This window comes from Corallococcus aberystwythensis (assembly GCF_003612165.1).
GTDB classification, from domain to species: Bacteria; Myxococcota; Myxococcia; order Myxococcales; family Myxococcaceae; genus Corallococcus; species Corallococcus aberystwythensis.
In genome coordinates this window covers 1-42,942 of the sequence record NZ_RAWK01000052.1, presented here as the reverse complement: position 1 = coordinate 42,942, position 42,942 = coordinate 1, and the positions used below count along the sequence as shown (strand labels likewise).

The following is a 42,942-nucleotide window of genomic DNA, read 5'->3' as shown; positions in this document are numbered from 1 at the left end:
GTGTGAAGGCTGGTACAAGGGCGCGTTCTCCCGAGGCGCCCCGTGCCTCCGTCCCCCCGAGGCTCCGATGGATTTCTCCGCGCTCGCGCTGTCGCCCCCGCTGCTCCAGGTGCTGGAGGAACTGGAGTTCAAGACCGCCACCCCCATCCAGGCGCAGAGCATCCCGGTGCTGTTGCAGGGAAAGGACCTGGTGGGCCAGGCGCGCACGGGCAGCGGCAAGACGGCGGCGTTCGCGCTGCCCATCCTGCAGAAGGTGAAGCTCACGCAGGACCGGCACCTCCAGGCGCTGGTGCTCTGCCCCACGCGCGAATTGTGCGCGCAGGTTGCGGGAGAGATTCGCCGGCTGGCGCGGAGGATGCCGGGCGTGCAGGTGCTGGCGCTCGCGGGAGGGTCGCCCATCCGGCCGCAGGTGGAGGCGCTGGAGAAGGGCGTGCACATTGGCGTGGGGACGCCCGGCCGCATCATCGACCTGCTGGACCGCGAGGTGCTGGACACGCGGCACCTGGCCACGGTGGTGCTGGATGAAGCGGACCGGATGCTGGACATGGGCTTCCGGGAGGACATGGAGCGGGTGCTGGGCGCGACGCCCGCGAAGCGGCAGACGGTGCTCTTCTCCGCGACGTTCCCGGACGACATCGAGAAGCTGAGCCGCGCGTTCCAGAAGGACCCCGTGCGGGTGTCGCTGGCGCAGGAAGAGGCCGCGCCGGACATCCAGCAGGTGGCGTACGCGTGCACGCCGGAGGAGAAGCAGGCGCTGCTGTTGCGGCTCCTGCGCCAGCACCAGCCGGCCTCCGCCATCGTGTTCTGCAACTTCAAGGCGGTGGTGGTGGAGTTGACGCGAGCGCTGGTGCAGGCGGGCGTGAGCGCGGACGGCTTGCAGGGGGACCTGGAGCAGTTCGACCGGGACCGGGTGATGGCGAAGTTCCGCAATCACAGCACGCGCGTGCTGGTGGCCACGGACGTCGCCGGCCGGGGCATCGACGTGGAGGCGCTGGACGCGGTGGTGAACTACGAACTGCCGCAGCAGCCAGAAGCGTACGTGCACCGCATCGGACGCACGGGGCGCGCGGGCCGGCGCGGGCTGGCGCTGTCACTGGTGACGCGTTCGGACAGCCGCAAGGTGGACGACATCGAAGGCACCACGGGCGTGAAGCTGGAGAAGGGGGACGTGGACGCGCTGGTGCCGGAGAACGTGCCGGGCGTGTCGCTCATCTCCGGCTGGGAGACGCTGTCCATCTCCGCGGGGCGCAAGGACAAGATGCGGCCCGGAGACATCCTGGGCGCGCTCACCGGTGAAGCGGGCGGCCTCAAGGCAGAGGACGTGGGCAAGATTGAGATCCACGACCACCACGCCTTCGTCGCCGTCTCCAAGCGCGTGGTGAAGGTGGCGTTCCAGCGGCTGAGCGAAGGCCGCATCAAGGGCCGCAAGCACCGCATTGAACGGGTGCGGTAGGGAACGGCCAATTACCCCGGCGCGCTCTTGCGCTCCGTCGCCACCGGTGCCGAGGGGTGCTTCGCCAGCGCCTCCATGATCTGCTCCGCCTTCCAGCCTGGATCCAGCATGGGGCAGAAGTAGCCCGGCCCCGCGCGCTCGCGCACTGCCCAGGCGAAGAAGTCCCTTGCCAGGGTGTGGACCTCTTCCGGGAGGAAGAGCGCCGCGACGTCGTACTCCGTGAAGCGCATGAGGCCTGGGACGCGCCACTCGCGCTCCCAGTCGAAGCGGTAGCTGTAGGGCGCGTTGTGCGCGTCCCCCTGGATGTCCACGAAGGGCGTCACCGCCCAGACGGGCTCGTTCCGCGGCTCCTTCGCCGACAGGGCCTGATCCAACTGGTGCTTCATCGCCAGGTGCGCCGGGGAGCCGTATTGCACGTACCAGACGGGGCCTCCGCCCTGCGACAGGATGAAGCTCTTGCGGAAGGCGATGCCGTACAGGCTCCGGCGCTGCACCAGCCTCGCGAGCTGATCCAACGGAATCTCGCTGAAGCACACCGAACGGTGCCGGTCCGCCACCACCGCCTCCCGCCGCGCGATGCCAAACCCCTCCGCGCCCGGGATGAGCGTGCGCGCTCCCAGGATGCTCATCATGTTCTGGTAGGCGTCGTGGTACGGGGGCCCGGGCTTCGTGAAGTGCACCACGAAGTCCGACATGTCCCGCCACTGCGCATTCGCCTGGTACCCGAGCATCGCCTCGCGAGTCTCCCGGCCCGGTCACCCCTTCGCAACACAACGTGCCGGGTAGTCCCCAGGCCTGCCCGCTCTCCTGACGTGCGGAGGCGTCAGGGCAGGCGGACGGGCGCTGGCTCCCTCGGCCGCGACAGGCGCATCAACGCCAGCCCCGCCAGCACCGCCACCGAGGCCACCGCCGCCTCCCGCGCGCTCGCGCCAAACGCCACCAGCGTCAGTCCCAGCACCAGCGTGGGCACCGCGAGCAGCGCGTGCACAGGCCGCAGGTTCCGCTCCCGCCGCAGGGCCAGCACCGCGAGCGCCGCCGCCGTGACACCGAATTGCATCAGCACCGCGATGGCGGAGAGCGCGAAGAGCTCCGACAGGTCCCCCAGGTTCACGAACCCCAGCACCAGCCCCCACGTCACCGCGAGCGCCCGCATGGGCACGCCCGACGCGGACATGCGCTCCAGCCCGAACAGCGAACGCTCTCCGGAGGCCAGCGCGGACAGGTAGCGCGGCGTCGTCACCATCATCCCCACGCAGATGCCCAGCGCGGACACGCTGGTGCCCGCGCCCACCAGCCGCTCCAACCCCGCGCCACCCCAGACCCCCGCCGCCTGCGCCAGGGGCGCCGCCGCCCGCGCCAGGTCCGGCAGCGCCGCCACGCACGCCCACACGAGCCCCACGTACAGCAGCATCGCCAGCAGCAGCGACCCCACCGTCGCCATGGGCACCGTGCGCTCCGACGTCCGCACCTGTCCGGCGATGACCGGGACGATTTCGAAGCCCTGGTAGGCGAACATCACCGTCAGGCCCGCCTTCAGCCAGGACGCCCCCGTGGCGGGCAGCGGCGGCGGCACCTGTCCGGCGGGCAGGAAGAAGAACGCGGCCAGCAGCGCCGCCAGCGGCACCAGCTTGAGCACCGTGAGCGCCGTCCATGTCTTGGCCGACACGCGGATGCCCGAGGCCACCAGCGCCGCCAGCCCCGTCACCAGCGCGGAGGCCAGCAGCCGCTCGCCCACGGGCCCGCCCAGGCCCACCGACGGCGCCACCGCGCGCGCCAGGCCCGCCATCACCGCGGACGTGCTCAGGAAGGCGCTGACGTAGGCCACCCAGCCGACGAGGAACGACACGCGCTCGCCGAACGCCGCGCGCGCGAACACCACGGGCCCTCCATCCGAGTCGAACCGCCGGCCGAGCACCGCGAACGCGAACGCCACCGGCACCAGCGCCAGCCCCGTCAGCGCGAAGGCCCACACCGCGCCCAGGCCGGGCGCCTGCGCCGCGACCTCCGCGGGCGCGAAGAAGATGCCGACGCCCACGATGCCGTTGACGCCCAGGGCCAGCAGTTGGAGGGGCCCGATGGTGCGCTCGGGCGCGACGCCGGAGGGAAGGGTGGACACGGCAGGGACTTCACTACACCCGAGCCCCGCGTGCACGCTCTCAGGGCTGGGAGAGCAGCACGCTCAGCGCCGCCATGCGCCCGGACGCGGACTCCTGCTCCAACGGCTTGGGGATGGCGAGGAACACGTCGTTCTCCCGCTGGTCGCCGCAGGCGCGCGTCCCCCGGTAGTGCTTGCGGTCGCGCTCGATGATGAGGTTGTAGCCGCACGGCCCCACCGACCCCGTCAGCGCATCTGGACTGAGCGTCAGCGACGAGGGCTGGCCCGCGAAGGTGCCCATCATCTCCACCACCTCCGGGCGCTCGCGCACGGTGAGGTCCACGGGCTTCTGGTCCACGGTGCCCTGGATGCGCTGGTCCGACAGCTTCAGGTCCACGGGCCGCTCGAAGGCCTGTCCTTGCAGCGCGCTGTCCGTCATCCGGAGCTTCACCTCCGGACCCTGGAGACCCTGCGCGTCAACGCTCGCACGCACGGTCGTCCCGGGCGTCCGCAGCTCCACGGTGTCGTTCTTCTTCGCCACGGCGGATCCGCCCGCGAGCAGGGCGGCAACGGTGAGGATGCGTGCGATTCTCATGCCCCAAAGCTGGGGCATCCGGCCGCGCGCCACCAGGGTCACACTCCGGCTGCTCGGCGGGCAGCACGCGGCGGCCTTCGTGATATCCGTGCGTGCGTGTCCCGCACGCGCCTGCTGGCCCTCCTCGTCGCACTCGTCGCCATCGTGGTCGCCGTCTGGCAGCGCTCCCAGGCGGTGGAACGGCTGGGCCAGGACTTCGACGAGGCGACCTACCTGCCCATCGCCTTCACCTACGCACGGATGCTCGATGAAGGGCGCTGGGGCGACATCGGCAAGCTGCGCGAGAACTTCGAGCACCCGCCGCTGGTGAAGCTGCTCTTCGCCGGGACCGTGCGCGCGACGGGCGCTTCCGAGCCGGATTGGTCGGATGTCCCCATGGGCCGGCCCATCCCGGACGCCGCGCGCCCCACGTTCCGCGCGACGCGGAGCCTGTCCGCGGTGGCCGGCGTGCTCCAGGTGGGGCTCGTCGCCTTCGTGGATCCGCTGGGCGCGCTCCTGCTCGCGTGGGACCCGTACCACACGAAGTACACGTCCCAGGCGTACCTGGAGGCCGTGCCGGGGCTGTTCGCGGTGCTCGCGCTGCTGGCCTTCGAACGGGCCCGCCGTCAGGGCTTCGCGCCGGGATGGACGGCGGTGTCCGGCGCGCTGCTGGGGCTGGCGGCGGCGGGGAAGTATCCGTATGGCCTGGTGGGCGGGCTCACGTTCCTGCCCTTCCTGGTGGCGGGCGCACGCACGCGGTGGCGTCCCTGGGCCGCCATCGTCGTGTCCACGGCGGCGGTGTTCCTCCTCGCGAACCCCGCGCTGTGGTCGTCGCCGTTCGCGTCGCTGTGGGAGTCCATCACCTTCCACTGGGACTATTCACACAACGAGCATGTGCGCCGCAGCGCGCTGCCCTGGTACCAGCCGCTCGTGTTCCTCACGGACACGTGGCTGTCGGGCTCCGACCCGGGCATCTACCTGACGCACTTCAACGCGCGAGCCCTGCTGGCGCTGGCGGTGCTGGGCCTGCCCCGGACGTGGCGCGAGCGGCCCGTGTGGGCGGTGGCCGCCGTCGTGGGGCTGGTGTTCCTGCTGCTGTGGAACACCAAGTGGCCGCAGTACCTGCTGCTCGTCCTGCCCGCGCTGTGCGTCTGCGCGGGCGGCGGTGTGCGGACCCTGGCCCATGGAGCCCTGCGGCTCTTGCGCAAGGTCCAGGGCTCGCGCGTCAGCGCAGGTGCGTGAAGACGCACGGGTCGGCGGGCAGGTCCAGGTCGCAGGTGGGCATCAGGCACGTCACCTTCGCGCGCCGGGGCAGGGGCACCCAGCCCGAGCGCAGCAGCAGACAGGCCTCGGTGCCCGGCCCCCGCAGCATCCCCGCGCAGGCCACGCCCCGGCGCTCCATGTCCTGCATGGCCACCTGGAGCAGCCGCTGCCGGTCCGCGGCGGACACGGAGGCGTGGAAGGCCATCAGGTCCACGACCTCCGCGGTGAGCTCCCCCACGCCCGTCATCAACAGGCTGTGTGAGCTCACCAGCCCGCGCACCTCGCCGTCCTGCTCCAGCACGAAGGTGCGCGGCACGTCCCGGTACTGGAGCTGCGCCGCCAGTTGCTCCGTCGTGTACGTGTAGCCCAGCGTCACCGGGCGCAGCATGTCGTGGACCAGCGCCGTGCAGCGGCCCAGGTCCGAGGGCTGGTAGGGGCGGATGCCTTCGCGGTCCGCCTCCCGGAAGCGGTGACGCAGGAAGGGATGCGCCAGCGTGAACAGCCTCCGCTCGTTGTCCGTGAAGGACCAGCGGGCGAGCGCACGCGCGTCAAAGGCATACATCCACATCCCCAGCCCGCCGAAGAGGCGTGTGTTCCACGTCCGCCGCCAGAAGCCCGGCGGGCGGGGCTCCGTGGTCGTGAAGCCCAGGGTGAGGCGCGCCGCCCGGTCCTGGTGGCGCCGCAGCAGCTCCTGCGCGAGCTTCGCGCCAATGCCCTGTCCACGATGGGAGTTCGTGACGGTGGCCCGCAGTCCGTAGCTGCCGTCCACTTCCAGGCGTCCCAGGCGCAGCTTCGCCGGCTCCGCGAAGAGGGTGCCCACCAGGTGCTTTCCCTCGTACGCCGCCAGCAGGTAGTCGCGCGGCGCCTGCCCGCCCCGGAACAGCCGCCAGTCGCAGAAGCGCGGGTCCCAGACGGGGAGCGGCGCCGTCTTGCCGTAGGTGGACTGCCAGACGCGGTTGAGGAACCAGGAGGCCTCGGAGGCGTCACCCTCGAAGGTGCGCACCTCAATCATGGCCTGCCCCCGGGGACGGGATGCCGGAGCGCCCGGGGGTAGCGTGCCGCATTCGCCATGCGCTTGCTTTCATGGCGAGAAGGTAGGGAGGGGGAGCGTGCTGGAAAGCGGCCGCCGTGGAAGGCTCCGCCCTGGCTGTCATTGCCGCGTCAAAGCCAGCCCTTCCGCGTGCGGTGGGCTACAGGCACCGCGCTGACAGGGAGGGGGAGTGTCCGCGGCCCGCCGTCCCACGCCTGCTCAAGGGGGCGGTGCGAGGGCGAAGTCCGCGTACACCGCGCCGTGGTCGGAGCCGCCGTAGCCGCCGGTGGACTCGCGGGCCACGCGGAAGGAGCCCGGCACGTAGGTGCCGCCGCCGCCGGGCGCGAGGTACAGGTGGTCGATGGCCTGACCCCGGCCGGAATAGAAATACGTCCACGTCTCGGCGTCTGGCCGGTCCCTGGCGACACGCAAGAGGGACTCGTCCAGGGCGTTGATGGGGTCCGAGCCGGGGACGTCGTTGAGGTCTCCGCCAAGCACCACCAGCGCGTTGGGGAACTCCTTCGCGGAGTCGAGGAGGATCAACCGCGAGGCAGTGGCCTCCGCGAAGCGGCGGCCCGGATCGTCGTCCACCTTGGAGCGGAAGTGCGCGGCGAAGACGATGACCCGCGTGCCGTCCACGTCCAGGTGGACCTCCAGCAGATCACGCGAGAAGCGGGTGGCGGAGCCATCCGGCCTGTAGATGTATTGGCTGCGGTGGCTGCGCGTCTCGATGATGGGGCGGCGGGAGATGACCGCCACGTCCACCGACGCCGCGGAGTAGGTCTCCCCGAGCTTCGAATATTCGAACTGCGGAACGCGGCCCAGGAGCCCGTTCAGCGACTCCTGCGTCTCCACCTCTTCCAGCAGCACGATGTCCGCGTTGAGCGCGGTGATGGCCCGGCCCAGCTGGCCCACCTGCGCCGTGAACTCCGCCTCAGTGGGCAGTTCCTCGTAGTTGGACCCGCCGCAGGCGCCCGTAGCGCAGACGGTGTCGAAGAGGCGGTGCACGTTGAACGCGGCGATGCGCACGTGCGCGCCGGACAGGTCCGGTGATCCGCTGTCGGGCTGCGGGCAGTTGCCTTGGACGCAGGACCCGGCGTCCGGAACCGACTGGGTTCGCGGCGACTGGCCATCACAGCCCGCGAAGGCGAGCGCCAGGCCCCACAGGGCGAGGTTCGAGCGGAGACGGAAGCGGAAGGGGGGCCGCGACGAGGGTGACATCGGGGCGGCAACCTAACACCGCGCCTCCTCATGGGCCGTCTGAACTGGCCCGAGTCTTCCAGCGACGCGGCGCGGCTCACCCCTTTGGACCGGGTGCGGACTCCGGGTACCGGCGAGGTGGACCCGGGGTGGAGCGACTCCCCCTCGTGAGGCCGGAAACGGGCGCGGTGAGATGTCATGCCACCTGGGTCCGGACCGATGCGGCACGCTTTTCGACCGCTCACGGCAAGGACTCCGCTCCAGCCCCCGGCGGTGCCGACCGGCCATGGGAGGGCCGGCGCCGTTCGGCGTGGCTTCGCGACCGCTCGCCCCCGAGGTCTCCGGCCGTGCCGGCAGGCGTGTGCATCCTGCCTCCATGCCGGGCGCGTACGCCCGCGAGGTGCCGACGCCATGAACCCGTCCGTTCCCATGTCTCCCCTGCCTTCTTCCCCTGAACCCTCCGCCACGGTCCCGGGCTGGCCACCGCTGCCGTGGGTGCGTGCCCCGCGCAAGACGCTGGCGGCGTCGCTGGCCCTGGGGGTGTTCGCGGAGGTCCTGCTCGACAGGGCGAGCTGGGGGCTGGGCTTCCCGCTGGTGGTGGCGGCCCTGGTGGGCGCGCTGGCGTGGCTGGGCGGACGTGAAGGCTGGCAGCGCGCGCGGCCCAATGCGTGGCTGCTGGCGCCGCTGGGACTGGTCAGCGTCTTCGTGGCGGTGCGGGACAGCTCCTGGCTGCTGGTGCTCAACGTGCTGACCGCGGCCGTGCTCCTGATGCTGCTGGCGCACTTCTGGGCCGCGGGGCGGGTGGAGCGGCTGGGGCTCACCGGCTATGTCTCCGTCTTCTTCAGCTCCGCCGCGCGGATCCTCATCTACCCGCCGACGCTCGCGCGGGACGGAGTGGACCTGCGCGGCCTCAAGACCCACTCGCGCCTGCTGGGCGCGCTGTCGCGGGGGCTGCTGCTGACGCTGCCGGTGCTGCTCGTGTTCGGGCTGCTGCTCGGGTCCGCGGACGGGGTGTTCTCCTCCACCCTGGGGCGCCTGCTGTCATTCGACCTGGACCTGGGCACGGTGGTGTCGCGCGGCATCGGCGTGGCGTTCAGCGCGTGTGTCGCGGCGGGCGTGCTGGGCCACGCGCTGCGCCGCCGCGCCACGAAGGAGCTGGGCGACGCGGAGGTGGCCTCCGCCACGCCGCGCCTGGGTTTCATCGAGGCCCTCATGCTCATCTTCGCCGTGAACGCGCTGTTCTTCGTCTTCGCGGCCTTCCAGGTGGCGTACCTCTTCATCGGTGACGCGTCGTCCCCGGTGCCCGGCTACTCCTTCGCGGAGTACGCGCGGCAGGGCTTCTTCGAACTGGTGGTCGTCTCCGCGCTGACCCTGGCGCTGGTGATGGCCCTGACGCGCTGGACGCGGCGCGAGACGCGCGTGGCGCAGACGGTCTTCCGCGCGGGCACGTCGCTGATGGTGGTGCTGACGCTGATCATCCTCGCGTCGGCCATGCGGCGCCTGGCGCTGTATGAGGACGCGTTCGGCTACACGCTGCTGCGCCTGTACACGCATGTCTTCATGGGGGCGCTGGGCGCGGCGCTGGCCTGGCGCGCGGTGACGCTGTGGTGGAAGCCGGAGCGCTTCGCGGTGGGCGCGTTCATCACGGCGCTGGCCTCGGTCCTCGTGCTCAACTTCCTCAACCCGGAGGACTTCATCGTCCGTCGCAACCTGGAGCAGGCCGCGCACACCCACTCGTTGGACGTCCGAATGTTGACCTACCTCTCCGCGGACTCGGTGCCCGCGCTGGTTGACGGGGTCTCCTCGCTCGGAGAGGTCTCTGCTGGGTCCGTGACGGACCTGCTGGAGGAGCACCAGGACCGGCTGTCCCAGCGGGAGACGGTGCCGGAGTGGAACCTCTCCCGGCTGCTCGCCCGCCGCGCGCTGCTGCGGACGGGGGCCTGGAGTGCGCCCGTGAATCCGTGAGGCACCCTGGCTAGATTGCGGCGCCATGAGCGAAGTCGCCGGACGCCGTGTCTCCTCCCTGCCTCCCATTCCCGCGGTCCTCATCGCCGTGGTGAGCGTGCAGGGAGGCGCCGCGCTCGCGAAGGGGCTCTTCCCCGTGCTGGGCGCGGTGGGGGCCGCGGGCCTTCGGCTGGTGCTCGCGTCGGTGATGCTGCTGGCCTACTTCCGTCCGCCGCTGCTGCGCTACACGCGGGCACAGTGGGCGGCCGTCGTGCCGTATGGCGTGGCGCTGGGCGTGATGAACCTCACGTACTACCTGGCCATCGCGCGCATCCCGCTGGGGCTCGCGGTGACGCTGGAGTTCGTGGGTCCGTTCGTGCTCGCGGTGGTGGGTTCGCGCAAGGCCTTGGACTTCGTCTGGGTGCTCTTCGCGGCGATGGGCATCGTGTTGATTACTCCCTGGACGGCGCAGCCCGGCGGGTTGGATCCGCTGGGCGTGGTGCTGGCGCTGACGGCGGGGGCGTGCTGGGCGCTCTACATCCTGATGGGCGGAAGGCTGTCGCGCCGCGTGCCAGAAGGGGAGGGCGTGGCGGCGGGCATGGTGGTGGCCATGCTGACGGTGCTGCCCTTCATGTTGCGCGAGGGCCACCTGGAGCGGATGACGCCGGGCCTCTTCGCGGCGGGCCTGGGCGTGGCGCTGCTGTCCAGCGCGTTGCCGTACACGCTGGAGATGATGGCGCTGGGCCAGCTCTCCAGCCGCACCTTCGGCATCCTGATGAGCCTGGAGCCCGGCGTGGCCACGGTGGTGGGCTGGCTGTTCCTGCGCGAGCACCTCACACCCCTGCAATGGCTGGCGGTCGCGCTGGTGAGCGTCGCGTCCGCGGGGGCGACGCTGACGGCGAAGCGGCCCGCTCCGCCGGTGGAGGCGTGAGGTGGTAGCGTTTCGCGGATGCGATTGTCCGCCGCTTTGAAGCAGCGATGCTCCGGGATGCTCGGCACGGCCAGCGTCCTGTTCGCCTCCCCGGCCTGGGCGCAGGGGGCCGATGACCCCCGGGGGGTGGTTTTCGGCCTGGGGGCCGCCTTCGTGGGCTTGTCTCTGGTCGCAGGGGGAGTGTTGCTCTTCCTCACCGTCACCAAGCGTGAACGCCCGTACGTCCCGCTCCTGGAGGTTGTGTCGGGCCTGGGGAAGGTGGTGCTGGGGGCCTGGTTCCTCAGTCTGTCCTGGGCGCCCAGAAATGATGCAATCATCTACGGACTCATTGGCGGGATCTTCATCCTCAGCGGCATCGGCGAAATCATCGTGGCGGGGTTGAGGCGGCGTGCCAGCCGGAATGGGCATGCATCGCAAAGGGCTGCTCAAGACTGACGGATGGGCGCTGTTCAGAAGTCGTGGACCACCAGGTCGAACCGGCAGTGTCGCGCCAGCAGGTCCAACAGGTCATCCAGCGGCGCGTTCAGGCGGCGCCGGTAGAGGTCCAACCCGATGAGGGATTGATCCACCTTCCATGCGTCGTTGGCGTCGAGCATGGGCCGCAGCCGGCCCGCCAGCCACGAGCGGGTCCACGCGCCTTCGGTCCGGGCCAGGATGGGACGCCGGTCCCTCACGACGAACTCGACCCACAGGTGCCCCGATGTCTCGAGCGTGGAGCGGAAGCCCTTGGGCAGGAAGCTGTAGGTCTTCTCGCGCCAGCCTTCGGGATGCCGCGCCATCGTGGGCGTCAGGCAGACGAACTCCACCTCCGGCCACGCGATGAAGACCGGCTTCGCGAGCAGCGGGCGCAAGGTGACGCCCGGCTCGTCGAAGTCCACACGGAGCGGGAGGCTCCAGTGCGTGAGCGCTCCCGGCATCAGGGCAGCGAGTCCAGCGCCGCGAGCAGCCGCCCCACGTCCTCCGCCGTGTTGTAGTGCAGCAGTGACGCGCGCACCGCGCCGTCGGGCATCAGCCCCAGCGCCTGCGCCGCCATCGTCGCGTAGTAGTGCCCCGCCGCGACGCCCACGCCCTGTTCCGCCAGGTGCTCGGCCACGGCGCGCGGTGCCAGGCCCGTCACGTTGAAACAGAACGTGGCCACGCGTCCGGCGGATGTCTTCGGTCCATAGAGCTGCACGCGCGGGTGCCGGGACAGCTGCTCCAGCGCGGCCTCCAGCAGCGGCTGCTCCAGTTGCGCGATGCGCTGGAAGGCCCGCGCCAATCCCTCACGTCCCGGCTGACCACCGCCCAGCACGTCGCGCAGGTAGCGCAGCGAGCCCAGCCAGCCCGCCCAGCCTTCGTGGTTCGCCGTGCCCGGCTCGAACTTCTGCGGACCGTCATCCGGCATGAACCACAGCTTGTCCGCCGGCAGCCCCGCCAGCAGCTCGCGCCGCACGAACAGACAGCCCAGGTGCGGACCGAAGACCTTGTACGGCGAGAACACCGCGAAGTCCGCGCCCCACGCGCGCACGTCCGGCAGATGGTGCGGACCGGAGTGCACCGCGTCCACGAACAGCCACGCGCCCACGCTGTGCGCCACCTCCGCCGCCGCGGCCACGTCCGGCGTCGCGCCCACGGAGTTCGCCGCCGCAGACACCGCCACCAGCCGCGTGCGCGGCGTGATGAGCTTCTTCAACTCCGAGGCCTCCAGCCGGCCCTCCGGCCAGCTCGCGCGCCAGGTCGTCACCTTCACGCCCTGCGCCTCCAGCGCGCGCCACGGGGCCGCGTTGGATTCGTGCTCCAGCTCGGAGATGACCACCTCGTCGCCCGCCTGGAAGAGGCGTGAGACGGCCCGGCCCACCTGGAAGGTGAGCGCGGTGGCGCTGGGGCCGAGCATCACTTCATCCGCCCGGCAGTTGAGGAACTCCGCCGTCTCCTCGCGCGCCCGGACCTTGAGCGCGGTGGCCACGCGGGAGGCGGGGTAGGGCTGGCCCACGTTGCAGCTTCCGCCCGTGAGGAACTGATGGATGGCGTCGATGCAGTGCGTGGGCACCTGCGCCCCCGCCGCGTTGTCCAGGTAGCTGAAGCCGGACCGCAGCGCGGGGAAGTGCTCGGCGAAGGGGGAGGGCATGGGCGCGAAGCATAGCCCTCCGCCCCTGCCCGGGAACTACGGCGTGCCGAAGTCCTGCGTCCAGTAGGCCTTGTAGGTGCTGGACGGCGCGTTGAAGTAACCGATGCCCGTCTGCTTCAGCGCCCCGTTCATGATGTTGTTGCAGTGGCCGGTGCTGTTCATCCACCCCGTCACCACCGCCGCCGCGGTGCCGTAGCCCGCGGCGATGTTCTCCGCCGCCGTCCGGTAGCTGTAGCCCGCGGACGCCATGCGCTGCCACGGCGTGGTGCCGGTGGAGCCCGTGTGGCTGAAGAAGTTGTTCGTGCCCATGTCCTTGGAGTGCTTGCGTGCCGCGCAGCGCAGCTTCGTGTCCAGCGTGAGCGCGCCCACCGCCGGCTTCGCCACGCCGCCACAGGTGGCGCCCGCGGCGCGGCGCTGGTTGATGAGCGTGAGCACGTCGTTCTCGAACTGCACCCAGGCCGGATCCCACGTCGTCACGTCGTCGCAGTACGCGGCGCTCGCGCTCAGGCCGTCGCCAGCGGTCTCCGTCTGGACGGGCGGCACGATGACGCCTTCCCCCTGCGGCGTGGGCGCCTCCTCGCCTCCACAGCCACCCAGCAGGGCAGCGGCGCTCAGCAACGTCAGACACAGCGAACGGGACGAGGGCTTCATGGACAGACCTTTCACCGGCGGGGGCCGGCCAGGGGGAGGGGTTCAACGAAATGCATCTTTATCCAGGGTTTCTGGTTTCTGCCATGGACGCCCCGTGCATTGTGATTGGCTGCCAAGAGAGCAGGGTTGTGTCAGCAGTGTTGGTGACGGAAAGTTCCTGCATCGTGAAGACTCCTTCCGCTGTGCCTGCCACTCGTTCCGTGGTGCTGGACACCAACGTGGTGCTGGATGTGTTCGTCTTTGATGACGCGTTCACCCGGCCGTTGAAGCAGGCGCTGCGTTCGGGCGCGCTGACGGCGTGGGCGGACCGGCACACGCTGAAGGAGCTGGCGCTGGTGCTCGCCTATCCCTCGTTCAAGTTGGCGGCGGAGGCGCAGCACGCGGTGCGCGACGCATACGGTGCGCTCGTGCGGGTCGCGGAGGGAGAAGGGACCCCGGTGGAGCTGCCGCCGTGCCGCGACCGGGATGATCAGAAGTTCCTCGCACTGACCGCGCGCGTGGGGGCCACCTGGTTGGTCAGCAAGGACAAGCGCGTGTTGTCCATGGGCGGTGGACGGCGGCTGCCGTTCGACGTGCTCACTCCGCGCCGTGCCTCGCAGATGCTGGAGGCGGAAGGCTTCACGCAGAGCGTTTGAGACAGGCATGAAGCAGGCAGGCAGGGGTGCGCACGCGCAGTCAAAATCGCGCTCCGTGCTTGGTGGCCCGTGCATCTCGGGTCATCCTGCGGCCCGGTGCGTTCCTCACTCCTGATCCTCCTGTTCTGCGCTGGCTGCGCCGCGCGTGTCGTCACCCCCGTCCCGGCACCCGCTCCGGCTCCGGTCCAGGCCTCGCCCGCGACGCCGCCCGTGGAGACGCCGCCCGCGCAGGCCGCGGCTCCGGCCCCGGGTGGGTCCCAGGCCACGTCTCCGGTGACCGCGTCCGGCGCCCCCGTCGCGATGCCGTCCCCGGCGGAGGTGGCCGCTGTCGTCACCGACGCCGCTGTGCGGGAGAATCCCTGCCCCGTGGACGCGGAAGAAGAGGACGACGAGGCCACCGCGGCCACCGACGACGAAGGCGTGAGCGAGGAAGGGGAGATGCAGGCGCCGCTCGCGCCCGCCGCCCCCGCGGGACCGCTGTACACTGCCGACCTGTCCGACGAGGCGCTCACCGAGGCGTGGAAGAAGGACCCCGCCACGCTGGGCTCCATGTCCATCGGCTTCGTGGAGAGCGGCCGGCAGCTCAACAGCGTGCGCGTGCCGGATGACAAGGATTGGCTCGTGGTGTCGCCGGAGATTGCCTACGGCACGCAGGAGACGGTGGACTACGTGGTCGCCGCCATCCGCGCCGTTCGCGCGCAGTACCCGAGCGTGCCCCCGCTGCGCGTCAACCGCCTGTCCACCAAGGACGGCGGCTACCTGCGCCCGCACAAGAGCCACCAGAACGGCCGCGACGTGGACTTCGGCTTCTACTACCCGACCGCGGAGCCGGTGCGTGAGCGCGAGCGGGAGCGCTACATCGACGTGGCCATGAACTGGGCGCTGGTGCGCTCGCTGGTGGTGAACACCGACGTGCAGATGATCCTCGTGGACAAGCGCGTGCAGAAGGTCCTGTACGACTACGCGCTCTCCATCGGAGAGGACAAGGTGTGGCTGGATTCGCTGTTCAACGCGGGCTTCAACTCGCTCATCAAGCACGCGCGCCGGCACCGCGACCACTTCCACGTGCGCTTCTTCAACGGCCGCGCGCAGGAGCTGGGCCGCCGCGTGGCGCCGCTGCTGGCGCTGCAGCCGGACCAGAACCTCATGATGTACAAGGTGCGCAACGGGGACACGCTGGGCGGCATCGCGATGCGCCACAACTCCAGCGTGGTGGCCATCAAGAAGGCCAACCGGATGCGCAACACGTTCCTGAGCATCGGCCGGCGGCTGGTGATTCCGCTGAAGGGGCCGTGCACGCACTGCCCCATCCCCCCGCCGGTGCAGCTGCCGCAGCGCCGGATGCCTCCGCAGGCGCCGGCCCCCGCTTTGGTGAACACGGACCCCGCGGCTTCGGGCAAGCTGCCCAACCCGTGTACACCCGCCGCGCCGGCACCGACGCCGGTGGCCGTTCCCACGGGTGCTCCGTCCGGTCTGTCGACCGCGCGCTGAAAGGCCTCTGCTTCCATGGCAACTCCGCACATCTCCGCGTCCCCCGGTGACTTCGCCGAAGTGGTCCTCATGCCGGGCGACCCCCTCCGCGCGCGCTACATCTCCGAGCGCTTCCTGGAGAACGCGCGCCCCGTCACGTCGGTGCGCAACATGCTGGGCTTCACCGGCACCTTCCGGGGCAAGCGGCTGTCGGTGATGGGGCACGGCATGGGCGTGCCTTCCATCTCCATCTACGCGACGGAGCTGGTGAAGACCTACGGCGCCAAGGTGCTCATCCGCGTGGGCAGCTGCGGCGCGCTGCGCACGGACGTGAAGCTGCGCGACGTCATCGTGGCCATGGGCGCGGGCACGGACTCCAACGTGAACCGCATGCGCGCCATGGGGCACGACTTCCCGGCGGTGGCGGACTTCACGCTGGCCCGGCGCGCGGTGGAGGCGGCGGAGAAGCGCAACAAGCCGGTGCGCGTGGGCAACGTCTTCACCTCCGACCTGTTCTACCACCCGCAGGAAGCGCTCAACGCAACGCTGGCGAAGATGGGCATCCTGGCGGTGGAGATGGAGATCGCCGGCCTGTACGGCGTGGCGGCGGAGTTCGGCGCGCGGGCGCTGGCGCTGCTCACGGTGTCGGACCACATCCTCACCGGCGAGCACCTGTCGCCGGAGGACCGGCAGACGACGTTCGACGAGATGATCGAACTCGCGTTCGACGTCGCCGCTTCCGAGGCGTGAGGACCTGAGCGCATGGCCTTGCCTCCCCGCAGGGGCCCGGGTTCCCCGCTGGCGCGCAAGGCCGCGCAGCGCACGCCGGGCCACCACTACAACGCGAGCTTCCTGTCCTCGGCGGACCGCACGGAGATATTGACGTGGCTGGGCACGCTGCACCCGCTGTGGGAGGAGCGCTATTCGAAGCACTTCCCGCCGCCGGAGGGGCAGCAGCAGCGCCGGTTGCTGCGGCCGGTGTACTGGCTGGGCAACTGGCAGTTCGCGTGTCTGGACTACTACCGGCCGCCAAAGGGCGTGAAGGACCGCTGCGTGAAGGCGGAGCCGTTCCCCGCGGTGCTGGAGCGGCAGATCGTGAAGGTGGAGGCCCTGGCGCGGCGGATGTTCCGGGGACCGGACATGCCGCAGGGCTGGCACCTCAACACGTGCCTGGTGAACTTCTACGGCAGCCGGTTGGAGGATGGCCGCTGGGTGGACACCGCGCGGGTGGGTGAGCACAAGGACTTCGAGCCGGGCCCGGTGGCGTCGCTGTCCCTGGGCGAGCGCGCGCTCATCCAGTTCGTCACGTCCACGCGGCCTGGTGAGCGCGACGCGGTGGTGCTGGAGCAGTGGCTGGATGACGGGGCGTTGCAGCTCTTCGGTGGGGCGCAGTGGAAGGAGCAGACGTTCCACCGCGTGCAGCGGGTGGACACGCGCGCGGGCCACGTGATGCCGCCGGAGCTGCCGGACTTCCGCACGCGGCGCATCAACCTGACGTTCCGCTACGTGCCGGACGCGCACGTGACGCCGTTCGCGGCGCTGAGCGCGGAGGCCCGCGAGGACGTGCGCCCGTACATGGCGAAGCTCGCGAAAGGCAGCCGGTTCTTCCGGGAAGAGCTGGCGCGCGAAGTGCCGGTGACGGCGGAGTAGGGCGCGCCCGCGGCAGTGCGGTCGTCCAAACCTGTCCGACTGTCGGACCGGTTTGTGCGGCCCGGCTCGGACGGGGCGGGACCCCCAGGCATGGCGGCTGACGCGGCGGGTCAGCCCCCGGCGACCAGCGTGGTCTCAACTGGTCCGACTGTCGGACCCGTTCGTGCGGCTCGGCTGGAGACGAGGCCTCAGGCACGGCGGCTGACGCAACGGGTCAGCCCCCGGGGACCCGCAGTGGTCTCAACTGGTCCGACAGTCGGACCAGTTCGTGCGGCTCGGCTGGGGGAGGTTCCAGGCACGGCGGCTGACGCGGCGGGTCAGCCCCCGGGGGACCCGCAGTGGTCTCAACTGGTCCGACAGTCGGACCAGTTCGTGCGGCTCGGCTGGGGGAAGCTCCAGGCACGGCGGCTGACGCAGTTGGTCCGCCAAATCGGGACGCGGGCCTCAAACTGGTCCGACAGTCGGACCAGGTCGAGCGGTGCGCCGCGGACGGGAGCCCCTTCCGTGAACCTAGGAGGAGCCCGTCTCAGGGTTCGAGGACGAGGCCGCGGGCGGACGGCCCACGTAGCTCACCTGGGGCGCGGAACCCCGGGACGGACGTCCCGAGCCGCGCTCCGGGCCCTGACGGGGCATCCGAGGGCCGTTGTTGGGCAGGTTGCCGCGCGCCTCTCGGGGGCCCGGGCCCCGGCCATTCTGGCGCGGCTCGCCGTCCTGCGGGGGGGCGCCGTCCTGGAAGGAGCCGTTGTTGCGCGGAGGCCGCCCGTTCATCCGGGGGCCGCCGTTGCGCGGCTGTCCATTCGCGCGGGACTCCTCGGGCGGTTGCGCCGGCGTGCCGTTCATCCCGGCCTCGTCATGTCCGTGCCGCGCCGGGGCTTCCTCCGCCCGGTCGCCGCCGTTCCGGCGGAGCTGCCCGTTCATGCGCGAGTCGTCCTGACGGGGCCCGTCGTTCTGCTGTGGCCGGCCATTCGCGCGCCACTCGGTGCGCGGCGCCCGGCCGTTCTGACGCGGCGACTGCGCGTCCGGGCCGGACTCACCGCCAGCCGGCTGCCCGTTCAGGTCCTGCTCACCACCGCGAGGCTGGCCACCCTGGCGCGGTTGGCCATTCAGGCCCTGCTCACCACCGCGAGGCTGACTACCCTGGCGTGGCTGGCCATTCAGGCCCTGCTCACCACCACGCGGCTGGCCATTCTGGCGCGGCTGCCTGTTCAGGCCCTGCTCGCCGTCGCGGGACTGGCCGTTCTGCCGCGGCTGCCCGTTCAGGCCCTGCTCGCCGCCACGGGACTGGCCGTTCATGCGCGGCCCGTTCTGCCGCTGCGGTGCCTGGCCATTCTCGCCGTGCTGCTGGCCGTTCATGCGTGGCTGCTCGTTCAGGCCCTGCTCGCCACCAGGGGGCGGACCGTTCCGCCTCTGCTGACCATTTTGCCGCTGGGGCTGACCGTTCTGCCGTTGCTGGCTGTTCTCGCCGTGCGGCTGAGCGTTCTCACCGTTCGGCTGGCCGTTCATGCGCGGCTCGCCGTTGGGCGAACGCGGCGGACGTCCATCACGGCGCGGTTCATTGCGCGGATTGCCGTTGCGAGGCCCGCCCTGCTGCGGCCGGCCGTTCGTGCGCGCATCGGCCTGCGCCGCCGGAGGATTCGCTGCCGCCTGCGCCGGAGCAGCGTTGCGCGGCGCCCCCTGCTGCGGACGCCCGGGGTTGCCGTTGGGCCGGTTGTTGTTGCCACCGCCCTGCGCCGGACGCGCTCCCGCGTTCTGCTGCGGCCCCGCGTTCCCGGGCCGGGGCGCATTGCCGGTGCGCGGCGGCGGCTTGCCACCGAACCCACCACCCCTCCGGCGACCATCGCGCGGGCTCGACGTGACGACGGGCCGTCCGCGCTCGCCGCCACCCTGGCGCAGCACCAGTGCCTCCAGCGCGCGCAGCTCCGCCTCCTCCGCGCTGAGCCCTTCCTCCACCTCCACCGCCACGGGCGCCGGAGCGGGACGGAACTCGTTGCGACGGGGCTCCTCCAGCGGGAAGCGCTCCTGCCGGGCGCCCTGACGGCCCGCGCCTGCCTGCTTGCGCGGGGGCTCGCGGAACGCTCCCGACGGCACGAACTCCGGCGTCAGGTCGCGCCGCACGTACGCGTTCCAGATTTCACCCGTGTCGCCCGCGCGGCCGTCCAGCCGGGGCGAAATCCCCGCCAGGAACTGCCGCACGTTGTCCAGGTCGCGGCGGAAGTAGAACTCCGCCTGGCTGTTGCGCGCCGCCGCCACCGTCTGCGGAAAGTCGATGATGGTCGCGCCGGACCCGCTCATCAGGATGTTGTAGGGCGACAGGTCCCCGTGAATGAGGTCCGCGCACAGGGTGCGAATCACCTGGGCCCGCAGGTCCATGTAGAGGGCCTCGGCCTCCTCGGGCGTCTGGGGCGGGGCCTCCACCAGCCGGGGCGCGGGCTGGCCTTCCGCGTCCCGCACCAGTTCCATCAGGAGGATGCCTTCGTAGAAGAGCACCGGCGTGGGCACGCGCACCCCTTGCGCGTGCAGCTTGTAGAGCGAGTCCGCTTCCGCGTTCTTCCACGCCTCTTCCGCGGCGGCCTGCCCGAAGCGGCTGCCCTTCTCCATGGCGCGGCGGGTGCGCGAGTTGCGCACCTCACGGCCTTCCTTGTAGCCGGAGTTGTTGCGGAAGTTGCGCTCGTGGCGCTCCTTGTACAGCTTCGCTGCGACGATCTGGCCGGCGTGCTGGACGAGCCACACCTCCGCCTCCTTCCCCGTCTTCAGCTGGCCGATGACGGCGTCAATGATGCCGTCGGCGAGGAGGGTCTCGAGGGAGTCATTCATTCTTAGGCAAAAGGCCGGAACGGCACGGGGCGGGGAGCTTCAGTCGATGCGCACACCGGCGGCCCCTGCTCGCCTTGATGCACGTTGGAGATGAGAACATCTGGCGGCCCCTGGTTTCCATCGCCGTCACGCTGAACGTCGCCCAGAAGGCCCACGAACCGCTTGCTAGCAGCTTGGGAAGCAGGGGGCCAGGGGTGCCCACGGGCCGGTATCCTGTTCGCCGGCCACCCCTGCCCGGGGACCGGCTTGACGTCCGCCAGCGTCCAACCGTTTTTGACCCAAGGAGCATTCCGCCCATGAAGACCCTGCTCGCCTGGGGTGTCCTGTTGGCCTCGCTGTGCGCGCACGCCGAGGACCGGGTCGCCGGGGCCCGGAAGCGCCAGACGGCCGGCCTGGTCCAGGAGTTCAAGGCGGCCGGTGTCGCCTGGCCCCCGGAGGAGCTGTACCTCCGGGCCTTCAAGGTCGAGCGCGAGCTGGAGGTGTGGGCGGGGCGCAAGGGCCAGCCGCTCGTGAAGGTGCGCACCTTCCCCATCTGCGCGGCCTCCGGCGAGGTGGGCCCCAAGCGGGCCCTGGGCGACCTGCAGGTCCCGGAGGGCTTCTACACGGTGGACCTCTTCAACCCGAAGAGCGCCTACTACCTGTCGATGCGGGTGAACTACCCGAACGCGCTCGACCGCAAATGGGGCGCCGCGAACCCCGGGGGCGACATCTACATCCACGGCGACTGCGTGAGCATCGGCTGCCTGGCCATCCAGGACGAGCCCATCGAAGCGCTGTACCTCATCGTCTCCGAGGCCCGGGCGCGCATGGGCCGCGACGTGCCGGTGCACATCTTCCCACGCCGCATGGACGCGGCGGGGCTCGCGGCGCTGGAGGCACTCGAAGGGGTCCCCGACGCGTACAAGGCCTTCTGGCGCGGCCTGGAGCCGGGCTACCGCCTCTTCGAGGAATCCCGCCGTCCTCCACGCGTGAAGCTGGACACGGCCGCGTCCGCCTACGTCGTGACGCCCGCCCTCCAGGTCCGGGAGGCCCGGGCGCGGTGAGGAGCTGGTAGAACCCTGGCCTCGAAAACAGGTGCCGCCGGGGCCGGCCCGCGGGGAGCCAACGCACATGGAATCGACTGTCGCGCCGCGGGAACCGGGCGCCTCCGGGGGCGCGCGAGCGCTCGCGTCCCTCACGACCACGGAGCTGGCGGCGGCCCTTCGCGAGCGTCACGTCAGCGCCGTGGAGGTGCTGGACGCCTTCCTCGCCCGGGCCCGGCGGCTCAACCCCGCGCTCAACGCGGTGGTGACGTGGGACGAGGCGCAGGCCCGGAAGCGGGCGGAAGCGGCGGACGCGGCGCTCTCACGGGGCGAGCTGTGGGGCCCGCTGCACGGCGTGCCCTTCACGGTGAAGGACGCGTACAGCACCCGGGGGCTGCGCACGACGTCCGCCCACCCGGCCCTCGCGGAGTACGTGCCCGCGCGGGACGCGACCGTGGTGGCCCGGCTCCAGGCCGCGGGGGCCATCCTCTTCGGCAAGACGAACCTGCCGCCGTTCGCCGGGGACTTCCAGACGGACGGGCCGCTCTGGGGCCGGACGAACAACCCTCACGACCTGGGGCGCACGCCGGGCGGTTCCAGCGGCGGCGCGGCGGCGGCGGTCGCGGCGGGGCTCACCCCCTTCGAGGTGGGCAGCGACATTGGCGGCTCCATCCGGCAGCCGGCGCACTACTGCGGCATCGTGGGCATCAAGCCCACGGAGCACCGCGTCTCCACCTTCGGCCACATCCCGGACCCGCCGGACGGGCCGCGCCACGTGCGCCACATGGCCTGCGCGGGGCCGCTGGCGCGCTCGGTGGCGGACGTGCGGCTCATCCTGTCACTCATCGAGGGGGCGGATCCGCTCGCCCCGGAGGTGCCGCCCGTCGCGCCGCTGGGGGCCGCGAAGCCCCGGGCGCTCAAGGGCCTGCGGCTGGCGTGGGCGGACACGCTGGGCCCCTTCCAGGCGGACCGGGAGACGCGTGAGCTGTTCCAGCGCTTCACCGCCGCCGCGCGTGCGCAGGGCGCCGTGGTGGAGCAGGCGGTGCCCGCGGGGCAGGACTTCACGGACCTGGTGGAGGTGTGGGGGCTGATGGAGGGGGGCGAGGTCGGCGCGCCCCTGTCTCCGCCCATTCGCGAGGGCTTCCGGGGGCAGTTCCTTCCGCTGGAGCGCGACCTGCTGGCGAAGGCCATCGTCCAGGGGACGCGCATCGACATGACGGGTTACGGCGCGGCGCTGTCCCGGCGGGACGGGCACATCGCGCTGCTGGAGGACTTCCTGTCCGGTTGGGACGCGTGGCTCGTGCCGGTGGCGATGACGGCCGCGCCGGTGCACACGCCGTTCGGCGCGCCGGTGGAGGTGGACGGGGTGCCTCGCCAGTACCTGGAGGCCTTTGGCGGGTTCACCTGCCTGTTCAACGCGACGGGGAGCCCCGTGGTGGTGTTCCCCATCGGGTGCACGCCGGCGGGCCTGCCGGTGGGGGTGCAGCTCGTGGGGCGGCGGTGGGCGGACGGGGCGCTGCTCGACGTGGCGGAGGCGCTCCTTCCGCTGGGCGGCGGCGTGCGGTGGCCCCCGGCGTTCACGCCCTGAGTCAGTAGACGCGCAGCAGGCGCGAGCGGCATTCGAAGTGCGGGTTGCGCACGTCGATGACGTAGACCTCGCCGGTGGTCTCATCGAAGTTCCCGGCGAGGAGGCCCACGGCGGCCAGGGCGGCGAGGTAGACGTTGTCCGTGCCCTTCTTCATGTCGCTGACCTTGCGCGCGTAGATGACGCGGCCCTCCACGGCCCACACGCTGCGGATGCCGTCGGTGTGCACGCCCATGGCGTCCGGGGGCGGCGCGGGGAACTTCCCCAGCGCGGGCGGAACGGACTGGAGCACGTAGTCGTCGTAGGCGCGGTTGCCGCTGCGGCTGATGAGCTTCACCTCACGCAGCACGCCGTCCGGGCCCTGGAGCAGCTCCAGCGTGACGACGAGCTTCATGGTGCTGACGCCGTGGGCGAAGTCCTGGAGTTCCTCGCCCGCCTGGCTGAGCCCGCGCAGGCGGTTGTAGCCGGGTTCGTCGCGGGCGCGCTTCGCGACGAGCTCTCCCGGCTTGGGGGGCTGGCGGGGCCCGGGCATGCTCCCGGGAGAGCCGGTGGCACCGAATTGCCGGGCCTTGTCCGCGTACGCGTACAGCATCTGCTTGGGGAAGCTGGGCATGTCGAAGAGGGGCGGTTCGTCCATCTGCTTCTCCAGCTGCGCGCGCAGCTGGCCGAAGTAGGGGTGGACGCGGCCGGTGTCCACGCGGTCCCGCGCGCGGCGTTCGTCGACGATGCCTTGCACGCGCTCCGACACGAGCGCTTTCTCGTCGGCGAGGCGTGACTCCGCGGACAGGCTCGGGTCGCCGGGGCGCAGGGTGCGGCCTCCGCCCCGCGAGCTCTCCGGCGTCGTGATGATCACCCCTCCGGACCTCAAGCCCGGAGTGGGAAGCAGGTTCGAGGGCAGGGTGCCCGGAGGCTGTGCCCGGGGAACATCCACCGTGGGCCGGTCCGCGTCTGGAACAGGCTCACGCGTCGCGGTCACCGGGGGAGGTAAGGGCTCGGGGGCTGGTTCGTTCCTCGGTGGCTCACGCGTCGCTACGGGAGGGCGCGGCGTGGGAGCACGCTTGGGAGGCTCACGCGTCGCGATGCCCGACGGTGGCGAGGCGGGCGCCTGGACCGGCGGTGACGGGGCGGTGACGGGGAACGAGGTGATGATCTCCACCTCGACCGCCTTCCCGCGCGGCCGGGCCTTGCGTCCGGTGGAAGACGGCGCCGCCCACAACAGCCCGAAAATCAGGACGTGCAGCGCCAGGGATATCAGTCCTGCCCATCCGAGACGTCGCAGCCGCCGCATGCTCGGACGCTTCCAGAAAGGCCCCTCTGTCACAACCAAACTCGGGGATGCGTTGGCGAACCGACTTCCCACACGCCGGGCAGGCGACCCTCCAACCCCTGGAACGTCCCCAGGGTGACTCGACGCAAGCCGCGACACCTGCTGTGCTGGCTCCCATCCGCGTGCCTCCCATGCCCCTCGCCTGTCTGGACGAACCCACGTTCATGGACCTCCTGCTCGGGACGCTGCCTCCCGACAGGGCCGCGCTCGTCGACGAGCACCTGGACACGTGCCCCTCCTGCCGGCGCATGGTGTCCGAAGCGCTGAAGGTGCAGCCGCCCGCCACCCCCGGGTCCGTACTGGAGGCTCCGGAGGAGGAGGTCCTCGACAGCCAGCTGGCGACGCTGGCCGTGGACCCCTGGCGTGGGAAGAAGCCGCGCCTGCGCCTGCCCACGCCACCGCTCGCGCGCGGCACGGCGGTGGGCCGCTACCTCATCCTGGAGATGCTGGGCGTGGGCGGGATGAGCGTCGTGTACGCCGCCTATGATCCGGAGCTGGACCGCCGCGTCGCGCTCAAGCTCCTCCAGGTGGAGGCGCTGGGGCTGGGCGCGGAGGCCGGCCGCACGCAGGTGCTGCGCGAGGCGCAGGCCATGGCCCGCGTCTCCCACCCGCACGTCGTCTCCGTCTTCGACGTGGGCACCTTCGGCCGGCAAGTGTTTCTGGCCATGGAGCTGGTGGACGCGCACACGCTGCGCAAGTGGGAGCACGACGGTCCGCACCCGTGGCGCCAGGTGGTGGAGGTGTTCCTCGCCGTGGCCCGGGGGCTCGCGGCCGCGCACGCGGTGGGCGTCGTGCACGGCGACGTGAAGCCGGAGAACATCCTCATGGGCCAGGACGGCCGTGTGCGCGTCACCGACTTCGGCCTGTCGCGCATCATGTCCGGCGCCGTGGCCCCGCCGGTGACGCCCGGGGGCCTGCCCCATCCGCGCGCCATGGAGGGCGGCACGCCCGCGTACATGGCCCCGGAGCAGTTCCCGCCCGAGGAGCGCACCGACGCGCGCAGCGACCAGTTCGGCTTCTGCGTCGCGCTCTACGAAGGTCTCTACGGCGAGCGCCCCTTCGCGGGCGCCACGGTGGAGGAGCTGTCCCAGGCGGTGCACGCGGGGCGCGTGAAGAGCGTGCCCCGGCACTCGGGCGTGCCGCAGTGGCTGCGCCGGGTGGTGGTGAAGGGCCTGTCGGTGAAGCCCGAGGACCGCCACGCCTCCATGGAGGCGCTCATCGCCGCGCTGGAGACGGACCCCGCGGCGCGCCGGACGCGGCGGCTGCGCGTGGCCGGTGCGTCGCTGCTGCTCCTGTCGGCGGTGGGCCTCACGCACGTCCTCCACGGCCGCGACGCCACGGGCTGCGAGGGCGCCGCGCGCGCCCTGGACGGCGTGTGGGACGCCCCCCGGCAGCAGGCGGTGGAGGCGGCCTTCGTAGGCACCGAGCGCCGCTTCGCGCACGATGCCTTCCGCCACGTGCGCCGGGGGTTGGACGCGTACACCGCCGCGTGGGTGACGACGCGCACGGCGGCCTGCGAGGCCACCCGCGTGCGGCACGAGCAGAGCGAAGCGGTGATGGCGCTGCGCATGCGCTGCCTGGACGCGCGGCTGGCGGACGTGGCCGCGCTCACGCAGCTGTTCACGCAGGCGGATCCGGACCTCGTGGAGCGGGCGCCCCGCGCGGTGGAGGGGCTGGCGCCGCTGGCGGGCTGCTCGGACGTGGAGGCGCTGACGTCGCGGGGCCACTCCTCGCCGGACGACGCCGCCGCGAGGGACCGCACCATCGCGCTGCTCCAGGCGCTCGTGGACGCGAGGGCCCTGCGCGCCGCCGGCCGCTATTCGCAGGGCGTGGCGCGCGTGGAGCCGGTGGCCCAGGCCGCGCGAGTCGCGGGGGACTGGGCCGGCGCCGCGGACGCGCTGCTGCTGCTCGCGGAGCTGAAGGACGGGGCCGGGGACTACCGGGGCGCGGAGGCCACGGTGCTCCAGGCCGCGTGGACCGCGGAGGCCGGCCGCAATGACGACGCCGCCGCTCGCGCGTGGACGCTGGCCGTGCGCGTGACGGGCGAACGCCTGGACCACTACGCACAAGGGCAGCAGGCCGCGGAGCGCGCCAGCGCCGCGGTGGAGCGGCTGGGCGGCAGCAGGGAACTGGCCGGCGCGCTGGCCATGAACCTGGGCCGGCTGTTGTCGCGCCAGGGCCGCTACCCGGAGGCCCACGAGCAGCTCACCCGCGCGCTGTCCTTCCTGGAGAAGCGCTTCGGTCCGGAGGCCCTGGAGGTCGCGGACGTGCGCGTGGAGCTGGGCACCGTGCGCCGCTCGCAGGGGCGCGCGGAGGAGGCCCTGGGCCTGTACGAGCGCGCCCTGGGCACCGTGCGGGGTTCGCTGGGGCCGGAGCATCCGGACGTCGCGCGCATCCGCCTGGAGCAGGCCAGCGTGCGCTGGCAGCAGGGCGACTTCGTGCAGTCGGAGCGGCTGGCGCGGGGCGCGCTGGCGCTGCTGGAGCGCTCGCTGGGAATGGACCACCCGCAGGTGGCGGACGCGCTCAACAGCCTGGCGCTGGCGCTGCAGTACCAGGGCAAGCGCGAGGAGGCGCTGCCCCTGTACGAGCGCGCCCTGCGCATCGCGGAGACGACGGAGGGCCGCGACAGCTCCACGGTGGCCATCATCGTCAACAACATCGGCACGCTGCTGGTGCACATGGGCCGGCTGGAGGAGGCCACCCAGCGCTTCGCCACGGCGCTCGTGCAGGTGGAGAAGAGCCTGGGCCCGGACCACCCCACGCTGGCGCTGGTGCTCCGCGGCATGGGCCAGACGCTCAGCTACCGCAACCAGCCGGCCCAGGCGCTGCCGTACTTCGAGCGCGCCGCCGCGCTCCAGACGTCCCTGCCAGACGACGTGAACGGCGGTTGGACGGGGGCCCTGGTGGACCTGGGGCGCACGTACATGGTGCTCGGCCGGCCGCGTGAAGCGCTGGCCCCGCTGGAGAAGGCCGTCACGGGCTGGGAGCGCGCCCGTCCGCGTCCGGCGGAGGGCCCCGCCGCGCGCTACATGCTGGGCCGCGCGCTGTGGGACGCGAAGCAGGACCCGGCCCGCGCCGTGCGGCTCGTCGCCGAGGCCCGCCAGGAGGCCGCCGCGCTTCCGGACGATGAGTCCTCCGTGCCGGAGCTGCGCCAGGCAATGGACCGGTGGATCGCCAGGCTGCCCCCCAGCGCGCGCAGGGACCTCAAGGCCGCCATGGCCACGCCGAAGCCCGCGGACCCCGCGCGGGATGCGCTCACCCGGTGAAGGCCTTCTCCGGCGAAGCGGCGCCCGAAAGCCGCCAGCCGCCCCCCTCTCCGACGGGCGGCACCACGGCCTCCGGGCGGGCACGAAGAGCCCCCGTTATACGGAGCGTGGAATGACGCCCCTCTCGGACCCCCCTGTCGACGCCCTTCCGCCCGAAGCGGGCGTGGAGGCCCTGACCTCGCTGCTGCGTGGACGCCGCGTCGTGGTGCTCACCGGCGCCGGATGCAGCACCGAGTCCGGCATCCCCGACTATCGCGGCCCGGAGACGCGCCACAAGGTGCGCAACCCCATCCAGCACCGCGAGTTCCTGCACAAGCCGGACGTGCGGCAGCGCTACTGGGCGCGCAGCCTGCTGGGCTGGCCGCGCTTCACCTCCGCCCGTCCCAACGACGCCCACTTCGCGCTGGCCGCGCTGGAGAAGGCGGGCGTGGTGCCCGGCCTCATCACCCAGAACGTGGACGGGCTGCACGCCGCGGCCGGCAGTGAGCGCGTGCTGGAATTGCACGGCGCGCTGTCGCGGGTGCGCTGTCTGGCGTGCGGCGCGCAGGAGCCCCGCGCGTCACTCCAGGCGCGGATGCTGGGCCTCAACCCGGACTTCGCGCACGCCGTCGTGGAGCTGCGTCCGGATGGCGACGCGGAGCTGCCGCCGGAAGCGGTGGAGGGCTTCCACGTCCCCGCGTGCACGCGGTGCGGCGGGACGCTGAAGCCGGACGTGGTCTTCTTCGGGGACAACGTCGCGGCGCCGCTGGTGCAGGACGCGTTCGCGCTGGTGGAGGAGGGGGATGCGCTGCTGGTGGTGGGCTCGTCGCTGACGGTCTACTCCGGCTACCGCTTCGTCACCCGCGCCGCGGAGCGGCACATGCCCATCGGCATCCTCAACATCGGGGAGAGCCGGGGCGACGGCCTGGCGGATGTGCGCGTGGAAGCGAGAGCGGGCGACGTCCTGCCCCGGCTCGCGCAGGCGCTGACGCCCACCTGAGGTCCCCCTCCCACACCGGGCGTGCGGCCGGGCCCCGGAGCTCTGGGGCGGCGGCACCGAATGGGCACGCCGGGAGAGGGGACAAGTGTGCCATCATTCCCGGCTTCGCAAGGCACGTGCGCCAGGCCGTGCCCGGGACGGAGACACAGGGCTGATGGACACCGGGCGCCCGCTGGGCGGCAGGTACGCGCTGGAGCGCAGGATTGGCGGCGGTGGCATGGGCGCCATCTGGCGGGCCGTCGACCTGCAACTCCAGCGGCACGTGGCCCTCAAGCTCATCGCTTCGGACGTCGTGGCGCGCACGCCGGAGGCCCACCGCCACTTCGAACAGGAAGCGCAGGCCGTGGCCCGGCTGCGCCACCCGCACGTGGTGCAGGTGCACGACTCCGGCGTGGACGGCGGCATGCCGTACATCGTCATGGAGCTGCTGGAGGGCGAGGACCTGGAGACGCGCCTCACCCAGCAGGGGCGCCTGTCCCCGGCGCGGGTGGCCGCGCTCGTCACGCCGGTGGCCCGGGCCCTGGCGGCGGCGCACGCGGCGGGGCTCGTCCACCGCGACCTGAAGCCCGCCAACCTCTTCCTCGCCCACGTGGACGGCGAGGAGGTGGTGAAGGTGCTCGACTTCGGGCTCGCGCGCTCACTCTTGCCCACCGCGGCGCCCGCACAGGCCGAAGGGCTCACGGGCACGCTGCGCTACATGAGCCCGGAGCAGCTGCGCGCGGATCCGGACCTGGACGCGCGTGCGGACCTCTGGTCGCTCGCGGTGGTGCTCTACCGCGCCCTCACCGGGCAGTTCCCCTACGGCCCCGAGTCCGTGGGCGGCCTCCTGCGCGGCACCTTCCATCCGCCCGCGGTGGCCGTGTCGCAGTTGGTGCCGGAGCTGGGGGCCAGCGGTGACGCCTTCTTCCAGCGCGCGCTGCACCCGGCGCTCGCGCAGCGCTTCACCTCCGCGCGGGAGCTGGCCGCGGCCTTCGTCGCGCTGGTGGAGGCGGGCCGCGCGGCCCAGGCGGCCACGGTGCTGGTGGTGGACGACGAGCCGGACGTGGAGCTGCTCATGCGCCAGCGCTTCCGCCGGCACGTGCGCGACGGCGTCTACCGCTTCGTCTTCGCGCGCGACGGCGAGGAGGCGCTGGAGGCGCTGCGCCAGCACCCGGACACGCACGCGGTGCTGTGCGACCTGAACATGCCGCGCATGGACGGGCTCACCTTCCTGTCGCGAGTGGGGGAGGTGGATCCGCTGGTGAAGGTGGTCATGGTCTCCGCTTACGGCGACATGCCCAACCTGCGCACGGCGATGAACCGGGGCGCGTTCGACTTCCTCGTGAAGCCGGTGGACCTGGACGACCTGGAGTCCACGCTGGCCAAGACGGTGCGCCACGTGGCGGAGCTGCGCCGCGCGGTGCGCTCCACGGAGGAGAACGCGCTGCTGCGCATGTTCGTGCACGGCGGCATCGTGGACCGGGTGCTGCCGCTGGTGCGCGGCCCCGGAGTGCTCGCGGGCGAGCAGGTGGACGCCACGGTGGCCTTCCTGGACGTGGCGGACTTCACCGCCGTCACCCGCCAGCACTCCCCGGAGTCCGCGCTGCGCCGGCTCAACGCCAACTTCGAGGTCATCCTCCCGGAGCTGGAGTCGCGCGGCGGCGTGGTGGACAAGTTCCTGGGCGACGCGGTGATGGCCGTCTTCCAGGGCGAGGGCCACGTGGCGCGCGCGCTGGACGCCTGCCTCGCGGTGAGGCAGCGGCTGCAAGGGCTGGCGTGGAGCGGCGGCGACGCCTCCCCGTACGCCCACGGCCTCTGCATGGGCGTGGACACCGGGCCGGTGGTCTCTGGCAACGTGGGCGCGGCGGGACGCGGACGCATGGATCACACCGTGCTGGGCGACGTGGTGAACACCGCGGCGAGGCTCGCCACCCTGGCGGCGCGCGACCAGGTGCTGGTGAGCGAGACGCTGGCCGCACGGCTCCACGACGCCTTCGACTGCCGGCTCGCCGGAGAGCGGCACCTGCCGGGCCCCGGAGGCCAGCCGCTGACAGTCCGCGAGGTGGTGGCGCGCCACGGCAGCCAGTCCGCGTCCTCCGCCGACCGCACCTCCGAACAGGTGGCCCCCGCCGTCCTGGAAGCGCCCGCCTCCACGCCCCGAGCGGAGGCCTTCACGGCCAAGGGGCGCACCTGAGCCCCGCCGTCTCCACGCGGTCCTGAGCCCATGCGCCTCGTCCTCAACCCAGGCCAGGTGGATGAACGGGTGGTGATGCTGCCGGAGGGCACCACCACCATCGGCCGCACGGAGGAGAACGGCATCCGCGTGCCGCACCCCAGCCTGTCGCGGCGCCACGCGCGGCTGGAGCGCGCGGGCGGGCGCGTGGTGCTGGTGGACCTGGACAGCAAGAACGGCAGCTTCGTGGGGCCACACCGCGTCTCCCGCCAGGAGCTGGGCCACGGCCAGTCCTTCCGGTGCGGCGAGGTGTGGTTCCGGCTGGTGTCCCCGGACACGCCGCTGCCGGACGGCTGGGGCCCGCTGCGCACGCAGCCCCTGGAGACGCGCTTCTCCGCCGGGCCCATGGAGTCGCTGCTCGACACGCGCTCGCCGGACCGCACCCGCGACAAGCTCCAGGTGCTCCTCAAGGTGGGGCAGATCCTGTCGTCCCCGGGGCCGGTGGACGGGCTGTTGGAGCGCGTGGTCCAGCTGGTGTTTCAAATCTGGGCGGTGGACCGGGCGGCGGTGCTGCTGGTGGACCGGGACAGCGGGGCGCTGGTGCCGCGCGTGGCCCGGGGCGCGCGGGGTGGGGCGCTGCCGGAGCGCTTCTACAGCCAGCACATCGTGGACTACGTGCACTCGCGCGGCGTGGCGGCCCTCTTCACCGACGCGAAGGACGACGCGCGGCTCGTCGGCGCGGACTCCGTCTTCCGCCAGTCCATCCGCGCCTCCCTCTGCGTGCCCCTGCGCACGCGCGACGCGGTGCTGGGCGTGCTGTACCTGGACAGCCTCAAGCAGGGCGGCCTCTTCACCGACGAGGACCTGGAGTTCCTCACCGCCTTCGCCAACCAGGCCGCCGTCGCGCTGGACCACGCGCACCTGGCGCGGCGGCTGGAGGAGGAGGCGGTGCTACGCAACGCCTACCAGCGCTTCTTCCCGCCGGACGTCGTGCGCCAGCTGAAGGCGCTGCGGGGCGTGCCGCTGGAGGTGCGCGAGGCGAACGTCACCATCCTCTTCTCCGACATCACCGGCTTCACCGCCATGTCCTCGCGCCTCAAGCCCCGGCAGGTGGTGGACATGCTCAACGCGTACTTCCCGGTGATGGCGGACATCGTCTTCCGCCACGAGGGCACGCTGGAGAAGTACATCGGTGACGCGCTGATGGCCGTGTGGGGCGCCCCCTTCGCCCGGCCGGACGACGCGGACCGGGCCGTGCGCGCGGCCGTGGAGATGCAACACGCCCTGGCGGCCCTCAACGCCCGCTGGCGGGAGGAGGGCACGCCGGAGATTCAGGTCCACATCGGGCTCAACTCCGGCCCGGTGGCCGCGGGCAACATCGGCTCGGAGCGCTACCTCCAGTACGCCACCGTGGGGGACGCCACCAACGTCGCGGCCCGCGTGTGCGGCGTCGCGCGCCCGGGCGAGGTGCTCATCACCGACACCACGCGCGCCCTCCTGGATGCGGACGCCTTCGTGCTGGAGCCCCTGGACCCGGTGAGGGTAAAGGGCCGTGAGGAGCCCCTGTCCCTCTTCCGCGTGGCCGGCTGACGGCTACTCCGCGTCCTGGCCCAACCGCTCCGGCTGGAGGAGGACGATCTGTCCGCCCTCGAAGCTGAGCATCCCCTCGCGCACGTAGTAGCGCAGCCACTTGTTCACGCTCTCGCGCGTGACGCCGCACAGGTTGGCCAGCTCGGACTGCGTGAGCTTGGGGGTGATGACCAGCCCTTCGGGGGACGGCTTGCCCTGCGTCTTCGCCAGCTCCAGCAGCACCCGCACCAGCCGGCTTCGCGCGTCCAGGAAGGCCGAGTCGTACACGAGCTGCGTCGTGCGCCGCACCAGCCGGCTGATATTCGCCAGCAGCGCCAGGCTCACCTGCGGCCGCGTCTCCAGGTAGCGCCGGAAGTCGTCGCGCTGGAGCGTGAGGAGGTGTGCCTCTTCGCGAGCCATCGCGTCGGTGGAGCGCACCTCGCCGTCCAGCAGTGACAGCTCCCCAAAGGCGTCCCCCCGGTCCAACAGCGCCAGGGTGATTTCGCGCCCCTCGCTGGAGGAGAGCCGGATGGCCACCTGGCCCCGCCGGATGATGAAGAGGGCGGTGCCGACATCCCCCCGGTGGAAGATGACCTCCCCCTTCGCGAAGCGCCGGGGCTGGAGGAGCGACGACATGTTCTCCAGGTCCTCCCGGCCGAGGCTTTCGAACATGGGGATTTCGGCCAGCAGCTGCGCGTAGGACATGGGGGGAGCGCCATTCTGCCTGGAATCCCTGGATACAGGTAGGGAAGCCTCCCATCCAGGCCGGGCGGACAAGTCCGGCGGGTGTGAACGCCTTCACACACAGCCTGTGGGCCGCTTCACAGATCGAAACAGGGGGCCCCGGTACTGTTCCTTCATCGCAGCACGGGAAGCAGGGGGGCCCGCGCAGCGCGACACGGTGAGTCGGGGAGTCGGGGGACTTCTTAGCTCACCGCGGCATGCGCGGGAAATGAGGGGGACCGCGGGGCTGGCACATAGATGGGGGAAGCGCCGGGTTTCTGAGGGGGAACCTGACGCGTTTACGAGTGCCGGCTCCCGCTGGAGCCTGAAAAGCAATGGACCCGGGCCTGGAGGCCCGTCGCTCCGGGGGGAGTGACGGCCTTCAAGTCCGGGTTGTTTTATTTGGCCAGGGCCACCGCGGGCGTGAGCGTCAGCGTCGCCTCGCGGTGCTGCTCCACGGCCTGGCGCGTGTGGAGCATGGGGTGGAACTCCACCTTGCGGTTGAGCTCCATCAGGTCGTCGCGGTGCTTGTGGAACAGGTGTTCCGTCTGCCCCGGCGAGTGGATGGACACGGAGCGGGACAAATCCCCCATGTCGACAATCATCCGCAGCGCGGTGCCGTGGACGACCTTGAAGGGGTTGGCCCAGAGGAACGACGCGCCATCCACGGAGTAGTTGTCCCCGCGGGCCGGCACCGGCCGGCTGTTGAAGACGCGCCGGATGGGGCCGGGGATGGCAGGCCCGCCCAGCGTCTGGTGCGCGTAGGTGAGCTGGTGCACCTGGCCCCAGGCCCAGGCCTCCGGCTTCGGGCCGTACGTCTTCGCCAGCCACGCGGTGGCCACGCCCAGGGCGGCGCGGAGGATGTCGTCGCGCGTCTCCTTCTCCGGCGTCTTCGGGTCGTCCCACCAGGCGCTGTCCGGTTGGGACACCAGGCCGATGACGAAGGGCATGTGCAGGCTGCCGTGCCGTTCGTACTGGCCCAGCAGGTATTCCTTCACCAGCGACGGCTCCAGCTTGTGCTGGAGCAGCTTGCGCAGCACCTCGATGTACCAGGCCTGGAACACCGTGGCGCCCACGGCCTCCGGTTCGAAGCGCAGGTCCCACGCCTTCAGCGCGTCCACCGCCTGGCGCTGCAGGTCATCCGCCGGGAGCGCCGCCGCCAGGAAGTAGGGGCGCAGCGCCTCCGCGGGCAGCGAGTACGTCTCCGCCTGGATGTTCCGCATGGACTCCACGGTGTGCTGCGTGCCCGCCTCCAGCAGGTCCGTGATGCGCTTCGCGCGGTAGCCCGGGAACCAGTTGTGCGCGATGAGGTACGGGTAGTCGTCCGACGTGATCTTGTTGTTCGCCGTGGCCGCGTAGCCCGCGGGCGGGTTGAAGGACGCGGGCAGCTCCTCGAAGGGGATGAAGCCCGTCCACTCCGCGCCGCCCGTCCAGCCCGGCATGGGGATGAGGCCCTGGTGGCCCTGGCGGATGGGAATCTTCCCCGTGCTCTGGAAGCCGATGTTGCCGGCCGTGTCCGCGTACACGAAGTTCTGGCCCGGCCCCTCCCAGCGCTTCATCGCGGCGCGGAAGGACTCCCAGTCCGCCGCCAGGTTGAGCTTCAGCACGGCGTTGATGAGCGGCTGGCATTCCCGGTGCGCCCACTTGAGGGACAGCGGCTCGCCATCCTTCATCTCATCCGCCATCACCGTGTTCATCAGCGGGCCGTGGCGGGTGCTCTTCACCTCCAGCACCACGGGAGCGCCGCCCTTGACGGGGATCTCCTCGCGGCGGACCTCCAGGTCGTGCCACGTGTCCTGGTAGAGGTACTGCTTGGGCGCCTTCGGGTCGTCCAGCTTCTCGATGTAGAAGTCCTGGGTGTCCGGCCCCAGGTTGGACATGCCCCAGGCCACCTTCCCGTTGTGGCCCACGATCAGCATGGGCACGCCGGGCAGGGAGAAGCCCACGTGCTGGAAGCGGCCGCCGTGCAGGCCGTTCTCGTACCAGGTGGACGGCATGCTCAGCGGGATGTGCACGTCGTTGGCGAGCAGCGGCTGGCCGCTCTTCGTGCGCTGGCCGTGCACCACCCAGTTGTTGCTGCCGGAGACGATGGTCGGGTCGCCCATCACGTCGTCCACGCTGTCCAGGCCGGACATCGTCTTCACGGACTTGAGGCCCGGCAGGCGCGCCTCCTTCGGGACGATGAGCGGCGTCTCCGGCGCGTTCTGCGGCAGCAGCGCGTTGGCCACGTCCTCGCCCACCGCCGCCACCAGCCGCGCGCGGAAGAGCTCGATGCGGTGGTTGCCGCCCAGCATCATCGCCAGCAGGTTGCCGCGCGCGAGGCAGTCCACGGGCGTCCAGGGCGTGGGCTCCGCGTTCATCACGGTGAACTCGTAGGGCAGCGGCTCCGCGGCCATGCGCGCGTTGATGCCCGCGCTGTAGGCCTCCAGGATGGCCCGCGCCTCCGGGTCCACCTGCGCCCAGGACTGCTCGGCCATGTGGCGCAGGCCCATGGTGCGCAGGAATTGATCCGCGGACACGCCCATGGGGCCCAGCAGGCTCGCGAGCCGGCCATCCACCAGCCGGCGGCCCATCTCCAGCTGCCACAGCCGGTCCTGCCCGTGCACGTAGCCCTGGGCGAAGAAGAGGTCGTGCTCGTCGCTGGCGAAGATGTGCGGCACGCCCCACGTGTCGCGCAGCACCTCCACCTTGCCGTGCAGGCCGGGCAGCGTGAGGAGTCCTTCCGCGCGCGGCCAGCGGCGGCGGGCAATCCACGGGCCCACGCCGGGGGCGGCCACGGCCATGGCGGACGGCAGCATGCGCAGCATGCGCAGGACCTGGGTGAAGGCACTCATGACGCGGAGGCTCCGGCGGTGGGGGCGGTCGGCGGGGCGGATGCGGTGGCGTCCGGCGAGGGGGACACGTCAGGCAGCGCGTCCGGCAGCTCGCGGTCCAGGTTTCGCAGGCGCGGGTTGAACCACGCGAACGCGACGTTCGTGAGCGTCATCAGCCCCAGGACGATGAAGATGACGGCGATGCCGCGGCCCGGGCCCACGCCCAGCAGGCGGCCCATGGAGCCGGCGAGCGCGCCACCCTGGACCATGGCCGGCTCGAAGATGTCGTCCGCGAGCGGTCCCGCCAGGAGTGCCGCCAGCGGCGACATGCACAGGACGATCATCCGCTTCACGGCCGCGGCGCGGCCCTGGAGGTCCGCCGGAATCTTGCGCTGCCAGATGGACTGGCTGCCCGCCACCATGGGCGGCATGGTGAACAGGTAGAGCGCGGCGGCGGTGGCGACGAGCGGCACGCTGGGGGACGGCGCGGCCATGAAGAGCACCAGGCCCGACAGCAGCTGGAACCCCAGGATGCCGTGCAGCTGGTTCTTGGGTCCGCCCCACACGCCCATGCCCACGGCGCCCAGGAGCGCGCCCACGCCCGCCACCGACGCGATGACGCCCAGCGTGGAGATGTCCGTGAAGGCGAGCACCAGCGGGGTGATGAGCAGCATCACCAGGTCCATGCACAGCACGGCCACGACGGTGAAGCCCAGGAGGCCCATGAGGCCCGGGCGCGTGCTGAGGAAGGTCCAGCCCTGCTTCATCTCCGCGAGGATCGACCCCTTGCCCTGCTGTCCCTCCGCGGAGACGGCGGGACGCGGGAAGCGGACCATCAGCAGGGTGATGACGGCGATGGTGAAGCTGCAGACGTCCACCGACAGCACGCCCACCAGGCCCACGCTGTCGATGAGCGCTCCCGCGATGATGGGGGAGAGGATCTGGCTGGAGCCGCTGGCCACCTCCGCCATGGCGTTGGCGCGGCCCAGGTGCTGCTTGGGCACGAGCAGCGTCACCGTGGCGAAGAAGGCCGGCCAGCGGAAGGCGCCAAAGCACGCGCCCAGCGACACGGGCAGGTAGAAGTGCCAGGGCTTGAGTTCGAACAGGCCCCTGCTGCTCGCCAGCACCATGGCGAAGATGATCAGCGTGCTGAAGCCGTTGCCCAGGTCCGCCAGCAGCATGGCGCGCCGGCGGTCCCACCGGTCAATGAGCGTTCCGGCCAGCGGGGACAGCACCACCATGGGCGCGATCGCGAAGAAGGACAGCAGCGCGAACTGCGTGGTGGAGCGCGTGTCCAGGAAGACCTTCGCGCCCACGCCGAAGGCAGTGAGGCCGGAGCCGAGGATCGAGATGAGCTGGCCGAACCAGGTGATCCAGAAGACCCGCATGGGCTGGGTGATGGTCAGGCGTTGCGCGAGGCTCATTCCACGTCTCTTTCTCCTGGGGGGCAGGAGGGTCAAGGGCCCGCGCACCGTACTACGGGAGTGCGCGCGGGCCCGGCGTTGCTAGGGGATTTCAGCCCTGCTCCAGCTCCGCGAGCATGGCTTCCAGGGCTTCCGGGTCGAGCTGGCTGGCGCTCGCCTCCACGATGGCCACCGTCATCACCTCCACGGTGGGGGACTCGAAGAGGGCGCGCATGGACAACTCGACCTGGAAGGCCTCCCGGATGCGCGACAGGAGCTGCACGCCCAGGAGTGAGTGGCCGCCCAGTTCGAAGAAGTTGTCGGTGATGCCCACCGACTCCACGCCCAGCAGGTCCTGCCAGAGCGCGGCGACCTTCTCCTCGGTCTCGTCGCGCGGAGCGACGAAGGCGTTGGCGAGCGGAGGCCGCGGGTGCTTGCCGCTGGCGCCGCCGCCCGCGCGGGACGCGGAGGTGCCATCGCGCGCCACCTGACGCCGCGCCTCCAGCGACCCGCGCGACGCGAGGAAGCGTCCACCGGTGGGCTGGGTGAGCAGCGAGCGCAGGAGCCGGAAGCCCTCGGCGGGGGAGATGACGGCGTCGGGCTTGAAGCCTTCGCCCACGCCCCACACGTCCCAGTCCACGGTGTACCAGCGGGTGCCGCCCAGCCGGGCCTGTCGAGCCGCCAGCGCGTCCATGCCGGCGTGCGCCGCCGCCACCGCGCTGACCGCCATGCCGCCCAGCACCACGGTGAGGGAGGACTGCACCACGACGAAGTCCGGACGCCGCGACGCCAGGGCATCCGCCAGCTGCGTGAGGCCTCCGAAGCGGCCGGCCAGCAGCGGGGTGGTGGACTCCGGCGTGGACTCGTCCACGGAGATGCGGGTGGCCATGCCGCCGTCGCCCGCCGCGTAGAAGACGCCGTCGATGCGGCCGAACCGCGCCTCCGCCACCTGGAACGCCTTGTCGAGCTGACCCGGTACGCCCGCGTCCGCGCGCATCGCCAGCACCTGTGCGCCTGACTTCTCCAACGCGCGCATGCGCTCGATGGCCTTGGACATCGCGTCCTGGGCGTCATGGCCCGCGCGCCACGCGTCCCATTCCCCGGGGGCGGGGAGCGTGCGGCGCGACAGGAGCACGAGCTTCGGCTTCACCGCCTGCGTGAGCTGCTCCGCGAGCGCGAGCCCCACGCGGCCCAGACCACCGACGATGACGTAGACGCCGCCGTCCTTGAGGCCGCCGTGCGCGGTGCCCGTCGTGGACGCGATGCCGTGGGATGCGCCCGTTCCCGTGGCGCCGGACGCCGTCGCTCCGGGGCCGCCCAGGGTGGTGGTGCCGAGCACCGGCGCGGAGCCACTGGCCGCGGCGCTGGTGGCCACGGCCTGCCCGGGAGCGCCGTGCGGCGCCTCGGTTCCAGCGCCCGCCGCGACCGGGAGGTCGAGGGGCTCGAACGCCTCGACGTGGCGGTACGGGCCACGCAGCGCGACCACCGCGTCCTTGCCGGTGGTCAGCTCCGTCACCAGCCGCTCCAGCCACGGGCCGGACGCGGACTCATCCGGCGCGGGCCAGGTGACGTCGACGGCGCGCACGGTGAGGCCGGGGTACTCCTGCGGCAGCACGCGGCTCGCGCCCACGGCGGCCGCCTGCCAGGGCAGGAGCGGCTCCTCGCCCGTGACGTCCTGGGCGCCCGTGGTCACCACGTCCAGCGTCACCGGCGTCTTCGCCGCGCCCGGACCCACTGCCCTCGCCAGCGAGAGCAGCCCGTGGAACGACGTCGCGAGCCCTGACTCCAGGTCGCGCGGCTCCTTCACCAGCGGCCACAGGTACGCGATGTGCTCGGGCGTCCACTCCTCACCGCGCAGCCGCTCCAGGTGTTCGCTCACCGCGTCCGGGGACGAGGGATCCACGGCGAAGCGCTTCGTCACCGGATCCGACGCGCCGTTGCCCGCGACGAGCGACACCACGTCCGCGCCCGCCAGGCGCAGGCGCTCGGCCACGCGCGAGGCCACCGGCGTGTCCGCCTCCAGCACCAGCCAGCGCTGACCGGCCAGCGACGGAACCTGCGGCGAGGCACGCGTGCGCGGCCACGAGGGAACGGTCAGCTCCACACCCTGCGTCGTCGCGGCCCGAGCGGCGACGGCGGCGCGGGGCAGCGCGGGCGGCGGACCCTTGAGCAGGTCGTAGCGCTCGCGCTGGAAGGGGTAGGCGGGCAGGGGGATGCGGCGGCGCGCTTCACCCTTGTAGACGCGGCCGGCGGTGGACTTCGCGCCCGCGAGCCACAGCTTCGCGAACGCGTCCGTGGCGTGCGTGAGCGCGTCCTGCTGGGCGTCGCGCGGCGCGGGCAGCGTCGTGAGGATGGCCGGGAAGGTGCCCTCCTGGGCGTTGCGGCGCACCAGCGTGGCCAGCGCGTTGCCGGGACCGACCTCCAGGAAGACGTGCTCGGGGTCGTTGAGCAGCAGCGTCGCCGAGTCCTGGAAGCGCACGGCGTCGCGCAGGTGGCGGGCCCAGTACGCCGGGCTCACCGCGTCCTCGGCCGTCACCCACGTGCCGGTGACGTTGGACAGGTAGAGGTCCTTCGGCTCCTTGCGCGCGACCTTCGCCACCGCCTGGCGGAACTCCTCCACGATGGGGTCCATCATCGAGGAGTGGAACGCGTGCGACGTGTGCAGCCGCGACACCTCCACCTTCTGGGCCTCCAGCTTCGCCTGGAGCGCGTCCACTGCGTCGGTGGGGCCCGCGACGACGGTGAAGCCCGGCGCGTTGACGGCCGCGACGGAGGTGCGCGCGTCCATCAGCGGCGCCAGCGCCTCCGGCGTCAGCCGCACGGACAGCATGGAGCCCGCGGGCAGGGACTGCATCAGCCGGCCGCGCGTGGCCACCAGCGCCAGCGCGTCGTCCAGGGTGAACACGCCTGACAGGCACGCGGCCACGTACTCACCGATGCTGTGGCCCACCATCGCCTGCGGCGTCACGCCCCAGGACGCCCACAGCTTCGCGAGCGCGTACTCGATGACGAACAGCGCGGGCTGCGTGAGGGACGTCTGCTTGAGCTGCTCGGTGGCCTTCTCGCGCCCGTCCGCGGGCGGATAGAGCACGGTGCGCAGGTCCAGGCCCAGGTGCGGCTTCAGCTTCTCCGCGCAGGTGTCCACCTCCGTGCGGAAGACGGGCTCCTGTTCGTAGAGGCCCCGGCCCATGTCCACGTACTGCGAACCCTGGCCGGAGAAGAGGAACACCACCGGCCGGCGCGTGTTGAGGCCGGATCCGCCCAGCAGCCGCCGCGCGTCCCGCAGCGCCGCCTTCGCGTCCGGGACGTCCTTCACCACCACCGCGCGACGGTGCTCGTGCGCGTGGCGGCCCACCTGGAGCGTGTAGGCCACGTCCGCCAGGGACACGTTCGGATTCGCGTCCAGGTGCGCGGCCAGCCGCTCCGTCGCCGCGTCCAGCGCCGCGGGCGTGCGGCCGGACAGGGGCAGCACGTGCCACGCGCGGCGCGACGGCGCGGGGGCGGAAGCCTTCGGCGCCTCCTCCAGGATGACGTGCGTGTTGGTGCCGCCGATGCCGAAGGCGCTCACGCCCGCGCGGCGCGGCCCGTTCGCGGAAGTCCAAGGCCGGGGCTGCGAGGGCACGAAGAAGGGACCCGCGTCGAAGTCGATGACGGGGTTGGGCTGCTGGAAGTGGGGGCTCGCGGGAATCTCGCCGTGCTCCATGGCGAGCACCGTCTTCACCACACCCGCGATGCCGGCCGCCGCGTCCAGGTGGCCAATGGCCGCCTTGAGCGAGCCCAGCGCCACGCGCTTCTGGCCCGTCTCCTTGCCGCCGAAGGCCTGGTTGAGCGCGGCCACCTCTATCGGGTCACCCAGCGGGGTGCCCGTCGCGTGGGCCTCCACGTACTGGATGTCGTCCGGCGTGACGCCGGAGATGGCGAGCGCCTCCGCGATGACCGCGGCCTGGCCCTCCACGCTGGGCGCGGTGAAGCCCACCTTGCCCGCGCCGTCGTTGTTCACCGCCGTGCCCAGGAGCACGCCGTGGATGGTGTCGCCGTCCTTCAGCGCATCCGACAGCCGCTTGAGCACCACCACCGCCGCGCCCGCGCCGCGCACGGTGCCGTTGGCCTTCGAGTCGAACGCGCGGCAGTAGCCGTCCGGCGAGAAGATCATTCCCTCTTGATAGAGGTAGCCCGCCGTCTGCGGGAAGGACACGGACGAGCCGCCCGTGAGCGCCATGTCGCTCTCGCCGGACAAGAGGCTCTGGCACGCCAGGTGGAGCGCCACCAGCGAGCTGGAGCACGCCGTCTGCACCGTCGCCGCGGGGCCGCGCAGGCCCAGGCGGTGGGACACGCGCGTCGCCACGTAGTCCTTGTCGTTGGCCAGCATCACGCCGAACGAACCCGCCGCGTCCATCAGGTCCGGCTGCCGCATCAGCGCGCGCAGGAGGTACGAGCTCAGGCTCACGCTCGCGTAGACGGCCACCGAGCCCTTGAAGCGCGCCGGGTCATAGCCGGCGTTGTCCAACGACTCCCACGCGCACTCCATGAAGATGCGCTGCTGGGGGTCCATCAGCTCGGCCTCGCGCGGGCTGTAGCCGAAGAGGCCCGCGTCGAACTCCGTGGCGCCCTCCAGCACGTAGCTGGAGCGCACCCACTGCGGATGCGCGCGCAGGGCCTGCGGAACGCCCGCGTCGTCCAGCTCCGCGTCCGTGGGCACGCGGCGCGCGTCGCCACCGCGCCGGAGCATCTCCCAGAAGCCCTCCAGGTTCTGCGCACCCGGGAAGCGGCCCGCCAGGCCGACAATCGCGATGCGCTCCTCGCCACCACCCACTGCGTCACTCATCCGCGTCTCCATCCGTTTCCACCCGACCGCGCGAGGCCACCGCGCGGCGGTTGACCGTGCGTCGCGCCTCGGCACGGGAGCGGCCTGCCTGCGCCGCGTCCTCCGAGGGCGTGTCCTCCCGGCGCGACAGCCGCGCCGCCAGTGCCCGCACGGTGGGGTACTGGAAGAGGTCCGTGAGCGCCAGCGTCACGCCGAGTTCCGCTGTGAGCCGGCGGTGCAGCTGGAGAGCAAGCAGCGAATTGCCGCCCAGCTCGAAGAAGGGGTCGTCCAGGCCCACCCGCTCCACGTGGAGCAGGTCCTTCCACGCCTGGGCGATCTGCTGCTCGATGGCCGTCCCCGGCGCCACGAAGGTACGTGCCGGATCCGCCCCGCCTGCTTCCGGTGCGGGCAGCGCCTTGCGGTCCGCCTTGCCGTTGGGGCTGAGCGGCATGCGCTCCAGCACCACGATGTTGGACGGGACCATGTACTCGGGCAGCCGCTCCAGCAGGAAGGTGCGCAGCGCCGCGCCCTCCGGCTTCGCGTCCTTGCCGGTGACGTAGGCCACCAGCCGCTTCTGGCCCGGCCGGTCCTCGCGCGCGAGCACCACCGCCTGGCGCACCGTGGGGTGCTTCTCCAGCGACGACTCGATCTCGCCCAGCTCGATGCGCAGGCCGCGGATCTTCACCTGGAAGTCCGCGCGGCCCAGGTACTCGATTTCACCGTCCGGCAGCCACCGCGCCACGTCGCCCGTGCGGTACATGCGCGCGCCCGGCACCGTCGCGTACGGGTCGGGGATGAAGCGCTCGGCCGTGAGTGAAGGCCGCGCCAGGTAGCCGCGGCCCACCTGCACGCCGCCGATGTACAGCTCGCCCGCCGCGCCCTGGGGCACCGGCTGCAGCTCCGCGTCCAGGATGCGAATCTGGGTGTTGTCCACCGGCCGGCCAATGGGCACGGAGCGGCGGCCGTCGTTGGCGCGGCAGGCGTGGAACGTCACGTCCACCGCGGCCTCGGTGGGGCCGTAGAGGTTGTGCAGCCCCGCGCCGGGCAGCGTGCGCAGGCACAGCTCCTTCAGCTCCAGGGGCAGCGCTTCACCGCTGCACACCACGCGCTGGAGCGACGTGCACTCCGCCACGCCCGGCTCGTCCAGGAAGGCCTGGAGCATGGAGGGCACGAAGTGCAGCGTGGTGACGGACGCGGAGGCAATCAGCGCCTTGAGGTAGCCCGGGTCCTGGTGTCCGCCAGGCTTCGCGACCACCAGCTTCGCGCCGGTCATCAGCGGCCAGAAGAACTCCCAGACGGACACGTCGAAGCTGAACGGCGTCTTCTGGAGCACCACGTCGTGCGGCGTGAGTCCGTAGGCGGACTGCATCCACAAGAGGCGGTTCACCACCGGGCCGTGCGCGTTCATCGCGCCCTTGGGGCGGCCCGTGCTGCCGGACGTGAAGATGATGTACGCCAGCGAGTCCGGCGTCGCGGTGGGGG

Annotated in this window: 30 protein-coding genes; 15 read left to right on the top strand and 15 right to left on the bottom strand. The window is 71.9% G+C overall.

The window, feature by feature from the left end; translation table 11 throughout:
• The first annotated feature begins 67 nt into the window (after positions 1–67).
• Positions 68–1,453, top strand: a complete 1,386-nt coding sequence (dbpA, locus tag D7W81_RS10980) for an ATP-dependent RNA helicase DbpA (RefSeq protein WP_120555298.1) — start codon at positions 68–70, stop codon at positions 1,451–1,453.
• Between the two features lie 11 nt (positions 1,454–1,464).
• Here the strand turns inward: dbpA and D7W81_RS10975 are convergent, their stop codons facing one another.
• The 3 genes from D7W81_RS10975 to D7W81_RS10965 all read right to left on the bottom strand — a co-directional run bounded on the left by D7W81_RS10975 (position 1,465) and on the right by D7W81_RS10965 (position 4,143).
• Positions 1,465–2,184 (bottom strand): abortive infection system antitoxin AbiGi family protein, encoded by a 720-nt coding sequence (locus D7W81_RS10975; protein ID WP_120555297.1) that lies wholly within the window; start codon positions 2,182–2,184, stop codon positions 1,465–1,467.
• 92 nt (positions 2,185–2,276) lie between these two features.
• Positions 2,277–3,530 carry an APC family permease gene (locus D7W81_RS10970; protein WP_120555302.1) on the bottom strand — a complete coding sequence of 418 codons (1,254 nt, stop codon included), beginning with the start codon at positions 3,528–3,530 and terminating at the stop codon, positions 2,277–2,279.
• 79 nt (positions 3,531–3,609) lie between these two features.
• The gene (locus tag D7W81_RS10965) at positions 3,610–4,143 is read right to left on the bottom strand and encodes a hypothetical protein (RefSeq protein WP_147445432.1); all 534 of its coding nucleotides are present in this window, start codon (positions 4,141–4,143) and stop codon (positions 3,610–3,612) included.
• A 96-nt stretch (positions 4,144–4,239) separates the two neighbouring features.
• Here D7W81_RS10965 and D7W81_RS10960 point away from each other — a divergent pair, with 96 nt between their 5' ends.
• On the top strand, positions 4,240–5,364 hold the full coding sequence (locus tag D7W81_RS10960) for a glycosyltransferase family protein (RefSeq protein ID WP_120555295.1): 1,125 nt from the start codon (positions 4,240–4,242) through the stop codon (positions 5,362–5,364).
• Here the strand turns inward: D7W81_RS10960 and D7W81_RS10955 are convergent.
• Both D7W81_RS10955 and D7W81_RS10950 read right to left on the bottom strand, forming a co-directional pair.
• Positions 5,348–6,397: a GNAT family N-acetyltransferase gene (locus tag D7W81_RS10955; RefSeq protein WP_120555294.1), complete on the bottom strand. Its 1,050-nt coding sequence runs from the start codon at positions 6,395–6,397 to the stop codon at positions 5,348–5,350. The genes D7W81_RS10960 and D7W81_RS10955 overlap by 17 nt on opposite strands.
• A gap of 237 nt (positions 6,398–6,634) precedes the next feature.
• Positions 6,635–7,636 (bottom strand): endonuclease/exonuclease/phosphatase family protein, encoded by a 1,002-nt coding sequence (locus D7W81_RS10950; protein WP_120555293.1) that lies wholly within the window; start codon positions 7,634–7,636, stop codon positions 6,635–6,637.
• A gap of 390 nt (positions 7,637–8,026) precedes the next feature.
• On the opposite strand from D7W81_RS10950, the gene D7W81_RS44070 reads away from it, so the two are divergent.
• The 3 genes from D7W81_RS44070 to D7W81_RS10935 are packed head-to-tail and all read left to right on the top strand — an operon-like array spanning position 8,027 to position 10,925.
• Positions 8,027–9,580, top strand: a complete 1,554-nt coding sequence (locus tag D7W81_RS44070) for a DUF4153 domain-containing protein (RefSeq protein WP_147445431.1) — start codon at positions 8,027–8,029, stop codon at positions 9,578–9,580.
• 25 nt (positions 9,581–9,605) lie between these two features.
• Entirely contained in the window at positions 9,606–10,490 is an 885-nt protein-coding gene (locus D7W81_RS10940) for an EamA family transporter (RefSeq protein WP_120555291.1), read from the top strand.
• Positions 10,491–10,547: 57 nt separating this feature from the next.
• A complete protein-coding gene (locus tag D7W81_RS10935) occupies positions 10,548–10,925 on the top strand; it encodes a hypothetical protein (protein WP_120555290.1) in 378 nt (125 codons plus the stop codon).
• A gap of 14 nt (positions 10,926–10,939) precedes the next feature.
• On the opposite strand, the gene D7W81_RS10930 is transcribed toward D7W81_RS10935, so the two are convergent.
• Genes D7W81_RS10930 through D7W81_RS10920 form a run of 3 tightly spaced genes read right to left on the bottom strand, consistent with a single transcriptional unit; the run spans position 10,940 to position 13,248 of the window.
• Positions 10,940–11,407 carry a hypothetical protein gene (locus tag D7W81_RS10930; protein ID WP_120555289.1) on the bottom strand — a complete coding sequence of 156 codons (468 nt, stop codon included), beginning with the start codon at positions 11,405–11,407 and terminating at the stop codon, positions 10,940–10,942.
• A complete protein-coding gene (locus D7W81_RS10925; protein WP_120555288.1) occupies positions 11,407–12,597 on the bottom strand; it encodes a cysteine desulfurase-like protein in 1,191 nt (396 codons plus the stop codon). Before D7W81_RS10925 ends, D7W81_RS10930 begins: the two co-directional genes overlap by 1 nt.
• Positions 12,598–12,633: 36 nt before the next feature.
• Positions 12,634–13,248 carry a CAP domain-containing protein gene (locus D7W81_RS10920; RefSeq protein ID WP_120555287.1) on the bottom strand — a complete coding sequence of 205 codons (615 nt, stop codon included), beginning with the start codon at positions 13,246–13,248 and terminating at the stop codon, positions 12,634–12,636.
• Between the two features lie 182 nt (positions 13,249–13,430).
• On the opposite strand from D7W81_RS10920, the gene D7W81_RS10915 reads away from it, so the two are divergent.
• From D7W81_RS10915 to D7W81_RS10900, 4 genes are all read left to right on the top strand, one after another.
• Positions 13,431–13,883, top strand: coding sequence for a putative toxin-antitoxin system toxin component, PIN family (locus tag D7W81_RS10915; protein ID WP_244227127.1), 453 nt, complete (start codon positions 13,431–13,433; stop codon positions 13,881–13,883).
• A 96-nt stretch (positions 13,884–13,979) separates the two neighbouring features.
• Positions 13,980–15,374, top strand: coding sequence for a LysM peptidoglycan-binding domain-containing protein (locus D7W81_RS10910; protein ID WP_120555285.1), 1,395 nt, complete (start codon positions 13,980–13,982; stop codon positions 15,372–15,374).
• 15 nt (positions 15,375–15,389) lie between these two features.
• Positions 15,390–16,103 carry a purine-nucleoside phosphorylase gene (gene deoD, locus D7W81_RS10905; RefSeq protein ID WP_120555284.1) on the top strand — a complete coding sequence of 238 codons (714 nt, stop codon included), beginning with the start codon at positions 15,390–15,392 and terminating at the stop codon, positions 16,101–16,103.
• 12 nt (positions 16,104–16,115) lie between these two features.
• On the top strand, positions 16,116–17,003 hold the full coding sequence (locus D7W81_RS10900) for an alpha-ketoglutarate-dependent dioxygenase AlkB (RefSeq protein WP_120555283.1): 888 nt from the start codon (positions 16,116–16,118) through the stop codon (positions 17,001–17,003).
• 510 nt (positions 17,004–17,513) lie between these two features.
• Here the strand turns inward: D7W81_RS10900 and D7W81_RS10895 are convergent.
• On the bottom strand, positions 17,514–19,817 hold the full coding sequence (locus D7W81_RS10895) for an RIO1 family regulatory kinase/ATPase domain-containing protein (protein WP_120555282.1): 2,304 nt from the start codon (positions 19,815–19,817) through the stop codon (positions 17,514–17,516).
• 296 nt (positions 19,818–20,113) lie between these two features.
• Here D7W81_RS10895 and D7W81_RS10890 point away from each other — a divergent pair, with 296 nt between their 5' ends.
• Positions 20,114–20,860 (top strand): L,D-transpeptidase family protein, encoded by a 747-nt coding sequence (locus tag D7W81_RS10890; protein WP_120555281.1) that lies wholly within the window; start codon positions 20,114–20,116, stop codon positions 20,858–20,860.
• 67 nt (positions 20,861–20,927) lie between these two features.
• Positions 20,928–22,427, top strand: coding sequence for an amidase (locus D7W81_RS10885; protein ID WP_120555280.1), 1,500 nt, complete (start codon positions 20,928–20,930; stop codon positions 22,425–22,427).
• Between the two features lies 1 nt (position 22,428).
• Here the strand turns inward: D7W81_RS10885 and D7W81_RS10880 are convergent, their stop codons facing one another.
• On the bottom strand, positions 22,429–23,277 hold the full coding sequence (locus D7W81_RS10880) for a TonB C-terminal domain-containing protein (protein ID WP_244227125.1): 849 nt from the start codon (positions 23,275–23,277) through the stop codon (positions 22,429–22,431).
• 605 nt (positions 23,278–23,882) lie between these two features.
• Between D7W81_RS10880 and D7W81_RS10875 the strand changes: the two genes are divergently transcribed.
• From D7W81_RS10875 to D7W81_RS10860, 4 genes are all read left to right on the top strand, one after another.
• The gene (locus D7W81_RS10875) at positions 23,883–27,017 is read left to right on the top strand and encodes a tetratricopeptide repeat protein (RefSeq protein ID WP_120555300.1); all 3,135 of its coding nucleotides are present in this window, start codon (positions 23,883–23,885) and stop codon (positions 27,015–27,017) included.
• A gap of 112 nt (positions 27,018–27,129) precedes the next feature.
• Entirely contained in the window at positions 27,130–27,996 is an 867-nt protein-coding gene (locus D7W81_RS10870) for an NAD-dependent protein deacetylase (protein WP_120555279.1), read from the top strand.
• A gap of 154 nt (positions 27,997–28,150) precedes the next feature.
• Positions 28,151–30,169, top strand: a complete 2,019-nt coding sequence (locus D7W81_RS10865; protein ID WP_120555278.1) for a protein kinase domain-containing protein — start codon at positions 28,151–28,153, stop codon at positions 30,167–30,169.
• Between the two features lie 30 nt (positions 30,170–30,199).
• Positions 30,200–31,738 (top strand): adenylate/guanylate cyclase domain-containing protein, encoded by a 1,539-nt coding sequence (locus D7W81_RS10860; RefSeq protein ID WP_120555277.1) that lies wholly within the window; start codon positions 30,200–30,202, stop codon positions 31,736–31,738.
• A gap of 3 nt (positions 31,739–31,741) precedes the next feature.
• Here the strand turns inward: D7W81_RS10860 and D7W81_RS10855 are convergent, their stop codons facing one another.
• The 5 genes from D7W81_RS10855 to D7W81_RS10835 all read right to left on the bottom strand — a co-directional run.
• Entirely contained in the window at positions 31,742–32,422 is a 681-nt protein-coding gene (locus D7W81_RS10855) for a Crp/Fnr family transcriptional regulator (RefSeq protein ID WP_120555276.1), read from the bottom strand.
• A gap of 416 nt (positions 32,423–32,838) precedes the next feature.
• Positions 32,839–35,274: a penicillin acylase family protein gene (locus tag D7W81_RS10850; protein WP_120555275.1), complete on the bottom strand. Its 2,436-nt coding sequence runs from the start codon at positions 35,272–35,274 to the stop codon at positions 32,839–32,841.
• Complete coding sequence (locus D7W81_RS10845) at positions 35,271–36,677, bottom strand: MFS transporter (protein WP_120555274.1); 1,407 nt, start codon at positions 36,675–36,677, stop codon at positions 35,271–35,273. Before D7W81_RS10845 ends, D7W81_RS10850 begins: the two co-directional genes overlap by 4 nt.
• A gap of 91 nt (positions 36,678–36,768) precedes the next feature.
• Complete coding sequence (locus tag D7W81_RS10840) at positions 36,769–41,481, bottom strand: type I polyketide synthase (RefSeq protein WP_158621546.1); 4,713 nt, start codon at positions 41,479–41,481, stop codon at positions 36,769–36,771.
• A partial coding sequence (locus D7W81_RS10835; protein WP_120555299.1) for an amino acid adenylation domain-containing protein occupies positions 41,474–42,942 on the bottom strand: 1,469 nt, incomplete at its 5' end. The genes D7W81_RS10835 and D7W81_RS10840, both read right to left, overlap by 8 nt.

Coding starts and splice junctions, on each gene's coding strand:
- D7W81_RS10935 (WP_120555290.1), top strand. CDS start 10,548: ATGCTCGGCACGGCCAGCGTCCTGTTCGCCTCCCCGGCCTGGGCGCAG.
- D7W81_RS10870 (WP_120555279.1), top strand. CDS start 27,130: ATGACGCCCCTCTCGGACCCCCCTGTCGACGCCCTTCCGCCCGAAGCG.
- D7W81_RS10845 (WP_120555274.1), bottom strand. CDS start 36,677: ATGAGCCTCGCGCAACGCCTGACCATCACCCAGCCCATGCGGGTCTTC.
- D7W81_RS10930 (WP_120555289.1), bottom strand. CDS start 11,407: ATGCCGGGAGCGCTCACGCACTGGAGCCTCCCGCTCCGTGTGGACTTC.
- D7W81_RS10920 (WP_120555287.1), bottom strand. CDS start 13,248: ATGAAGCCCTCGTCCCGTTCGCTGTGTCTGACGTTGCTGAGCGCCGCT.
- D7W81_RS10865 (WP_120555278.1), top strand. CDS start 28,151: ATGGACACCGGGCGCCCGCTGGGCGGCAGGTACGCGCTGGAGCGCAGG.
- D7W81_RS10885 (WP_120555280.1), top strand. CDS start 20,928: ATGGAATCGACTGTCGCGCCGCGGGAACCGGGCGCCTCCGGGGGCGCG.
- D7W81_RS10875 (WP_120555300.1), top strand. CDS start 23,883: ATGCCCCTCGCCTGTCTGGACGAACCCACGTTCATGGACCTCCTGCTC.
- D7W81_RS10940 (WP_120555291.1), top strand. CDS start 9,606: ATGAGCGAAGTCGCCGGACGCCGTGTCTCCTCCCTGCCTCCCATTCCC.
- dbpA (WP_120555298.1), top strand. CDS start 68: ATGGATTTCTCCGCGCTCGCGCTGTCGCCCCCGCTGCTCCAGGTGCTG.
- D7W81_RS10855 (WP_120555276.1), bottom strand. CDS start 32,422: ATGTCCTACGCGCAGCTGCTGGCCGAAATCCCCATGTTCGAAAGCCTC.
- D7W81_RS10925 (WP_120555288.1), bottom strand. CDS start 12,597: ATGCCCTCCCCCTTCGCCGAGCACTTCCCCGCGCTGCGGTCCGGCTTC.
- deoD (WP_120555284.1), top strand. CDS start 15,390: ATGGCAACTCCGCACATCTCCGCGTCCCCCGGTGACTTCGCCGAAGTG.
- D7W81_RS44070 (WP_147445431.1), top strand. CDS start 8,027: ATGAACCCGTCCGTTCCCATGTCTCCCCTGCCTTCTTCCCCTGAACCC.
- D7W81_RS10890 (WP_120555281.1), top strand. CDS start 20,114: ATGAAGACCCTGCTCGCCTGGGGTGTCCTGTTGGCCTCGCTGTGCGCG.
- D7W81_RS10850 (WP_120555275.1), bottom strand. CDS start 35,274: ATGAGTGCCTTCACCCAGGTCCTGCGCATGCTGCGCATGCTGCCGTCC.
- D7W81_RS10900 (WP_120555283.1), top strand. CDS start 16,116: ATGGCCTTGCCTCCCCGCAGGGGCCCGGGTTCCCCGCTGGCGCGCAAG.
- D7W81_RS10895 (WP_120555282.1), bottom strand. CDS start 19,817: ATGAATGACTCCCTCGAGACCCTCCTCGCCGACGGCATCATTGACGCC.
- D7W81_RS10840 (WP_158621546.1), bottom strand. CDS start 41,481: ATGAGTGACGCAGTGGGTGGTGGCGAGGAGCGCATCGCGATTGTCGGC.
- D7W81_RS10950 (WP_120555293.1), bottom strand. CDS start 7,636: ATGTCACCCTCGTCGCGGCCCCCCTTCCGCTTCCGTCTCCGCTCGAAC.
- D7W81_RS10975 (WP_120555297.1), bottom strand. CDS start 2,184: ATGCTCGGGTACCAGGCGAATGCGCAGTGGCGGGACATGTCGGACTTC.
- D7W81_RS10965 (WP_147445432.1), bottom strand. CDS start 4,143: ATGAGAATCGCACGCATCCTCACCGTTGCCGCCCTGCTCGCGGGCGGA.
- D7W81_RS10955 (WP_120555294.1), bottom strand. CDS start 6,397: ATGATTGAGGTGCGCACCTTCGAGGGTGACGCCTCCGAGGCCTCCTGG.
- D7W81_RS10860 (WP_120555277.1), top strand. CDS start 30,200: ATGCGCCTCGTCCTCAACCCAGGCCAGGTGGATGAACGGGTGGTGATG.